At 69.0% G+C, this 57671-nt stretch carries 38 protein-coding genes and 2 pseudogenes (1 of these 40 running past the window's edge); 29 read left to right on the forward strand and 11 right to left on the reverse strand.

Translation table 11 applies throughout. The features are described 5' to 3' along the window. Positions 1-206: 206 nt before the first annotated feature. Positions 207-635 (reverse strand): annotated as a pseudogene (locus ACFYY6_RS29035) (aminotransferase class I/II-fold pyridoxal phosphate-dependent enzyme); the annotation flags it as partial. Between the two features lie 33 nt (positions 636-668). On the opposite strand from ACFYY6_RS29035, the gene ACFYY6_RS29040 reads away from it, so the two are divergent. The 8 genes from ACFYY6_RS29040 (at position 669) to ACFYY6_RS29075 (ending at position 11797) form a co-directional block, all read left to right on the forward strand. Next, positions 669-2117: a recombinase family protein gene (locus ACFYY6_RS29040; RefSeq protein ID WP_389196405.1), complete on the forward strand. Its 1449-nt coding sequence runs from the start codon at positions 669-671 to the stop codon at positions 2115-2117. Positions 2118-2919: 802 nt separating this feature from the next. After that, entirely contained in the window at positions 2920-3762 is an 843-nt protein-coding gene (locus tag ACFYY6_RS29045; RefSeq protein ID WP_389196407.1) for a helix-turn-helix domain-containing protein, read from the forward strand. Between the two features lie 5 nt (positions 3763-3767). Next, a complete protein-coding gene (locus ACFYY6_RS29050; protein ID WP_389196409.1) occupies positions 3768-4457 on the forward strand; it encodes a hypothetical protein in 690 nt (229 codons plus the stop codon). Next, on the forward strand, positions 4454-5794 hold the full coding sequence (locus tag ACFYY6_RS29055; protein ID WP_389196411.1) for a hypothetical protein: 1341 nt from the start codon (positions 4454-4456) through the stop codon (positions 5792-5794). The genes ACFYY6_RS29050 and ACFYY6_RS29055 overlap by 4 nt, the downstream gene beginning before the upstream one ends. A gap of 55 nt (positions 5795-5849) precedes the next feature. Further along, positions 5850-6485 (forward strand): MobC family plasmid mobilization relaxosome protein, encoded by a 636-nt coding sequence (locus tag ACFYY6_RS29060; protein ID WP_389196413.1) that lies wholly within the window; start codon positions 5850-5852, stop codon positions 6483-6485. Further along, the gene (locus tag ACFYY6_RS29065) at positions 6485-8188 is read left to right on the forward strand and encodes a relaxase/mobilization nuclease domain-containing protein (RefSeq protein WP_389196415.1); all 1704 of its coding nucleotides are present in this window, start codon (positions 6485-6487) and stop codon (positions 8186-8188) included. The genes ACFYY6_RS29060 and ACFYY6_RS29065 overlap by 1 nt, the downstream gene beginning before the upstream one ends. A 1906-nt stretch (positions 8189-10094) precedes the next feature. Then, positions 10095-10802 (forward strand): nucleotidyltransferase domain-containing protein, encoded by a 708-nt coding sequence (locus ACFYY6_RS29070; protein ID WP_389196417.1) that lies wholly within the window; start codon positions 10095-10097, stop codon positions 10800-10802. 137 nt (positions 10803-10939) lie between these two features. Then, on the forward strand, positions 10940-11797 hold the full coding sequence (locus ACFYY6_RS29075; protein ID WP_389196483.1) for a hypothetical protein: 858 nt from the start codon (positions 10940-10942) through the stop codon (positions 11795-11797). On the opposite strand, the gene ACFYY6_RS29080 is transcribed toward ACFYY6_RS29075, so the two are convergent. The 5 genes from ACFYY6_RS29080 to ACFYY6_RS29100 form a co-directional block, all read right to left on the reverse strand. After that, complete coding sequence (locus ACFYY6_RS29080) at positions 11785-12639, reverse strand: aldo/keto reductase (protein WP_389196419.1); 855 nt, start codon at positions 12637-12639, stop codon at positions 11785-11787. The two genes, ACFYY6_RS29075 and ACFYY6_RS29080, sit on opposite strands and share 13 nt — an antisense overlap. Continuing rightward, positions 12573-13769: a JmjC domain-containing protein gene (locus ACFYY6_RS29085; RefSeq protein ID WP_389196421.1), complete on the reverse strand. Its 1197-nt coding sequence runs from the start codon at positions 13767-13769 to the stop codon at positions 12573-12575. Before ACFYY6_RS29085 ends, ACFYY6_RS29080 begins: the two co-directional genes overlap by 67 nt. An 87-nt stretch (positions 13770-13856) precedes the next feature. Beyond that, positions 13857-14024 carry a hypothetical protein gene (locus tag ACFYY6_RS29090; protein WP_389196423.1) on the reverse strand — a complete coding sequence of 56 codons (168 nt, stop codon included), beginning with the start codon at positions 14022-14024 and terminating at the stop codon, positions 13857-13859. A 99-nt stretch (positions 14025-14123) separates the two neighbouring features. Further along, complete coding sequence (locus ACFYY6_RS29095; RefSeq protein ID WP_389196425.1) at positions 14124-14435, reverse strand: hypothetical protein; 312 nt, start codon at positions 14433-14435, stop codon at positions 14124-14126. A gap of 44 nt (positions 14436-14479) precedes the next feature. Beyond that, entirely contained in the window at positions 14480-15010 is a 531-nt protein-coding gene (locus tag ACFYY6_RS29100) for an ATP-binding protein (protein WP_389196426.1), read from the reverse strand. 217 nt (positions 15011-15227) lie between these two features. Here ACFYY6_RS29100 and ACFYY6_RS29105 point away from each other — a divergent pair, with 217 nt between their 5' ends. The 9 genes from ACFYY6_RS29105 (at position 15228) to ACFYY6_RS29145 (ending at position 37412) form a co-directional block, all read left to right on the forward strand. Then, the gene (locus ACFYY6_RS29105) at positions 15228-16571 is read left to right on the forward strand and encodes a transcriptional regulator (RefSeq protein WP_389196427.1); all 1344 of its coding nucleotides are present in this window, start codon (positions 15228-15230) and stop codon (positions 16569-16571) included. A 74-nt stretch (positions 16572-16645) separates the two neighbouring features. Next, complete coding sequence (locus ACFYY6_RS29110) at positions 16646-17818, forward strand: serine hydrolase domain-containing protein (RefSeq protein WP_389196429.1); 1173 nt, start codon at positions 16646-16648, stop codon at positions 17816-17818. A 228-nt stretch (positions 17819-18046) separates the two neighbouring features. Next, the gene (locus ACFYY6_RS29115; RefSeq protein WP_389196431.1) at positions 18047-23323 is read left to right on the forward strand and encodes a DEAD/DEAH box helicase; all 5277 of its coding nucleotides are present in this window, start codon (positions 18047-18049) and stop codon (positions 23321-23323) included. Beyond that, positions 23320-26343, forward strand: coding sequence for a helicase-related protein (locus tag ACFYY6_RS29120; protein ID WP_389196433.1), 3024 nt, complete (start codon positions 23320-23322; stop codon positions 26341-26343). Before ACFYY6_RS29115 ends, ACFYY6_RS29120 begins: the two co-directional genes overlap by 4 nt. After that, a complete protein-coding gene (locus ACFYY6_RS29125) occupies positions 26340-30401 on the forward strand; it encodes an Eco57I restriction-modification methylase domain-containing protein (protein WP_389196435.1) in 4062 nt (1353 codons plus the stop codon). Before ACFYY6_RS29120 ends, ACFYY6_RS29125 begins: the two co-directional genes overlap by 4 nt. A 93-nt stretch (positions 30402-30494) precedes the next feature. After that, a complete protein-coding gene (locus tag ACFYY6_RS29130; protein WP_389196437.1) occupies positions 30495-32339 on the forward strand; it encodes an AIPR family protein in 1845 nt (614 codons plus the stop codon). A 64-nt stretch (positions 32340-32403) separates the two neighbouring features. After that, entirely contained in the window at positions 32404-34224 is a 1821-nt protein-coding gene (locus tag ACFYY6_RS29135) for an McrB family protein (protein ID WP_389196439.1), read from the forward strand. After that, positions 34221-35405 carry an McrC family protein gene (locus tag ACFYY6_RS29140; protein ID WP_389196441.1) on the forward strand — a complete coding sequence of 395 codons (1185 nt, stop codon included), beginning with the start codon at positions 34221-34223 and terminating at the stop codon, positions 35403-35405. The genes ACFYY6_RS29135 and ACFYY6_RS29140 overlap by 4 nt, the downstream gene beginning before the upstream one ends. Positions 35406-35561: 156 nt before the next feature. After that, on the forward strand, positions 35562-37412 hold the full coding sequence (locus tag ACFYY6_RS29145; RefSeq protein ID WP_389196443.1) for a DUF262 domain-containing protein: 1851 nt from the start codon (positions 35562-35564) through the stop codon (positions 37410-37412). Between the two features lie 231 nt (positions 37413-37643). On the opposite strand, the gene ACFYY6_RS29150 is transcribed toward ACFYY6_RS29145, so the two are convergent. From ACFYY6_RS29150 to ACFYY6_RS29170, 5 genes and pseudogenes are all read right to left on the reverse strand, one after another. Continuing rightward, positions 37644-38813, reverse strand: coding sequence for a pyridoxal phosphate-dependent aminotransferase (locus ACFYY6_RS29150; RefSeq protein WP_389196445.1), 1170 nt, complete (start codon positions 38811-38813; stop codon positions 37644-37646). Positions 38814-38826: 13 nt separating this feature from the next. After that, on the reverse strand, positions 38827-40137 hold the full coding sequence (locus ACFYY6_RS29155) for a hypothetical protein (RefSeq protein WP_389196447.1): 1311 nt from the start codon (positions 40135-40137) through the stop codon (positions 38827-38829). Next, entirely contained in the window at positions 40137-41315 is a 1179-nt protein-coding gene (locus tag ACFYY6_RS29160) for an N-6 DNA methylase (RefSeq protein WP_389196485.1), read from the reverse strand. The genes ACFYY6_RS29155 and ACFYY6_RS29160 overlap by 1 nt, the downstream gene beginning before the upstream one ends. A 317-nt stretch (positions 41316-41632) precedes the next feature. Then, the gene (locus tag ACFYY6_RS29165) at positions 41633-41824 is read right to left on the reverse strand and encodes a hypothetical protein (RefSeq protein WP_389196449.1); all 192 of its coding nucleotides are present in this window, start codon (positions 41822-41824) and stop codon (positions 41633-41635) included. 217 nt (positions 41825-42041) lie between these two features. Beyond that, positions 42042-42833 (reverse strand): annotated as a pseudogene (locus ACFYY6_RS29170) (aminotransferase class I/II-fold pyridoxal phosphate-dependent enzyme); the annotation flags it as partial. A 1003-nt stretch (positions 42834-43836) separates the two neighbouring features. Here ACFYY6_RS29170 and ACFYY6_RS29175 point away from each other — a divergent pair. The 12 genes from ACFYY6_RS29175 to ACFYY6_RS29230 all read left to right on the forward strand — a co-directional run. Beyond that, positions 43837-44361 carry a DUF2617 family protein gene (locus ACFYY6_RS29175; RefSeq protein ID WP_351521196.1) on the forward strand — a complete coding sequence of 175 codons (525 nt, stop codon included), beginning with the start codon at positions 43837-43839 and terminating at the stop codon, positions 44359-44361. 115 nt (positions 44362-44476) lie between these two features. After that, a complete protein-coding gene (locus ACFYY6_RS29180) occupies positions 44477-46075 on the forward strand; it encodes a polyamine aminopropyltransferase (protein ID WP_389196451.1) in 1599 nt (532 codons plus the stop codon). 128 nt (positions 46076-46203) lie between these two features. Beyond that, positions 46204-47457 carry a hypothetical protein gene (locus ACFYY6_RS29185; protein ID WP_389196487.1) on the forward strand — a complete coding sequence of 418 codons (1254 nt, stop codon included), beginning with the start codon at positions 46204-46206 and terminating at the stop codon, positions 47455-47457. 22 nt (positions 47458-47479) lie between these two features. Further along, the gene (locus tag ACFYY6_RS29190) at positions 47480-48280 is read left to right on the forward strand and encodes an aldose 1-epimerase (RefSeq protein WP_351632465.1); all 801 of its coding nucleotides are present in this window, start codon (positions 47480-47482) and stop codon (positions 48278-48280) included. 209 nt (positions 48281-48489) lie between these two features. Next, positions 48490-49029, forward strand: a complete 540-nt coding sequence (gene pyrE / locus ACFYY6_RS29195; RefSeq protein ID WP_351521188.1) for an orotate phosphoribosyltransferase — start codon at positions 48490-48492, stop codon at positions 49027-49029. Between the two features lie 211 nt (positions 49030-49240). Further along, on the forward strand, positions 49241-50263 hold the full coding sequence (fbaA, locus tag ACFYY6_RS29200) for a class II fructose-bisphosphate aldolase (protein ID WP_351521186.1): 1023 nt from the start codon (positions 49241-49243) through the stop codon (positions 50261-50263). A 220-nt stretch (positions 50264-50483) separates the two neighbouring features. Then, complete coding sequence (locus ACFYY6_RS29205) at positions 50484-51686, forward strand: MalY/PatB family protein (RefSeq protein ID WP_351521184.1); 1203 nt, start codon at positions 50484-50486, stop codon at positions 51684-51686. Positions 51687-52043: 357 nt separating this feature from the next. Continuing rightward, entirely contained in the window at positions 52044-53789 is a 1746-nt protein-coding gene (locus tag ACFYY6_RS29210; protein ID WP_389196454.1) for an MFS transporter, read from the forward strand. 100 nt (positions 53790-53889) lie between these two features. Continuing rightward, positions 53890-54303 (forward strand): DUF3151 domain-containing protein, encoded by a 414-nt coding sequence (locus ACFYY6_RS29215; protein ID WP_073788317.1) that lies wholly within the window; start codon positions 53890-53892, stop codon positions 54301-54303. A gap of 308 nt (positions 54304-54611) precedes the next feature. Beyond that, entirely contained in the window at positions 54612-55460 is an 849-nt protein-coding gene (locus ACFYY6_RS29220; RefSeq protein WP_351521180.1) for a tryptophan 2,3-dioxygenase family protein, read from the forward strand. Beyond that, entirely contained in the window at positions 55453-56745 is a 1293-nt protein-coding gene (kynU, locus tag ACFYY6_RS29225) for a kynureninase (protein ID WP_389196456.1), read from the forward strand. The genes ACFYY6_RS29220 and kynU overlap by 8 nt, the downstream gene beginning before the upstream one ends. Positions 56746-56962: 217 nt before the next feature. Next, positions 56963-57671: the 5' portion of an alpha/beta hydrolase gene (locus ACFYY6_RS29230; protein WP_351632478.1), read on the forward strand. Its footprint extends 167 nt past the window's final position; 709 of the gene's 876 nt are visible here — the first part of the coding sequence; it begins with the start codon at positions 56963-56965; its stop codon lies beyond the right edge, outside the window.

Here is a 57671-nt window from a genome sequence, read left to right on the forward strand (position 1 = left end):
CGGCGGGGCCCGGCGCGGGCACCCCCGTCCGGGCCCCCCGGCCCCCGCCCCCCCCCCCCGCCCCCCCCCCGGGGGCGGGGGGGGCGGGGGGGGGGGGGGGGCCGGCCGGCCCCCCCCCCCGCCCGCGCCGCGTTCGCCCGGCTCATCGGCAGGACGGCCGGCCGTTCCCGGGACAATGAGCCGCCCTCGGGCCGGCCGCTCGTTCCTCAGGACGCCAGTCGCTTGAGGCGGTCCACCGCCTCGTGCAGGACTTCCGTCCGCTTGCAGAAGGCGAACCTCACGAACGGCGCGCCCTGCTCGCGGTGGTCGTAGAAGACCGCGTTCGGGATGGCGACGACGCCGCACCGCTCGGGCAGCGCCCGGCAGAAGGCGAAGCCGTCGCTCTCGCCGAGGGGGCGGATGTCGGTGGTGACGAAGTACGTGCCGGCCGGTCGGTAGACCTCGAAACCGGCCTCGGCGAGCCCGCCGCTCAGCAGGTCCCGTTTGGCCCGCAGGTCGGCGCGCAGCTCGTCGTGGTAGCTGTCGGGCAGGCGCAGCGCCTCGGCGACCGCGTACTGGAGCGGGCCCGCGGACACATAGGTCAGGAACTGCTTCGACGAGCGGACGGCGGCCACCAGCCCGGGGCTCGCGGTGACCTCAGGCGACACCTCGTTCATACACTCATTCGCGTGTCGCGCAACAAGCCCACCAGGGGCAACTCCAGCACCACCGTCGCCGGTGAGCCGGCGGCGATCTACTGCCGCATATCCCAGGCGGACGATGACGACCAGACGGGCGTCGACCGCCAGGAGCGCATCTGCCGCGAGATCGCCGAACGACGCGGCCTCGTCATCGACCCCGCCCATGTCTTCGTGGACAACAGCCGCTCCGCCTGGAGCCGCAAGCGGAAGCGGCCCGGCTGGGACCGCCTGCTGGAGGAGGCCCGGAATCGTGGCTTCCGGCACATCATCGCCTACCACCCCGACCGGCTCATGCGTCAGCCCCGGGACCTGGAGGAGCTGCTCCAGGTCTCCGACGACCACGCGATCACCCTCCACGGCGAGGCGAACCGGCGGGACCTCGCCGACCCCGACGACCGCTTCATCCTCCGCATCGAGGTCGCGCACGCCTGCCGTTCCTCGGACGACACCTCGCGGCGGCTGAAGTCCGCGATGCAGGACCGGGCGCGGGAGGGCAAGCCGCAGGGCGGCGTGAGGCGGTTCGGCTACACCAAGGACGGGATGACGATCGTCGAGGAGGAGGCCGGGATCGTCCGGGAGGTGTTCGACCGCTACCTGAAGGGGGAGGGTGCGGCGCCCATCGCGAAGGACCTACACAGCAGGGGCATCCGCACGGCCAGCGGCAAGGCATGGAACAGCGGTACCGTCCGCGCTCTGCTCGACTCTCGGCACGTCGCCGGAATCCGCATGCACCAGGGCGAGGAGGCTGGCCCCGGTGCCTGGCCCGCGATCATCGACGCGGGCGTGTGGGCGGAGGTGCGGACGCGCCGCGAGTACCGGTCGGCGGTGCACCGGGAGACGCTGAGCAAGCCCGCGCAGCGCTACTACCTGCTGCGCGGCCTGGTGATGTGCGGTCGGTGCGGGACGCTGATGTCCGGTACGGCCAAGGGCACCGGGCCGGTCTACCAGTGCAACCGTCGGGGCCGGAACGACGACAAGAAGTGCACCCGGTCGATCATGGCCGAGACGCTGGAGGACTTCGTCGTGGACGCCGCGGTCGAGCTGCTCGGCAAGCTGCGGGTGGACGGCCGGCTCGCCAGCAGCAACCTCTCCGAGAGCGTGACTGAGGAGCTGGAGGACGACCAGCGGCAGCTCGGCGAACTGAACCAGATGTGGACCGCGAAGGAGATCTCCACGGCGGAGTACCGCAAGATGCGCAAGGAGATCACCGACCGCATCGCCAAGGCACAGCGCAAGGTCGTCGTCCGGCCGATGGTGCTCCTCGACGGCCTCACGGGCGCGAGGGCAAGGGCCGCCTGGGACGCCGAGGAGATGACGGATGAGCGGCGCAACGCGGTGTTGCGGTTCCTGTTCTCCGGGGTCGTGATCGACGAGCCGAAGAAGTTCGGCCGGTACATGGACTGGGACCGGATCAGCATCGAGCAGAACCCGCTGTAGCGGGTCGGAGCCGGCGTAATCCGTCCTGCTGGCTGAGGCGATAAACAGCGAAATATAGCCGACGATCGCCGGTCAGCCCAACCGGCGATTTTCCGGACCATGGACGTCCCCAGCCCACCCGCCTGCCCTCGCCACACGCAGGCGGGCCGCCGACCGAAAGCCGCCGGAGGACGTTCATGCCCCACCGCCAGACCGAACCGCCTTCACCCAGCCCGTTATCGCCCCCGAGGGAGCCCGCGCCCTCTGCCAGAAGGTGGACTCGGCGAGGGACGCCGCTCTCCAGCGCGTATGCGCGGGGTTCACGACGACGATCAGCCCACAGAGCGCCGCGAGGCTCGTGGACCTGCTCTCCACCACGACCTACGTCCAGGCAGCCTGACCGAAGCCGGAGGAACTGCCCTGCCCGTCGGCGGGTCCGAGGACGGCCGGCACATGGCTGACACCAGCTCGCGGGGCGGTCTGACAGTCGCCATCGACCGGAGTCAGCTCACCGGCCTACGGCTTCCGAAACGCCACCCAGGACGCGTTCGCCGTGAGCTGTGCGGTTTCTCGGCCGAGCGCTGGATCTTCGCCCGTGGGTGTGGCTGTCTTGGTGCTGCGCCCGGAGCGCCGGCCCGCGGGAACAGAACCCCAGCGCGCCAGGGCCAAGGAATCACCTACGGCCAGGTTCCATCGCACCCGCGCCCTCGCGGCCCTCACCGACACGTCGTCCGGCCCGGGGACCGAGCCCCACTCCCACCCATGTGCACCGCCCGAAAGGGCCCGTCGCACCCGCCTGCCCTGATCAAGGAGCCGCCACCCGATGAGTTACGACGCCCGCGAATGGGTGTGGGACCACAGCAGCAGCAAGGGCACCGCCCGCATGGTCCTCGCCCTGATCGCCGACCGGTGCCGCGATCGCCGCTGCATCGCGTACGCGTCCCTGCCCACCCTCATGAAGCGCGCGAACGCCTCCCGTACGGCCGTGCGCGACGCCCTCACGAAGCTGATCGCCAGCGGTGAGCTGGTACAGCTCGCGGGCCGCAAGGGGCCGCGCGGAGAGACGTACTACCACCTCCCGGTCGCCGCCTCCTTCCTCGCTGACAAAGCAGAGGAGGGGGACCGGAATTCGGCCCCTCAGGGGGATCGGATTCCGACCCTGGAAGGACCGGAATCCGACTCCGCCGACGCCCTCGCAGGGGGGCCGGATAACGGCCAGGGGGACCGGATCGCGACCCCTGGGGGGATCGGATTCCGGCCCTCAGGGGGCACGGATTCCGACCCCCAGAACGGTAGTGAACCGAAGGTGAACGGTAAGAGCAGCAGCTCTGCCTCCTTCATCACCGCCGCCCAATGGGAGCTCGACGACGCCACCCGGGCCTGGCTACGGCACCACGGGCACCTCACCCGACTCGGCGAGCACGGCCTGCGGGTGGCCGACGAGAAGTGGCGCTCCTACCGGGCGACGGGCACGCCCCGCTCCGCCGCCGCGTGGGGTGCCGACTGGCGCACATGGATCGCCCGAGAACACACCCCCACCCCGGAACGACCGCACCTGCGCGCCCTGCCCGGCGGCTCCGCCCTGCCCGCGGGTGGCATGGCCCGCGCCGAAGCCCACACCGCCGCTCTCCTCGCCGCCCTCGACGAACCGACAGGAACGGAGTAACCCCCATGGAACGCCGCGAAGTTGCCGCCGTCCTCGCCTACATCGGACGCCTGGACCCCCGCACGATCCGTACCGACCCGGGCGAGGCCCGCGACCAGCTCGCCCAGTGGCACGAACTGCTCCACGACGTACCCTTCGCCACGGAGCACGGCTGGGACGTCCGCGAGGCGATACGGGCGCACGTCCTCGACTCGCCCTACCCGATCCTCCCCGTGGACGTCGCCCGCGAGTGGCGCACGTACCGCCGCGACCGCCTCGGCCGGCACACCGACCCCACCCCAACCGCCGATCCGGACGACCCGGCCGCGTGGCGGGCCGAACTGCTCGGCACCCGGCAGGCCGTGGCCACCGGAACGGCCGCGCCCTCGACGCACCGGCAACTCACCAGCGGTGGCCCGTACCCCGACGTGGAGGCCCGCCTACGCGCCATCGGATCGTGCGTCCCGCCGACAACCCGCACCGCGCTTGCCCCCTACCGGCCGGTCCGTGCCGCACGCGAGGCCGCCGTCGCCGCAGGGCTCCCGGACGCCCTCGGTGTCCAGTGCCAGTGGTGCCATGCCGGCGAGGGCGAACCCTGCCGCAGCCGACGCGTGGGCCCCGACGGCCGCTCCCGAGGCAACGCGCCCCGCGCCACGCCCCACCCGACGCGCCTCGACCTCGCCGCCGCGGAACTCACCCGGCAGGGAGCCGCATGACCTTCCCCAACTTCCTGGCCCTCTCCGCCTCCTCCCTCGAACCCTCGCCCCTGCTCGCGATCGCCACGGCGTTGCTCGCCGCCACCGCGCTGCCGGCCGCATGGCTCATCCGGCGAAACCGGACCCATACCGGTGGCAGGCGGCCCGGTACTCCCGCGGTCAAGGTCGCCGCCCTGGCAGCAGTCGGCTGCACCGCCTACAGCGCCGACACGAGCTGGCGCTTCGCCGCCGACTACCTGGACATGGGCAGCACCGTCGAGCGCGCCTTCATGTTCGCCACAGCCGAGCTGGCCCTGTTCGCCACTGCGCTGATGGCACGCCAGAACCTCAACGGGCCCGCACGCGCGCCGGGCCTGCCCGGCATCCTGGTGTGGCTGATCACCGGAGTGCAGATCATCCCCGCCTACGCCGAGTTCGGAGTCGTCGGCGGCACCGTGCGCGCCTTCGTCGGGACGGTCATGGCCGCGTTGCTGTGGCACCTGGCCATGGGCATCGAACTGCGCCACCGCACACCCCAGGCCGCCTCGCGCGGCCTGGCCGCCATCCTGGTCCGGCAGACGCGCGAACGGCTGCTGGCCCGGTTTGGCATCGCCGACCAGGACGCGGACGCCGCCCGGCTCATCCGCGAGCGCGCCCTGAGCGACGCCGTCACCCTGATCCTCCGCGCCGAAGCGATGACCGACCGACAACGCGGCACGCTGCGGGGCCAGCGCCTGTCCCATCGCCTGCACGAGGCGCTGGAGCGGGCCGACGTCGACGGAGACCCGCTTCAGGACGAGTTGCTGCTGCGCAAGCTCGCCACCCGCAAGCAAGCGCTCGACCTCGCCTCCATCACGCTGCCCCCGCGCTGGCACGCCCCAGCCTCGAACGCCGCCGGCGGTTCCGGGCAGACACGCGCGCGAGCCAGCTCTATGAAGCGGGCAAAGGCGGCGGGCGCTTCGTCCGCTTCGGATTCGGGCGACGAAAACGCTCACCGGGCAGCCCGCCCGCGATCCGCCCGCCCGGAACCGGACAACCGTCCCCGCCCGAGTACGAAGCGCCCGCAACGCCCCACCCCCGCACTCGCCAGCCCGGGACCGGTATCGGGCGACGGACCCGGAGCTGATCCGGGCAAGGCCACGAAGCTGAAGCAGCCAGGCCGAAAGCCCGAATTGCCGTGGGACGCCCTCGTCGCATACGCCCATCGCGTCCATCTGGAGACCGGGCGCCTCTCACGCGACCGCCTGGAAGACGCAGTGCGCGCCGACGGCCACAGCATCGCCAGCGACCGCGCCGCCGAGGTCACCCGCGCTGTCAAGGCCGAGCTGAAGACCGCTCGCGCCAGCCATCCCCACTGAGAGGCCCCCGGCCGCCCGCCCCTCTCGTCACCCACTCACTTCGAGAAAGGCTCTGATGCACGAGCACCTCACCCCCGCGACCACCGACCAGCAGCAGGAACGCCCCACCCCAGACCACCGCGCAGCAAGGTATGGCGTTGGACCGTCCAAGGGCCGGTCCAACGCGAACACCTCCGCCCCGGGGGTGGCGAAGGCACTCGGACACCGGGGGGTGCCCGAGGAGGAGACCGAGCAGTCGCCCGCCGCCTCCACCGACGAAGTCACACTGCGTCGTATCGCCCGCCGCCGTACCCGCGAAGAGGTCCAGCGCAAAGAGCGTGTCGACGTCCGCTACAGCGTCGACGAGAAGACCCGGATCCTCACCCGCGCCGGCGAGATGGGCATCGCCGGCGCCCACCTCGTCGGCGCCGTGATCATGGCGTACCTCGACGGCGATCTCACCGTGGGCCTGGCCGGGCAGCGCACCCAGCTCGATGACTGCCTCGACAAGCTCGACGCCCTGCGGACCGAGGTCGCCCGCATCGGCAACAACGTCAACCAGATCGCCCACCGCCTCAACGCCGGTGGCGATCCACACCTTGTGGACACCGCCGTCCTCGCCCAGACCGAGCGCACGCTGGACACCGTCCGCGCCGCCATCGGCGACATCGCGCAGGCCATGAACCACGCCGTCTCCGCGAAGGCTTCCTGATGATCGCCAAGATCGGCAGCGGCAAGAGCACCGCCGGCCTGATCCGGTACCTGTTCGACACGAAGAAGGCCAAGGACCACACCGACCCGCATCTGGTCGCCTCCTGGGACGGCTTCGCTCCCGACCCCGGCCGCGCCGACGACTTCGACGCCACGAAGAAGCTCCTCGTGGCTGACCTCGACCTGCGGGTCAAGCAGGCCAGGCGGCTGGGCCGTGCGCCCGAGCGGCACGCGTGGCATTGCTCGGTACGTGCCGCTCCCGGCGACCGGCACCTCACCGACGCCGAGTGGGCGGACATCGCGCGCCGGGTTGTGACGGCCACCGGCATCGCACCCGAGAGGGACCCCGACGGGTGCCGGTGGGTCGCCGTACGCCACGCGGACGACCACATCCACATCGCCGCCACCAAGGTGCGAGGCGACCTGCGCACCGCCCGGCACTGGAACGACTACCTGAAGGCCGACAAGGAACTCGCCGCCGTCGAGAAGGAATACGGCCTCCACCAGGTCATGCGAGGTGACCGCACCGCCGCCAAGCGCCCCACCCGCGCCGAGACCGAGAAGGCACACCGCGCCGGCAAGACCAAGACCTCCCGCGAACACCTGCGCACCACTGTCCGCCAACTGGTGGCCATCGCCACCAGCCCCGAGGAGTTCCTTCACCTGCTCGACGGCGTCGAGGGCGTCCTCGTGGACGTCCAGCACTTCCCCTGCGGCGACATACGGGGATACAAAGTCGCCGTCGAAGGCGATACCAACGCCGCCAGCGAGCCCATCTGGTTCTCCGGCGCCAAACTCGCCCCCGACCTGTCCTTCCCCAAAATCCGCGAACGCCTCACCGCCATCGAGGCCCCGCCCGCCGCTGAGGAGAGCAGCCGGCGCCGACCCAACCCCTGGCACCAGGCCACCGCCGCAGCAGAGCGCATCCCCCACCACCTCGACCAGACCGACGACGACGCCTCCCAGGCCCACCTCGCCGCCTTCGGCGAAGCCATCGACGTCCTGCCGCTGCTCGCCCCCAGCCACCTGCGGCCGCAGCTGCAGCAGGCCGCCGCCGCGTTCGAGCGTGCCACCCGCTCCCGCATCCAGGCCGAGCACCACCACGCCCGCGCCCTGCGCGGCGCCGCACGGGCGATGGTGCGCGAGCCCGCCCCCAAGGACGGCGCAGCCCTGGCGATGTTCCTCGACGCCGCGGTCCTCGTCGTCATCGCCGCGGCCCGCTGGCACGAGCTCCGCCACCACGACCAGCAAGTCGCCGCCGCTCAGCAGGCCCTACTCCGCCTCCAGGCCGCCTACGAGCAAGCCGCAGCCGCACCACTGGCCGCCCTCACCCAGCAGCGACCGCCCCAGCAGACCGTGGTCTGGCACATCCGCCATCTACGCCAGGCCGTGCCCGCACACGCGGAGCAGGTCATCGAGGACCCCGCCTTCGACGCTCTCACAGCCACCCTCGCCAAGGCCGAGGCCGCAGGCCATGACCCGGAGCGTCTCCTCCAGCAGGCCGCCGACCAAGGTGCCCTAGACGACGCCCGCCACCCGGCACGGGTTCTGACCTGGCGCATCCAACGCCTCAGCGCAAGGCCGGCACCCAGCGCACGAGCCCGCGCAGCACAGGCCCGGAGCACCACACAGCGCGTGGCCGCACCGGTCCACACAGCCGCAGCCGCCCGGGTCCCGGAGCCGACCCATGCACGGCGGCGCTGATCACGACCGATAAGGCGAGACCAGCAGTCCTGCGCCTCCGCCCGGCGGAGCAGGTCCGCGCCGCCGCCGGTGAGTACGTACGAACCGATCAGGCCGCTCACTCACGTAGCTGCTCCAGGCCCTGGCGGTAGGCGGGATGGGCGGCCTGGGTCTTGTTGAACGCCTTCTCGCAGCTTGCGCCGTGTAGGCAACCAGGCAGCCTTCGCGAACTCTGCTGCGTCGCATTTCGCTGGGATGTGCGGGGTGACCGTGTCGGGGGCCGGCAGTTGCGAGGTGACGGTGGGGTGTCAGGTCTCCCGGTGCCCGCTCAGAACAGTGCTAGGCCCTCGCCGCTGGTGTCCGCGATGACTGGCCGGAAGTGGGCAGGGAGGCCGTCCAAGCGGTCAGGACCGGCCGCGGCGCCACGGCAGGGGCCGTCTCGGCCAACCAGGCACGAAACCGTTCGGCGGCTTCGCGGTAGGGGACTCGCGCCAGGACACGGTGCTCGCCGGAAGGGCAGAAGTCGACGGCGACAGTGAGCAGGCATGAATGGGGCGCGTTCTGACTGCCCGTCCAGGACACGCGCAGGACACCGCAGGGCTTGCGCCCGCGGGGGGCGCGGTGGGTCGGGCGCAGCGATCGGCAGGCTATGTGGGCGGTCCATGCGGCGAGGTGTGGCAGGGGCAGGGTGGTGCGTGCGCGGCAGCCGGGGCAGCGGTGCCAGTGGCGGAGCCAGTCGTCGGTGTTGGTGCGGAAGAGGTGTGTGTAGCGGTTCGCCACGCGGATGTCGTTGCTGTACAGGTGGTCGGGGCGTTCCTGTGTGTTGCAGGACTGGCAGACGGGGCGCGGACGTAGCCGTGTTCGTGGCAGTGGTCGAGCACGGTGGCGGGCGCAGTGCGGCAGACGGCGCACGCCCACCCAGCCACCCTGCGGGAGGTGCCGGGCTTCCTACTGAGCACCGAGTACAGCTGGCCTTCCAACTCCTTGTTGTACGGGCGCAGTGAGGCGGCGGGGCCCTCGGGGCTCGTCGTCTGCCGACCGCCGGCGTCTCGGGCCTGCCGGGGGTGGGAGGGCGGCTCGGTGACGGCTGCGCTTGCCTGGCGGGTCCGCGCGGCTTGCACCCACTGCGTTTCGGCGTGCTCGGCCGCGTCCAGCAGCCTGACCACAGCGCGCGGCAGCCACCACGTGCGCTGCGTCCCGTCGCGGGTCTGCTCCACGAGTATCCGTCGCCAGTCGATCCCCGCCAGATGGTACGGCCGGCCGACTTCACGTCGTGCTGCCCGCTCGGGGCCGCCCAGCTCCTGCAGTTCCCCCGTGATGCGCTGACGCCAACGCAGCGGCGTTTCCTCGTTGCACTCCTGCCTCGGCGCCACACGAAACGGACCGATGCGGACCAGGTCCTGCCGGTCCATCCCCACCGCGCTCAGTTCCGCGGCCGCCCGGCGCACCTCGACCTCCACAACACTCCACTGACCGCCGCTCGCCCTCACCGTCGCCACCACATGGCCGCCGAGCAGGACGTACCCCGCCCGGGCACGGGAAGGAGAGCAGGTGAATGCCCCAGGAGCCGTCGGCACAGCACTGCCGGCCGTCAGATCGACCCACAGAGCGTCCGCGGCACCCAGGGTGATCAGGCCGTTCGTGCGACCGGGCATGACACGCTCCGACATACCGACAGGCTAACGGCCTGCAACGCGGCAACGGGTCCCAAGCGCCTCGGTCAGCCGGGCCGCCGCCCGCAACTCCTTGTTCCTGAGTATCTGGTTCGTCAGCACCTTCCGTGCCGGCAGCCTCACCAGAACGTCAAGAATCGGGCAAGTCGCCCTCGCGCATCAGCGGTCCCCGAGCCCAGACGAATTGAGAAACAGAGTCTTCGCGGTGCGCAAAACCGCGTGCACACGAAGCGCAGGATGCGGATAGTTGCCGCATGGATGCGATTGACGCTGCGCGTGCGGTTGTAGAGAAACGCCACCCTGACGCTCTGGCGGCGTTCTTGGGCGGCAGCGTCGTCACGGACCGCCGTACCGCGACGTCCGACCTCGACATCGTGGTACTGCTCCACGGAGCCCCAGCCCCCTACCGGGAAAGCCTCCAACACAAGAGCTGGCCGGTGGAGTTGTTCGTACACACCGAGGCGAGTTGGCATGCGTTTGTCGAGCGGGAGGTACGGAAGCGCCGGTCACCGCTGCTCTGGATGTGCGCCGACGGACTGCTGCTCTTCGACGCCAGCGGAGTCGGTGCGCGCCTCGCCGCCGAAGCACAGAGGTTGGCTGCCGCAGGCCCACCTACCGTGGCGGCTGAGGAAATCGATGACTACCGCTACGCGATCACCGATCTGCTCGACGATCTCACGGGAAGCACCGACCAGGGTGAGCAGCTGTTCATCGCCACCGAACTGGCCCGGCGCTCCAGTGAATTGGCGCTGGCCATCGGTGGATCCTGGGGCGGAGGCGGGAAGTGGCTGGCACGTCGCCTTGAGGCCACGGCACCGGGACTGACCATGCGCCTGCATCACGCCGTCCGCGAGGTGCTGAACGGCCAGGTCGAGCCTCTCGCCGACGTAGTGGAGGAAGTACTGAAGCAGGCTGGCGGTCGGCTGTGGGTCGGCTACAAGCGCGGCGGCGAAACGCCGTAAGCAGCACGCCACAAATCGTGTTCGCGACCGCAGTCGGGCGCGGAATGACCGGCCTCCGCCGTCTCGCTCAAGAACACTGGCTGCCGTCATCTCGTGCGTCGGGCTACCTCACGCCTCCCACTGCTACGGTCGCGTGTATGACGCTCTCGGTCTCCACGGGTCAGGCTGTTGATCTACGGGTGCAGCCGGTTGATGAGGTTCTTGACCGCGTCGAGCGGTCTCTCCAGGTGCGCTTGCTTCCGGATACGGTGGTGCGCAAGCGTCGGTCTGTGGGCGTCCGGACAGACCGCGATACCTGGGTCCGAGTCGAACGGCGCTTGCTCGACAAGATCACAGATCAGGGGTGGAACGGAACCGAGCGCGCCGCCCGGTTGGAGGGCGTCGCCCTGCCGACATGGCAGGGATGTGTGGTCTGGCGGGACGCGTACGGGCCGGTGATGTGGCGGGCCGACGAAACCGGCCTCCTGCCGGCTGCCCCCGTGGGGAGCGCGGTCTTGAGTGAGGCCCCGGAACTGTCAGATGAGTGGTGGGAAGCGTTGAATGCCTCGCTGGACACGCTGGCGGCTCATCGGACGAGTCGGATCGCCACACCGGACACCGACACCATCACCCAGGAGCTGGTCACCGAGTCCATCCGGGGTGTCTTCCCCGGCGACTTCGACACGACCGTCCAGCGCTGGGTGCCGGCCCACGCGGACATGAACTGGGCCAACGTGACCGCCCCGATGTTCGCCCTCTTCGACTGGGAGGACTGGGGAAACGCACCGCAGGGGCTGGACTCCGCCTCACTGTGGGCGAGCTCTCTTGCCGTCCCCGCTCTGGCCGATCGCGTACGACAGGAGCGTCGGCGCGACTTCGAGAGCCGGGACGGCAAGCTGATGACGCTGTTCGTCTGCTCGAAGATCCTCGGGCCGTACGCGCACCCGGAAGACCCACGGCTGGAGCCCGCACGACGCCTGGCTGATCAGGTCATCGAGGAGCTTCAGGCGCGCTGATCGCGCAGGTGGTCACGAAGGAGTCTTCGGTATTCCTGGATGGCCCGCTCCTCGACCTCGCCGGTCAGGGCATCGACGAGTTCGCCCAGGTGGGCGGGTTCGTCGGTACCCACGGCAACCGAGGCGACCCGTGGAAGGTGATAGGCAGCCAGGAAGGCCGCCTGCACGCGGGAGAGCCGACTGGTGTCCCGTAGGAAGACGCGTGGGTCGATCCTGGCCCACACAGGGTCGCTTGCACTGCCACCGAAGGGACTCATCCCCCACACCGCATCGTCGCCCAGGTCCCATGCCTTGATGAGGGCATCGGCGGCATCGAGCGTTCTGACCCCGACCAGCAGGCCGGCACGGACCATGAGGACCGACGGCCTTGGGGCAGTCGGGTCAATCAGGGTCGGCAGCGCTGACGGGTCCCAGGAAGCGACTCCCCAGTCGCCGCACAGCCCCTTCTCCGCGGCGTCGTGGAGGGTGGAGCACGCCTGCGCGAGCACGTCCCGGCCATGAGGGGCATCACGGAGCGAGTGTTCCGGGTTGTGTAGGAACACCAGGTCAGGCTCTCGCCCGAGGTCCTTGACCGCCTGTTCCACAGCCGCGTGCAGCCGTGCCGGGTCCAGGGAGTGCTCCACGCTGTCCCGCCTCGGGACATAGCCGACCTTCGTGGAGATCCTGAACTTCGGCAGAAGATCGCCGGCCGTCCGAGCCAGGATCCGATGCGAGCGGAAGCCGAGGTAGTTGGTGCTGGTGTCGAGCGCGCGGACACCTCGGTCCAGTGCACCGGTCAGGAGGCGGCGCTCGTGACGAGACCGGTGTAGCCCGAGGACAACTCGGGTGTCAGCACCGCGCACAGCTCCTCCTTCACCAGGATCTCGGCGAGCTCCGTCACTTCGGCCCCGACGGCGGCCGCGGCTCGCTCCAGCGGGACCGGCCTGCCGCTGAGCAGCAGACGCAGTGCGGGCAGGGCCTTGGCCGTGAGGGTGAGCTTCTTCCCGGAAGCCACGACGTGGACGGTCGCCCCGCTTTCCTGGATGCGGGGAGGGAAGTGGGTGGTGCACACCACGGCGTCGAGCGGCCCGAGGATGTCGAGGAACGGCACGTGACGTGGCAGCGCCGTCTCCTGCTCGTACGCGGCCAGGAAGTCTGCTGGGGAGCGCTCACCGACGAGCTGGGCGGCAGCCGTGGCCAGGGCCTCGCCGCCGGTTCCGTGCCAGCGGTCGAGGTCGTGGCGAAAGATCTCGCGCTCGCGGCACCAGTCGGCCAGCCACGCGAGCCAGCTCGCTCCCGTGCGCTTGGTGATGCCGAAGGTGACGTGCAGGCTCTTGCCGGAGCCGCTGCCGGTCCGGGTCGCCTGATGCCAGTGCCCTCGGGGAATGTGCATGACGTCACCGGTCCGCATGATGCCGGACCAGATGATCTCGTCGCTCGGGGTGCTGTTGGGGTCGGCGTCCCGGTACATCGGGACTGCGCGGGAGGTCGCGCGCACCTCCCACTCCTTCTCACCGGCGAGCTGGACGATGACGACATCGTGGTCGTCCCAGTGCAGGGGGAAGCCGGAGGCGTCGTTCGTCGTCAGGTACGCGTTGACCTGGACTCGCTCGCGGGACCACCACTGCAGGGCCCGGCAGGCGACCTCCATCGTCGGGTCGAAGACGTTGGCCTGGTCCATGATCACCGTCGCTCCTTCCCGCAGGAGCCTGCCCAGGCTGCGCATGTTGGCCATGGGGATGCTCTGGCCCCGAGGGCTGACGCTGTCGGTGTAGTAGATGGCCGGGTGAACCTCCTCACCCTTCTGGAAGCACCGGAACTGCGGGCGGTTCAGACTCCTGCGCATCGCGATGTCGAGCAGGCGGTTCGGAGTCATGATGCGGGAGACGAGTGCGGGGTCGTCCATGCTCCCACGTACGAAGCCCTTGCCCAGTTCCTCGGCCCCGTTCCATCCGAGCGCTGTCTCGATGGCGCTGATCAACCGATGTTCCATCGCTGCGTCCTCCATGGGTTCGACCACGTGATTCGGACACAGTGGGGGCCGGCACGGCCGACCGCGCCGGCCCCCACCGCTTGGTGCCTACTCGCTGTCGTGCAGGTTGCCGTCGCCACCCGGCCACGGCGCGTCGCCGGAACTACCCTGGTTGTCCGACCGGAGGCTGTCGTACCGGTCGTGGACGGCGGTCAGCTCTTCCGCCGCTACCAGGAGGCCGCTCCGGGCCGGAGGCGGTGTCGTTCCCTCTGCCACTTCGTGCTCCTTCCTCTTCGGTTTCTCTCGCCAGGGCTCCAGCGGGAGGCCATGGCCGCCCCACGGCCGTGGGAGAAATGGATTTCCGTGGGGCGGCGGTCATTGGGCGGCGCGATGACCCGCCGCCGGCCAGGCAGTCCGACCGTTTACGGGCAGGGCGCTCACGTCCTGGCGCATGTTGGCCTCCAGAACGCGCTGGTCCAGCTCGTACAGACACGCGCGGCAGGCGTAGAGGGCCGCGTGCATACCGCTCGACCGGACGGGACCGATCCACGTCACCTCGACGTCGTCACGTCCGCACCACAGCCAGCACTCCCCGCGTGCCTGCCATTCGTGGCGGTCCCACAGGGCGTGAGCGGTGCGCTCCCCTGTAGCGGGGTCGATGTCGCGGCGGGTGGGCCGGAACACCACGTCGGGATCAGGAAACGGAGCCGCTCGTAGTGCATGCCGACCCATTACGCGATTGCCCGAGTGAGCGACACGGACCCGACTACGACACCGCGCTTCAGCCACCGGAGCCCGAATAAGCGACGCAGAACTGCAGCTCGGTCAGCAGACGCCTCCACGGGAAGCTCAACCTCCGCCCACACACGCTTGCCACGACCGGACGGCTCCCACGCACACCGCGACGCGAGAAGGCCGACCAGCGCCAGGCCGCGCCCGCTCTCATCGTCAGGCTGGGCACAACTCATCTGCGGAGCTGATGGATTGCCATCGAATACGTCGATCACCAAGCGACCGGGCCGGTGGTACAGCGCGACGGTGACGGGCCCCGCCCCATGCATCACTGCGTTGGTAATCAGCTCGGAGGCGACGAGACGGATGGAGTCAGCCGCCTCCTCGTCCATCGGCACGCCCCACGTACGCACCCTGTCGACGACCATGCGCCGGGCGAGAGGCACTTCTCTTTCCGTACCCGCGAGGACGAACCGATGGACGAGCGTGGACATGGCAGACGCCTCCGAAGAGCTGGAGAGCGGCTCCATCCCCGACGGGGATACAGGAATGGAGCCGCCGATTTGAGAAGCCGTTCCGGGAGCGGATGCCTTGAGCGCCCTCCGCGAACGGCTGATACTCAGTCAACGGCCGCAGCCCGCAGGGCGGAACGTTTCTAGGGGGTTCCTCATGGGGACGCCCTCCCCGTACGCGGACACGCGAAGTAGCCTCCCCACTACGCCGTGAGTGGATGACGGGAGCGATGACATGCCTGGTGAGCCGTTGGCAGTCCACCCGCTGAGCTTTCTCCGCCAGACGCGTGGATGGGGGAAGGCCGAGTTCGCCCGGCTCATGCAGGAGCACGGGAGGTCGCTCGGAATCCCGCTGGCGACCAACCGGACGACGGTTTGGAAGTGGGAGCAGGGCCAGGAGCCGGACGCCGATGCCCAGCGAGTCCTCGCCGACCTGCTGCGCGTCCCGTACGAATCGGTGCGCGCGGAAGAATGGCCCCGGTGGCTCCCCGTCTGGGAGGTGACGGGACTTACCGCACCCTGGACCGAGGCCGGTACTGTCGAAGCGTTGTCCGAACTCGTGGGGAGTGGCCGCATGGATCGCCGGGGCTTTCTCACCATCACCGGCGCCGCCCTGACGAGGCTCGCGGCGAGCTGGGTGGACGCACCCTCCGCCTTCGCCTCGGCGCTCAACGGCGATCGGGTCACAGACACGATGGTCTCGACGATCGAGCAGCGCATCAGCACACTCCGCACCCTTGACGACCAGCTCGGAGGCGCCCGGCTTCTGGAACAAGCACGTGGCGATCTCTCCTTGGTCACCGGTCTCCTCAGCGCCGGCCGGTGCACCGACAGCATCCGGGTCCGCCTGTACGCCCTGGCTGCCCAGGTGTCGCACCTGACCGGTTGGATGGCATACGACGCCGGTCTGCGGTCCGCCGGCCAGCGCTACTACGTCGGGGCCCTGCGCAGCGCCCGTACCGCCGGGGACAACGCCTTCGGTGCCTTCATCCTCGCGGAGATGGGAGTGCACGTCTCCGAGGCCGGACGCACCGCCGAGAGGGTGGACCTCATCTCGACCGCCATCGACAACGCACCCCGATCGCTGTCGCCCCGCACGCAGTCGTTCCTCTACCTACACAAAGCCGAGGCGCTGTCACGCGACGGCGACCACCGAATGGCCAGCACGGCACTCAACCGCGCCGCGTCCCTCTGGGAGCGCCGCGTTACGGAGGAGAACCCGGACTGGCTCGACTGGTTCGGCGAGGCGCAGCTGAAGTCGACCGAGGGCAAGGTCCTGTTGAGGTCCGGGCACGTGGAACGCGCGACAAGTTCCCTGGAAACCTCCGTGGAGCACGCGGCTCCTCGGGACAAGGCCGTACGGTCCAGCCGCCTGGCCGAGGCACGCCTCGCCGGCGGTGACCTGGAGGGAGCGCTGGACGCCGCCAACTACGGCGCCGAACTCCTGGAGGACAGTGTCAGCTCCGTACGAGCGCTGGACCGCCTGAAGGAGTTCTCCGCAGAGCTCGAGCCGCACAAGTCCGTCCCCTCCGTACGGGAGTTCCGCGATCGCCTACACGCACTCCCCGACGCAGCCTGACAGGCACCGCGTTGGGCGCTACCGAAGCCCGCCCCGTCGGAACAGGCAGCCTCCGGAATGCCAGGATGACCGGCATGACGACGATCGATGGTGAGGTCGCGGCGGGGTTCGAACCGGTACGGGAGGCGTTCGCGGCGAACTTCGCCCGGTACGGGGACATTGGCGCGGCGGTGTGCGTCTACCGGTACGGCCAGCCCGTCGTGGACCTCTGGGGTGGCGTCGCCGATCCCGAAACCAGTCGTCCGTGGGAGCGGGACACGCTGCAACTGGTCTACTCGGCGACCAAGGGAGCCACCGCGACCGCGGCCCATATGCTCGCCGAGCGAGGTGCGCTGGACCTGGACGCGCCGGTGGCGAAGTACTGGCCGGAGTTCGCCGCGAACGGCAAGGCGGACATCCCGGTGCGCTGGCTCCTCTCCCACCAGGCCGGCTTGGTGGCGCTGAACCAACCGGTACCGCTGAAGGAGGCGTTGGCCTGGCATCCGATGACGGCAGCACTGGCCGCTCAACGCCCCCAGTGGACGCCGGGCACAGCACACGGATATCACGGTCGGACGTGGGGCTGGCTGGCCGGCGAGGTGATCCGCCGAGTGTCCGGCCGCTCGCCGGGCCGCTTCTTCGCCGACGAGATCGCGGCCCCCCTCAGGCTGGACTTCTACATCGGGTTGCCGGCGAATGAACGCGACCGAGTCAGCCGCATGGTGTACCAGCGGCCGGACGTCGACCTCACTACCGTGCCCGCCGAATCGCTTCCCGAAGAACTGCGCGAACAGGTCGCTGCCTGGCGCGACCCGAACTCACTCAGCAACAGGGCGTACGCGGTCACCGTCCCCGCCGAGATCAACTTCGACTCGCCCGAGGTGCAGGCCGCGGAACTCCCAGCGTCCAACGGCATCGGCACCGCACGCGCACTGGCGCGCATGTACGCCGCGCTGATCGGTGATGTGGACGGCGTCCGCCTACTCACCTCGGAGACCCTGGCTTCGGCGACCAAGGAGCAGGCCAACGGGAAGGACCAGGTGATGCTGATCCTGAGCCGATTCAGCCTCGGGTACATGCTGCCCACTGAGACCAACTCCATGACTGGCCCGAGCTCCTTCGGCCACACTGGGCGAGGCGGCTCACTCGGGTTCGCCGACCCGGAGCACGGCATCGCCTTCGGCTACGTGATGAACAACATCATCGGAGGGGCCGACGACATGCGTGCAACTTCGCTGGTCGACGCAGTACGGAAGTCACTGGTATGACCGATCGAGACTGATACTGGAGGACCGGCCTCTTCCGACTCCGGGCAATCCCACAGTTCATTCAGCCCTAGGTGGGCAGGCATGTCCACCTAGGTAGCGTTATGTCCGCCATTGGAGGGGAAGCGTCAGACTACATCAATTGCAATATCCGGGCAGACTCCGACACCGCGTGTCAGCAGCGTGCGCAATGATGTAGGCCGACCAGGGGATGAGAGAGGTTTGGCCGCTGTGGATGTCTTTGAACTGCACCGGAAGCTTGTAGCTGACTACCGGCAGTTCACCGAGTCATTCGTGGGCATCCGGGACCCCAGAATTCGTGAGGCCGTCGAGCGTGACCTCGCAGAGGGCGGCCAATGGCCGGACGCATGGCTGTCGATCAATCCTCTCTTCGAACCGGGGGGCTCGGTTGACGAGCTCGTCAAGGGCCAGCTGCTACACCCCGAGTGCTCCAAGATCTTCCGCACCGGCAAAGACGCCGAAGGGTCTCCCGGCGTTCCCATCTCTTTCCACCGGCACCAGCGAGAAGCGATCGAGGTAGCCACCACCGGCAGGAGCTTCGTGCTCACCACCGGCACCGGTTCGGGTAAGAGCCTCGGCTACATCGTGCCAATCGTGGACCACATCCTGCGTGCACGTGCCGCGGGCGATACGGGACGCCGTACGCGCGCGGTGATCGTGTACCCGATGAACGCTCTGGCGAACAGCCAGCGCAAAGAGCTCGAGAAGTTCCTTCAGGCGGGGTACGGGCCAGGGGCGTCGCCGGTGACCTTTGCGCGCTACACCGGCCAGGACTCCGAGGAGGAGCGCCACCGGATCCTGCGCGATCGCCCCGACATCATCCTCACCAACTACGTGATGCTCGACCTTCTGCTCACCCGCGACAAGGAGCGCGGAAACTTTCTGAATGCCACACGCGATCTGCGTTTCCTCGTCCTGGACGAGCTCCACACCTACCGCGGCCGGCAGGGGGCGGATGTCGCTCTGCTGGTGCGGCGTGTGCGGGACGCCTGCGAGGCGCGGAGCCTTCAGTGCATCGGCACCTCGGCGACCATGTCGAACGAGGGAGATCATCTGGAGCGCCGCAAGGACGTAGCGCGCGTGGCCAGCCGGATCTTCGGAGGGCCGGAAGACGTCGCACCGGAACATGTCATCGGTGAGACACTCCGCCGCGCCACCCGAGGGCCGGATCCGTCACCGGCGCAGCTGACCGAAGCCGTTCTCAGGGCACCAGACCGGCTCACCCGCGACTACGGCGATCTTGCTGAGGATCCGCTCGCGGTCTGGATCGAGAACACGTTCGGGCTGCGGGACCAGGCCGGGCATCTGGAGCGGCAGCGTCCGATCACGCTGGCCGATGCTGCCGTCGGCCTGGCCGCCCTGGTGAACCTGGACGAGGACACGTGCAGGGCTGCCATCGAGGACATATTGCGCGCCGGAGCGAAGGCGAAGGACCCTGACACGCATCGCCCCTTGTTCGCCTTCCGCCTGCACCAGTTCGTGTCGAAGGGGGACACCGTCTATGTAAGCCTTGAGCCCGAGGCGACGCGCTACGCCACCAGGCGATACCAGCGTGTGGTCCAGGGCGACCGGGGCAAGCTCCTGCTGCCCTTGTCCTTCTGCCGCGAGTGCGGCCAGGAGTACCTCGCTGTGTCCCGGACGATGAGAGCCGGCCAGGTGGCTTACGAGCCGAGACACGATCACGAGTCGGACGACGATCAGACCGCGGACGGCTATCTGTATGTGAGCACCACCGCGCCGTGGCCGGCGGATCCTGTCGCGGACGGGCGGCTGCCGGACTCATGGCTCGTGCGCGACGAATCCGGTATCCATGTGACCGACAATCGTCGGCGCTATCTTCCGGTGCCTGTGACCGTGGCCCTCGACGGTACGGAAATGGGGTACGGCGGCGCAGAGAGCGAGTCCTCAGCCGCAGGCGACCACGGCACTGAACCTGCCGACGGTGCCGAGGGTCTTAGGGCTGCCTTCGTCCCCGCCCCGTTCCTGTTCTGCCTGAACCCCGAGTGCAAGGTCTCGTACGAGCAGGTCCGTGGCCGGGACTTCGCCAAGCTCGCCAGTCTCGACTCGGAGGGGCGCAGCTCCGCGATGACGGTGATCAGCGCGAGCATCGTCCGGAGTCTGCGCAGCCAGCCACCCGGCGAGGAGATGCCGAGAGAAGCTCAGAAGCTTCTCACCTTCGTGGACAACCGTCAGGATGCCAGTCTGCAGGCTGGGCATTTCAACGACTTTGTCCAGGTGACGCATCTGCGGGGCGCCCTGGTCAAGGCGTTGAGTGACGCCGGTCCAGCCGGGTTGCGCTACGACACTCTGGCGCAGCGTGTCACCGATGCCCTGGCCCTGCCGGTGGAGTCCTACGCGGGCAGGGCGGAGGTTCGCTTCAGCCATCAGCGGGAGAATGTCACCTCTGCTCTGCGCGCGGTGGTGGAACTCCTCCTGTACCAGGATCTGCAGGGGTCCTGGCGTGTGACGATGCCGGGCCTGGAGCAGACCGGGCTGCTGATTTTCGACTATCCGGCTCTCGGTGAGATCGCCGCTGCCGAGGACCTTTGGGAGAGCGGGCACGCGGCTCTCGCCGACGCCGCCCCGGAGCAGCGCGAGCAGCTGCTGCGGCTGGTGCTCGATGAGATGCGCCGCAATCTCGCCGTCGACGTCGAGGTTCTGTCCCGCACCGGTTTTGAACGGGTGCGCTCGCGCTCCGACCAGTGGCTGGCCGGCCCCTGGGCACTCTCGGAGAGTCATCCGGAGCCGCGTCCTGCGGCTGTGTTCCCAACGCCGGCGCGGCCCGGCGGGTACCGCAGTGACGTCCACTTCACCGGCCGGTCCATGCTTGGCCGCTATCTGCGCGCGCCAAGCTGTTTCCCGCACCTGTCGGACCGCCTGACCGTCGACGACGCTCAGCTCGTGATCCGCCGGCTGCTCGAAGTGCTCTGCGAAGCAGACCTGATCACGGAGTCCGTGCCACGGTCGGAGACGGGTACCCCCGGCTACCGGGTAAAGGCATCCTCGCTGCTCTGGCTGCCTTCAGACGGTTCCGCAGGCATGCGCGATCTGCTGCGTCGCCGGCACGGTGGCACCGCACCGCGCGTCAATGCCTTCTTCCGCGGTCTCTACGCGGATCTCGCGCACAGCCTCGCCGGTCTGCAGGCCGCGGAGCACACCGCTCAGGTCCCCACTCCTGTACGGGAGGAACGGGAGGCTCGGTTCAGTTCTGGCCGACTGCCGCTGTTGTACTGCTCCCCGACGATGGAGCTCGGCGTCGACATCAAGAGCCTCAACACAGTCGCGATGCGTAATGTGCCTCCTACCCCGGCGAATTACGCGCAGCGTTCCGGCCGCGCTGGACGTTCCGGTGAGCCCGCCCTGGTCACCACCTACTGCGCCACCGGGAACGCACACGATCAGTACTACTTCCGTCGGTCCCACCTCATGGTTCAAGGGCGGGTGGCGCCGCCACGCCTCGATCTCGCGAACGAAGATCTGGTCCGCAGCCACATCCAGGCGATCTGGCTCGCCGAGACCGGAGCCGACCTGCACTCGAGCCTGCCCGAGGTATTGGATCTCGCTGATTCGATGCGCGGTTATCCGGTGCGCGAGGAGATCTGGGCGCAGATGCTCGATCCGGCACCGGCTCGCCGTGCGGAGGAGCGGGCCCGGAACGTGCTCGCGTCCGTACCGGACCTCGACAGCTCAAGCTGGTGGAGCCCGCGCTGGCTGGAGGGCGTTGTCCGTAACTCCGCCCGAGGCTTCGACCGAGCCTGCGATCGCTGGCGCAACCTCTACCGGGGCGCTCTAGCGGAGCAGGAGGAACAGAACCGCCGCGTCCTCGACCAGTCGCTGAGCCCCCAGTCCCGTGAGCAGGCGGCCCGGCGCAGGCGCGAGGCCGAGAACCAGCTCAAGCTGCTGCGAAACGAGGACAGCCAGCGCTTCGGCCACAACTTCAGCGACTTCTACACGTACCGCTACTTCGCGTCTGAGGGGTTCCTGCCCGGATACTCCTTCCCGCGGCTCCCGCTGGCCGCGTACATCCCGGGCTCCCGCAAAGCTCGGGGTGCGGGTGCTGAGGGCGACTACCTACAGCGCCCCCGCTTCCTGGCCATCAACGAGTTCGGCCCCGGTGCCCTCATTTACCACGAAGGAGCCCGATACGAGGTCAAGCGGGTGCAGTTGCCCATCGCCGAACCGGGCGAGATCGACACCGAAGCGGCCCGGCTCTGCCGCCACTGCGGCTACTTCCACGAGCAGCAGGCCGGGACGGATCTCTGCGACAACTGCGGTGAAGCGCTCACCGGGCTCATCCCCAACCTGATGCGGCTGACCACTGTCGTCACCGAGCGGCGCGAACGCATCTCCTCCGACGAGGAAGAACGACGCCGGGCAGGATTCGAGCTGGAAACCGCCTACCGGTTCAACGCGCACGGCGACCGGCCGGCCAGGCTGGACGCGCAGATTCTCCGCGATGGCCAGAAGCTTGCCGATCTGGCCTACGGAGACACCGCCAGCCTGCGCGTCATCAACAAGGGACGACGACGGCGCAAGGACAAGGCACGGGTCGGTTACCGCATCGATACCGCGACCGGCCGATGGCTGCCCGACAAGCAGGCCGAAGCCCTCGAATCGGACGAAGGGGAGTCGTTTGCGGATGCCGACATCTCCCGCCCCGTGGTCCCCTTTGTGGAGGACCGACGGAACATCCTCCTCCTGCGTCTCGCCGATCCGGTTGACGAGATCACCGCCACCACGTTGCGTTTCGCCCTGGAGCGCGGTGTCGAAGCGGCATTCCAGTTGGAGGACTCCGAGTTGACCTCCATCGCCCTGCCGGACCCGGATAACCGGGCCCGGATGCTGTTCACGGAGAGCGCCGAGGGCGGGGCCGGGGTGCTTCGCCGCCTGCAGTCCGAACCGGACGCACTGGCGACCGCGGCCGCCGAAGCCCTGCGCATCGTGCACACCGACCCGGACACCGGTGAGGACGTGCCGGCGGCGGCAGGTCTGCCCGAGCCCTGCGAACTCGGTTGCTACGACTGCCTCCTGTCGTACGGAAACCAGAGCGAACACCGGCTGATCGACCGCACGAAGGTGATCGGGCTGTTGACGGGCATCGCACGGGCAACGGTGCGGGGAACGGGCGGGGCAGCCAGTCCTGCCGACCGGCTCATCATGCTCAAGGGGGACAGCGAGAGCGAACTGGAGCGCGCCTTCCTCGATTTTCTCGCCGATCGGGAGCTGCGCGTGCCGGACGAGGCGCAGGTCCCGCTGGTACAGCTCGCGGCCCGCCCGGACTTCGTCTACCGCCTCGCCGGTGCCGACGTAGCCGTCTTCGTCGATGGTCCACACCACGACCGGCCCACCCAGCAGCAACGCGACGAGGAGGCCGAGGACCGGCTGATGGACGCGGGCTGGCTGGTTGTCCGCTTCGGGCACACTGACAACTGGCAGAAGATCGTTGACCGTTACCCGAACGTGTTCGGATCCGGAGGAGCCCGGTGACCAAGTACGAGACCGGCAACCTGGTGGCCGCCCGCGGGCGTGACTGGGTCGTGGAGAAGGTCGCCGAGGATTTTCTGGTGGCACGCCCACTGGGCGGTGACGCGGCATTCACCACCGGGCTCTTCGTCGACGAAGTAACGGATTCGTCCTTTCCCAGGCCCAGCACCGACCCCGACGAGGTGGGTGACTTCAGCAGCGCGGGGCTTCTTCGAACGGCGCTGCAGATCGGGTTCCGGGACAGCGCGGGCCCCTTCCGATCCCTCGCCCAGTTGAACTTCGAGCCTCGCCGCTACCAGCTGGTACCGCTGATGATGTCGATGAGCATGGATGTGACGCGTCTGCTCATCGCCGACGATGTCGGCATCGGCAAGACTGTGGAATCAGGGCTCATCGCAAAGGAGCTGGTGGCTCAGGGGCAGGTTGACCGGTTCAGTGTGCTGTGCCCCCCAGCGCTGGCCCGGCAGTGGCAGGACGAGCTGCGGGACAAGTTCGGCATCGAAGCCGCGCTGGTCCTGCCCAGCACCGTCAAGAAGCTGGAGCGCGACCTCATGGGTGCCGAAAGCCTCTTCTCCCGGCACCGGTTCACCATCGTGTCGACGGACTTCATCAAGCGGGAGGACCGCCGCAGCCAGTTCCTGCGCAGCGCACCGGAACTTGTCATCGTCGACGAAGCCCACACCTGTGTACCGGACGCCGCCGACCGGGCGGGCAAACACCGCCAGCTGCGCTACGAGCTCCTCACCGAGCTTTCCAGGTCCCCACAGCGCCACGTCATTCTGGTCACTGCCACTCCGCACAGCGGCAAGGAGGAGACCTTCCGCTGTCTCATCGGGTTGCTCGACCCTCAGTTCGCTCCGGATTCCGGCTCGTTCGACCCGTCCCAGTCCGAAGACAGGATGCGCCTGGCCAAGTTCTTCGTGCAGCGACGCCGCCGCGACATCAAGCACTACCTGCAGGAGGAGACCCACTTCCCGGACACGCGGTTCCTGCGGGATGTGCCCTTCCGGATGCACGACGAGTACGCGGATCTCCTGGAGGACGTACTGGCGTACGCGCGGGAGACCGTGCGTACGAGCAGCGGTGCGACCCGCGACCGCATCCGCTGGTGGTCCGCCCTCGCCCTGCTGCGCTCCCTCGCTTCCTCGCCGCTGGCCGCCGCCGCCACATTGGAGACCAGGGCCGCCGTCGAGGGTCTGACCGACGCGGAAGCAGAACGGCTCGGCCGCGCCTCCGTCCTGGACGGCACCGAGGACGACACCGACGAAGGCGCTGACGCCGCCCCCGCCGGTGATGCCACTGAGGCACTGATCCCTCTCAAGGCAGTGGAAGGAGCCGAAGGGAGCGAGCTGAGCGAGCGGGACAAGGCCCGGATCCAGGAGGAGCGGAAAAGGCTCCGGCGATTCGCCGAACGCGCCCGGCAGCTGGCCGGCCCTGAGCGCGATCGGAAGCTCCTTCAGGTGGGCAAGGAAGTCAAGCAGCTGATCACGGCCGGCTACAACCCCATCGTCTTCTGCCGGTACATCCCCACGGCCCAGTATGTTGCGGAGTACCTGAAGTCCATTCTCGGCAAGATCACCGTCGAGCACGTCACCGGGCTGTTGCCCCCGAAGGAGCGCGAGGACCGTATCGCGACGCTTACTCAGGACCCTGCCGCTCGCCGGGTCCTGGTCGCCACCGACTGCCTGTCGGAGGGCGTCAACCTGCAGCACGGCTTCCAGGCTGTCGTCCACTACGACCTTCCGTGGAATCCGACGCGTCTCGAGCAGCGCGAAGGACGTGTCGACCGTTTCGGTCAGCGTTCGACGTACGTACGAGCCGTGACCCTGTACGGCGAGGACAACGGCATCGATGGTGTGGTCCTCGAAGTCCTGCTGCGCAAACACCGCGCCATCCAGAAGGCGACCGGCGTCGCGGTACCGGTCCCCGAGGCCGCCGACAGCCTGGTACAGGCGCTCGTGCAGGGCGTGCTGCTGCGCGGCCGTGAAGAGCGGCAGCTGACCCTCGACGTGGAGGCCGAAGAGGCGGCCGAGGCACTCGAGCGGCAGTGGCGCGACGCGGCCGAGCGTGAGTCCAAGGCACAGACCCGCTACGCGCAACGCACCATCCACACCGACGAGATGCAGCAGGAGATCGACGCCCTCCGGCAGGCCATCGGAAACCGGGACGACGTCATCCGGTTCGTCCGCACCAGCCTCACCAAGCTGGGCGCCACCATGCGTCCCGCTCCCTCCCGCGAAGAGGTCTCGGTCACCGCCCGCCGGAAGTCCGCCGGTTCCGCCGCGACCGCCCAGCCGGTCCTCACGGAACCGAAAGAAGAAGCGAGGGACTTCACCGCCGGCCTCACCGGGCTGCCCCCCGGACTGCTGCGTGACCTACAGTTGGACGGCGCGGCCCGAACCCAGGAGCTCACCTTCCGCGCAGAAGGTGTTGAACGGGTCGGCGAAGTTTCCCTCACCAGGTCGGATCCCCGTGTGGTCGCCCTGGCCCAGTGGGTTCTCGATACCTCCCTCGACGGATCGGTCGCCGGCGGGCGGCGCCTGGCCCGGCGCTGCGGCGTCATCAGGACGACCGCAGTGGACTCCCGTACCACGCTCCTGCTGGTCCGCCTCCGCCATCACCTGATCCTGCCGGGGCGCGGCGCCACACCCACAGTGGCCGAGGAGGCTCGCGTCCTCGCCTACCGGGGCAGTGCGAGCGCACCCGAGTGGCTCACCCCGCCGGAAGTGACCCAGCTCCTGGACGCCGAACCCACGGCCAACGCCATAGAAGAACACGTGCGCCAGTACGCGGACCGGGCCGTACGCGATCTCGACCGAATTCAACCGGAGTTGGACCGCCAGGGAGAGGCAGCAGCATCCGAGCTCCTCGCGGCGCACCGCCGCGTCCGCCGCTCGGCCTCCGCCGCTCGGCGCGGGCTGCAGGTGACGTTCCAGCCCTCGGCCGATGTCCTCGGCGTGTACGTGTACGTTCCTGACACTGCATCAACCAGTCGAATCAGCACACCCGGAGGTGTCGCGTGAGCCCGACCGCCGTCCCTCTCGCGAGCGACGGATTCACCGCCGTCCGCATCGAGGGCAGCGTGCTCTCCCCCGAGATCCTGGCGCGCATCTCCGCAGGCGACCGCGCCCTGCCCGGGATGACGCCGGGTGAGTACAGCCTGCCGGTCGGGCGGCTAGGCGACGCCGTGAGCCGGTCGTGGGCGTATCTGCAAGGCGTGTACCAGTCCTACCGTGACCAACTGAAGCAGCTGCCAGCGTCCGACCTCGGCACCACCCTGACCCGCCGGAAGTGGCTGCTCCCCCTCTTTGCCGAGCTCGGTTACGGCCAACTGCCCACGACGCGGCAGGGAGTCACAACTGGCGGGCGGTCCTTCCCCGTCAGCCATCTCCACCGCGAGCACTTCCCCGTCCACTTTCTGTCCTGGAACGCCGAACTGGACCGCCGCCCGGCCAAGGGAGGACGCGTCCCCCAAGCCATGCTGCAGGACTGCCTCAACACCGGCGGGTCGCTGTTGTGGGGAGTGCTCTCCAACGGCCGTGTGCTGCGACTGGTGCGGGACTCCACCTCGCTTGTCGGCTCCGCGTATATCGAGTTCGACCTCGAATCGATCTTCGACGGGGACCTGTACGCGGACTTCTACCTGCTGTACGCCCTACTGCACGCCTCCCGCATCGACCTGCTGCCCCGCGAGGACGACGCACCCGGCGAGCCCACCGCCGCCGACTGCTGGCTCGAACGCTGGCGGGAGGAAGCCCTGGAGAGCGGCTCACGCTTCCTGCGGGGCCTGAGCACCGGGCTGCGGCTCGCGCTGGAGGAGCTGGGTTCCGGCTTCCTCGCCCACTCCGCCAACGAACAGCTGGGCAAGGGTCTCAGGAGCGGCGACGTCCCCAAGGACCGCCTCAATGCCGCCCTGCTGCGGCTCGTCTACCGACTGATCTTTCTGTTCGTCGCCGAGGACCGGCAGGCCCTGTTCGGCAAGGACAGCGATCCGCAGGCCCGGGACCGCTACGAGGCGTACTTCTCCAGCAGTCGGCTGCGCCGCCTCGCGCTGACGATGAAGGGCGACCGCCGGGACGATCTGTGGCAGGCTCTGGTCATGGTGCTGAACGCCCTCGGTAAAGAGGGCGGGGAGCCTCGGCTTGCCCTGCCGGGACTCGGCGGCGTCTACGATCCTGGTCCCCAGGACCGCCTCTTCGACGACGTCACCCTGGCCTCCCTTCGGCTGCCCAACGACCGTCTCCTCGCCGCGGTGCGCCACCTATCCCGGGTCCGCAGCGACGACGGCAGCCGCTGGCTTCCCGTCGACTATCGCCACCTCGGCGCGGAGGAGCTGGGCGGGGTGTACGAGGGACTGCTCGAACTGGTCCCGGACCCCGATCCGGACCGCAAGACCTACCGCCTGCGCAACTCTGCCGGGCATTCCCGCAAGGCTTCGGGCTCGTACTACACGCCTTCGGCACTTGTGGACACCCTGCTCGAATCCGCCCTGGATCCCGTCCTGGAGGAAGCGGCGAAGTCGTCCAACCCCGTGGACGCCCTGCTGCGGGTGACCGTGTGCGACCCGGCATGCGGATCAGGACACTTCCTGGTCGCCGCCGCCCGCCGCATCGCCAAACGCATCGCCGTCGTACACACCCAGGAAACCGAACCACCCGTCGATGCCGTACAACGCTGGCTGCCCGACGTCGTGGCCCGCTGCATCCACGGCGTGGACCTCGACCGCATGGCCGTCGACCTAGCCAAGTTCGCCCTCTGGATGCAGGCCCTCGAACCGGGCAAGCCCCGCCCGATGTCCTTCCTCGACGCTCACATCCGCCACGGCAACGCCCTGCTCGGCGCCACACCGCGCCTGCTGGAGCAGGGCATCCCCGACGTGGCGTACCAGGCCCTCGAAGGCGACGACGCCAAGCAGGTCGCCCGGCTCCGCAAGCGCAACCGGGAGGAGCGCGACGCAGGACAGGACGCGCTGTTTTCCACCGGCGGCGTCACCGTGGCCACGGGCAACGCCCACCACGCCCACGTCATCGCGGACATTCACAGTAAGCCCGGCCGCGAGCTCGCCGATATCCACCGGCAGATCGACAAGTACCGCTCATGGCAGTCTTCCCCGGAGAAAGTCAGGGACCGCCGTATCGCGGATGCCTGGTGCGCCGCCTTCGTGTGGCCCACCTATGTCGGCGGACCGGAGGGAATCGCCGCGGACTCCTGGCGCCGCCTGATCGAGAACGGCAGCGCGGGTGCGGTGACCGACCAGACGGTGGACCAACTCGCCGATGAATACGGATTCTTCCACTGGCATCTGGAGTTCCCGCACATCTTCAACAGCTCGGACGACGAAGCACCGGGCTACGACCCGGACCTGGGATGGAGCGGCGGTTTCTCGTGCGTCCTGGGTAACCCTCCCTGGGACCGGGTGAAACTCCAGGACAAGGAGTTCTTCGCCACACGCGTCCCGGAGATCGCGGCCGCCTCCAACAAGGCGGCCCGCGACCACGCGATCGCCGAGCTCGCCGCCTCGCCGGAGCAACGCTTCCACTACGACGCCTACCTCGCCGCACGCCGGCGCTCCGAGGGCACTCTCCACTTCCTGCGTGACTCGGGACGCTTCCCGTTCACGGGACAGGGCGACGTCAATACCTACTCCGTGTTCGCCGAATCCGCCCGGCAGTTCATCGTGGGGCGCGGCCGCATGGGCATCGTCGTGCCGACCGGGATCGCCGTGGACTCCACGACCGCACCCTTTTTCCGGGACATCCTCCAGCAGCAGCGCCTCGACTCCCTGCTGGACTTCGTCACCAACCCTCGGATCTGGACAGATGTTGGCAACCGTCGCTTCCGCTTCTCCCTTCTCACGGTTACCGGCCAGGACACCGAAGTCACGCAGGCCGAGTCCTGGACCTTGGCCAAACATCCGGATGAACTGCCGCCGCGCGGTGAACGCATTCAGGTCAATCCCGCGGACTTGCTGCTGGTGAACCCCAACACCGGCACTATGCCGATGTTTCGCACCCAACAGGACGCCGACATCACGCTCGGGATCTACCGGCGCATACCGGTGCTCTGGAACGAGAACGACGGGGCCCCTGAGATCAACCCTTGGGGCATCTCCTTCATGGCGATGTTCCACATGGCCAACGACTCCGACCTGTTCTGGGAGCAGCATGAGCTAGAGGCCGGCGGGCTGCGCCTGGAGGGCAACGTCTTCACCGATGGCACTCACCGGCTGCTGCCGCTGTACGAGGCTAAGTTCGTCCACCACTACGACCACCGGCTGTCCTGCTACAGCAACCGGCCCGAGGGCAGTCAGGACACGGAGCTGCCGCGACTGACGCTTGAGGAGAAGAACGACCCGGGGCGGGGGCCAATTCCGCGGTACTGGATGTCCGATTGTGATGTGGACTACCGCTTGGGTGGGCGGTGGGACAAGGGCTGGCTACTGGGGTGGCGCGACGTAACTCGGTCCACGGACGAGCGAACACTCGTTGCTGACGTGGTGCCTCGTATTGCCACGAATAACAAGTTCCTTCTTGCCTTCACCCAACACGGGAGCCCGGCAGCGCTACTTGCATGTATGTCATCGTTTGCTATGGACTTCCTCGTCAGACAGAAGATGAGTGGCGTCTCTCTCAACTACTTCATCCTCAAGCAGATCGCACTTCCCCGTCCCGGCGCGTTCGACCAGCTTGCATGGGCCCCAGAGCAAATGGACGTCGACTGGTTCGCCGCTCGGGTCCTGGAACTCGCCTACACGGCCAACGACCTCACCCCCTTCGCCCGCGACCTCGGCGACGAAGGCCCCCCTTTCCGCTGGGACGAAGGCCGCCGGGCCCAGATCCGCGCCGAGCTCGACGCCGCCATGTTCCACCTCTACGACCTGACCGAGGCTCAGGTGGACCATGTGATGGAGACGTTCCCCATCGTGCGGGGCAAGGACATAGCGGCCTACGGCGAGTACCGCACGAAGCGGCTGATCATCGAGGCTTACACGGCCATGGACAAGGCCGCCCAGGCGGGCGCCGCCTACGTCTCACCACTCAACCCACCTCCGGGGCAAGGGCCAAGGCATGCGCCAGCGTAACCAGTTCTCCGTGCGACAAGGGCCCGGCAAGCTCGACACTTTAGGATCTGAAACGGCGTGACTACGCATCAGCGAGGGGACAAGGTGAGCGGCGTGGGTGACGGGGTAACGGCGCAGCAAGCGGCGGCCGTACTCAAGAAGGTGCTCGACGACCGCACCGACCTCAACCGTGATGAATACGGGGACAACAAGCGCCTGCTCTTCGCCCTCCAGCTGCACCAGGGAATCGACGACATCCATGCAGTGGCCGTCGATTCCCTGACCGACGGGGGCCAGGACCACGGCTGCGACCTGGTCTACATCGACCCCGACTCCGAGAAGCTCATCATCGCCCAGGGGTTCGAGTCTCCCAAGTCATCTCTGGCAGAGCCCAAAGTATGGAAAGCCACCGCCCTCAACGAGAGCGTCGCTTGGCTGCTGAGCGGGAAACCGGAGGACCTGCCCGCACGGCTGAAGCCCGCCGGCGAGGCCGTCCGCCAGGCCCTCCAGGACGGACGCATCAAGGAGGCGCAGTTCTGGTTCGTCCACAATCAACTCGAGACCGCCAACGCACGGGCCGAGCTCGACGCGACCGTTCGCATGGCCACGCGGGTGCTTCAGCAAGCGTATCCGGACTCCGCTCCGGAGCGCGTCATTGGTCTCGAGGTAGGTGTGCCCACCCTGTACCGCTGGTACAAGGGGTCGCGGAGTCCCATTCTGGTCACCGACGAGATCACTCTCACCGTGGATGACTGCTTCGAACTGTCAAGCGGTAAGTGGAGCGCGGTGTGCACTGCCGTGGATACCGCCTGGCTCCAGAACCTGTACTGGGAACACAACGACACCGAGGAGAACCGTCTGTTCTCCGCCAATGTCCGTGGCTTCGTCGGAGTCAAGGGCAAGAAGGGCGCTATCAACAGCGCGATCCGCAAAACCGTGCAGGATCGGCCGGAAGATCTCTTCGTCCTGAACAACGGCGTAACGGCCCTCACCCACGGAGTCGAGGTCGGTGAGCCCGGCCCCGACGGTCGGCGTGTCATCACGTTGCAGGGACTGTCGATCGTCAATGGCGCCCAGACGACTGGGGCCGTCAGCGACGACACCCTCCGCAGGCAGACCGAGGCCGGCCAGTTGCTGATCCGGTTCGTGGTGTGCGACGATCCTGCGCTCGTCAGCGAGGTCATCCGCACAACGAACCGTCAGCTGGCCACCCTGCCAGCGGACTTCCGCAGCAACGACCGTACCCAGCTGCGCCTCATCAAGGAGTTCCAGCAGCTCGGCGACATCGCCTACGACGGCGGGCGCCGTACCGACCCCAGCGACATCGCGGTGGTGCCACCCGCGAACCGCGTCGTGGCGACGACCGCAGCCAAGGCTCTCGCAGCCTTCCACGGTGATCCCTACATCGCTTACAACGAGCCGGGCAGGATCTGGTCGGACGACGGGCTCTACGCCAGCCTCTTCGGCGACCACACCACGGCACGGCATGTGCTGTTCTGCTACGGGTTGCAGCGCGCGGTGGAGCAGACGAAGACCGAGTACGCCGTCAGATGCAGGAACGATCCGGACCTCAAAGGCATCCCGCGCAAGGTGTATGACTTCCTCCAGCGCCGCGGTGCTGTGCCCGTGGTCATCGATGCCGTCGCCGCTTGCATGGACACCCTGCTCGGCCGCGGCACGCGCGACCCGTTCACGCTCGGGTTCTCCCGGCAGCCCACGCTCCCCAACGTGATCAAGCACTGGCATCAAGTACTCAAACCCATAGTTCCGTTCCTCCCGCACCTTGCACCCGCTCTCCAACGCGGCGGCTCGAAAGGTGCTGGCGAGCACGACCGGGCGAAGGCGGTTGAGGACGCCCGCACGAACTTCGCCGGTATGGTCGAATCCCTGAGCGACCAGGACCATACGAAGACAGTATTTGACATCTTCCGGCAGAACCTTGGCGAAAGGGCTGACTAGCCGCCGCCACTGCCCCGTCTCCCTAACCGAGGCTCCGCCACTCAGAGGATCCAGAGACCTTCGCGTGCTCTCCCCCGACAACGCCATGTTCGGCACCCACGAACTCATCACCCGGGTCACAGAAGACACAGGTGATGCCGGTAATTTAGGCGTCGTACTCGCGCTGCTCACCCCCGGGACCTGGGCCACCCGGGACGACGTCGCCGACGTACTGCGAGTCGATCCCGCCACCGTCATGCGCTATGCACGGCAGATCCAGTCCAGCGCCTCCGATCGCATCGTCAGCAACGCGGCTCAGCCCGATTCGCAGGCCCAGGCGCACGCCATGCGCAGGGAAGGCACGCTCCTGCCACAGTCCGGGAGACCGGACCCAGCCCGGAGAGTTACCGTCGAAGCTATGCGCGAAGCTCTGGGCACCGCTGCACCATCCCCACCGCGCCGCGCCTGGCTGGTCCGGGCCTCCGACACGGGCCCCTCTGACCTGCTACAGGACTGGCTGAACGAGGGGTACTGCGGCGTCGAGGCGTCACGCTTGCGGGTGTTGGAGCCGGGCAGTGGCGAGGATGCCGTACGTCTCGCCGTGGAAGCCGACTACGCCCATCTCGCCCAAGTCGCCCTGAGAGACAAAAGCGCGGAGATCCACCTCTTCCTGAACCGGATGCGTGAGGGTGACCTCGTGCTGGTCCCTGCCAGAGAAGGTGACCAGCTGTATCTGGGTGAGGTCACATCGGGCCCGCACTTCACATCGGACCGGACGGTGGCCCTGACCCGCAGTGTGCGCTGGCTCAACACCGCGGCCCCTATCGATCCCTTCGAGGACGACATACCGGACGGCCTCAACGGCAAGCTCGGCGTCCAACTCAGCGTCGTCGACCTCACAGACCTCGCCGACGACCTCGCCGCCATGCTGCCGCCCGAGGTCGGCGCTCCCCCACCTCCGCCCCGTCGCAGTCTGCACCTCCCCGGGCCGGACGCCCGGTTGGCTGAAGATCTGCATATCCGTCCGCAGGATCTCGACGACTGGATCGAACTTCTCAAGGAACGGCCTCAGCTCGTCTTCTACGGCCCGCCGGGCACTGGCAAGACGTATCTCGCACGCAAGCTCGCTCTCCACCTCACAGCAGGACGACGTGAACGCGTCACCCTCGTACAGTTTCATCCCTCGTACGCCTACGAGGACTTCTTCGAAGGGTTCCGCCCGCGCCAGGGCAAGGACGGGCAGCCCGGATTCGAACTCGTGCCTGGCCCTTTCCGGCGCACCGTCGAGAACGCTCGCAAGGACCCATCCAGCCCTCATGTCTTGATCATCGACGAAATCAACCGGGCCAATCTGGCTCGGGTCTTCGGAGAGCTGTACTTCCTGCTGGAGTACCGCGACGACATAGTGCATCTCCAGTACGGAACCGACGACGGCAACGGCTTCACGCTTCCGCGGAACGTCGTCATCATCGGGACGATGAACACGGTCGACCGGTCGGTGGCACGCGTCGACGCGGCCATGCGACGACGCTTCTCCTTCGTTGAGCTGCATCCCACCGCCGAGCCCACATCGTCCATGCTGCGCAGCTGGCTCCGCAGCGAAGGACTTCCGGACTCCGCAGCCCTACTTCTGGAAGAGCTCAACAGCCGCATCGCCGAGCGGGACTTCCAGCTCGGGCCGTCCTACTTCATGCGCCGTTCGCTGTATGAGGAGCCGGGCGCGCTCGCCCGCGCCTGGCGTACCTCGATTCTGCCGCTGCTCGCCGACCAGGAACCCGGCGACACCATCGATCGGTTCGCGCTAGACGAGATCCTCGACGAGCTCGGCATCGAGGAGGCAACACTGCTGCGTCAAGCCCCCTCAGCTGACGAAGCTCCTGGCGAGGATGTCAGCGGTCCGGTATGACGCGCCTCGACCTGTCCGAGAGCGGCAAAGCCATACAAGCGGAACTCAGCCCGCGACAGGCAGCAGCCCTGACCGCATCTCGCATCGTGCGGGTGGAGCCAGGCCGGCGCCCGGGTCTGTGGCGAATCAGCGGCAACCGGCTCGTCGGGGCCGCGCGAATCGGCGGCATCGACGTCCGCATCGCACCCAAGACACCGGTCGCACGCCTGCTGTTCCTCCTGGCGTACACCGCGGCTCCGGACCGTTGGTACCCCGAGCCCATCGAAGCGTCGGAGCGCGACGGACTGCTCCCTGCGGTGGCGTACGCCTTCGTCAGAGCCGCTGGGCGCGGCCTCCGCCACGGCGCCCTACAGGGGTACGTGAGTGTCGACGCCACGCTGCCTGTCGTGCGCGGCCGTATCCGCCATGCGGATCAGCTGCGTCGGCACTTCGGCAGAGCCTTCCCCGTGGAAGCAAGCTACGAGGAATTCACCGAGGACATCCCAGAGAATCGCATCCTACGCTCGGCGGCCCGGCGTCTCTTGGCTCTCCCCGGGGTGCCGGCAGCCTGCCGTCCCGAGCTCAGGCGGGTGATCGCCGCACTCCCCGATGTGGGAGACGTGCCATCGGCGCGGGCCTTGCCCGACTGGACTGCCAGCCCTGACAACGCGCGCCTACGTACTGCAATCCGTCTCGGCGAGCTCGTCCTGCGAGGAGCTTCGTACGAACTCGACGACGGCGGAACCGTCCCCGTAGACGGCCTGCTCATCAACATGGAAAAGGTTTTCGAGGACTTTGTCGCTGTATCGCTCCGGGAAGCACTCCATCCATACTCCGGGTATGTGATCACCGATGGCGGCCGCTACTTCCTCGACGAGGCGCACCGGATCCGCCTGCTCCCCGATGTCGTATGGTGTCGCGGCGACGGCACAGCTGCCGGGGTGGCCGACGCCAAGTACAAGGCAGACTCGGTGCGTGGCTTCCCGAACGCCGATCTCTACCAGATGGCGTCGTACTGCCTCGGTCTGGGACTCGACCGCGGGCACCTCATCTACGCTGCGGGTGAGAGACCAGCCCTGCGTCACACCGTCCGGCACTCCGGCATTGAGCTCATCCAGCACTCCGTGCCGCTGGCTGCTGAGCCACCCGCAGTACTCACCGCCATGTCAAGAATCGCCGCCGCACTTGCTAACAAATCGTGATGGTCTGACCAGAACACCGCAAGAAGGCTCAACAGTATCCCACCACCCGACAGTGTTTCCCGCCGTCTTCCTGCCGAAGTTCACGGATCAGGCCGATCAGCTATAGCGAAGATCGCTACGGTAATGGCCTGGACACGAGGGAGGGGACCCCAATCCATGAGAGCGGACACGGTCGACCTGCGGCGGATCTTCGGCAGGGACGTGCGCTACACAGTGCCTCTGTTCCAGAGGCCGTACGTGTGGAACCGGGACGACAACTGGTCGGCCCTGTGGGAGGACATCCGCCGCACCGTCGAGCGGGCCGAGCAAGCGGCATTGACCGGGGAGACGGTGGCACCGCACTTTCTCGGAGCGGTTGTTTTCGACGAGACCCCGTACCTTTCATCAAGCCTGGAGACGCGGCAGGTCATCGACGGCCAACAGCGTTTGACCACACTACAGTTGTTCCTGTTCGCGGCTCGCCTGTCGGCGGCGGCTCTCAACCACGAGCGCTCCGTACGCCTGCTGAGTAAGTTCCTGGAGAACGACGAAGACCTGTTCGATCGCGCCCAGAATCCCGACCATCTCTACAAGGTCTGGCCGACCAATGCGGACCGTGACGAGTTCCGCGCCGTCATGCTCGGTCAGGTAGAGGGAGGGCGGCTCGCCGGAGCCGTCGCCTACTTTCAGCGCGAGATTGACACGTGGCTGGCGGAAGCAGCTGAGTCGCAGGAGCGGCTGGGGATGCTGGTGCAGGTGCTGCGGGAACAGCTGCGTTTGGTCATCATCGACTTGGAAGAGCACGACGACGCGCAGGTCGTCTTCGAGACGCTGAACAGCCGCGGTACACCGCTGGAGCACGCGGATCTGATCAAGAACCTGCTGTTCCGCGACGCCGAACGTGCCGGCGCGGACGTCGACCGGCTCTACAAAACGTACTGGGCGCCCTTCGACCAGGATGAATGGCGCGTGGAACAGACGACTGGCCGGATTACGCGAAGCCGCCTCGACGTGTTTTTGACGTACTGGCTCACGATGCGTACGCAGCGGGAGTTCACTGCCTCCGCCTTGTTCAAGGAGTTCGAGCGCTGGCTGCTCTCGTCTGCCGTCCCTACGGAAGACGTCTTTGCCGAGCTGACGCGATACGCCGAGATCTATGACCTCATCGACGACCATCCGCTGCACGGCGCCGAGGGACGGTTCCTGTATCGGATGAAGGTCCTTCAGACCTCCACTCCGATGCCCCTGCTCCTCTTCCTCTACGGCCTGGACGAGTCCGTGCTGCCACTGCAGCGCCGACGGCGGGCGATCCGGGCCATCGACAGCTACCTCGTTCGCCGGGCAGTGCTCAATCTCAGCACCCGCGACTACAACAACGTCTTCCGTGACCTGGTCGCGGCCGTAGCCCGACAACCCGACCGCGCGGACGAAGCCGTCATCAAGGCTCTCTCGGCAATGCAGGGCCACCACCGTCATTGGCCGAGCGACTCCGAGTTCCGTGCCTCGTTGGAACAGGACCCCATCTACTCCCGCTTGGTCCGGCGCAGCGTACGCATCCTCCTGGAAGCACTGGAGGATGAGCTGCGCACCGACCACACCGAACAGCTCACTGTCCCCGTCGGCGAACAGGCCGGCGCAAAGTTGACCATCGAGCACGTCATGCCGCAGAGCTGGCGCGACAACTGGCCACCCCTTGAGAACGATCTGTCCGAAGGAGCCGACCGCGACGAACTGGTCCACACACTCGGCAACCTGACCCTGGTCACCGCCCGCCTGAACCCCACCCTGGGCAACATGGCCTGGGAGGACAAGCGGCAGTGGCTCGGCAAGCACAGCCTGCTACGCCTCACCCACGGCACCCTGCTCAGTGCTCCACCGAAAACTGACATCAGCGACTGGGCTACGACCTGGGACGAGCATCGAATCCGTACGCGGGGCACGTACCTCGCTTCACTGTCCTTGGACATCTGGCCGCATGCCGACGATCTACGCACCGACCCGTTGTCGTCCGAGCACGACAACAAGTGACACTCGCGATCAGCATTTTCATACGAGTTTGCTGCTGCAATACAGGTGCGTGGGTACGGCCACCGCGCTGGCAGTCCACTGCCTGGGAGAAATCTGGGAGAAGATCTTCTCCCAGAGCCCTCGCAACACCCTCCGAGACCAAACACCATCAACGCTCTGACGTGCGCGTATGCCATCGGCAGCAGGTAGGCAGCCTGATCGAACCTCATTCGGGACGAAGAGGGAGTGAGTTCAGGACGCCAAGCATTGCAAGCGGGCGGTGGCTTCGTGGAGGACGTCGGCCTGCTTGCAGAAGGTGAAGCGGACCTGGCTGCGGCCGGCGTCGGGGTCGTCGTAGAAAACGGAGTTGGGGATGGCGACGACGCCGCAGCGTTCGGGGAGAGCGCGGCAGAAGGCGTAGGCGTCCTTCTCGCCGAAGGGGGTGATGTCGGTGGTGATGAAGTACGTGCCCTGGGGCTGGTAGACCTCGAACCCGGCCGCCCGCAGGCCGTCGCCGAGCAGCTCGCGCTTGCGTTGCAGGTCGGCGCGGAAGCCGTCGAAGTACGCGTCCGGCAGGCGGAGCGCCTCGGCGATCGCGTACTGGAAGGGGCCCGCGCTGACGTACGTCAGGTACTGCTTGGCGGTCCGGACAGCGGCGATGAGCGGGGCGTCTGCCATGGCCCAGCCAACCTTCCATCCGGTGAAGGAGAAGGTCTTGCCGGCGGAGGAGATGGAGACGGTGCGCTCGCGCATGCCGGGGAACGTCGCGATCGGGACGTGGGCGGCGCCGTCGAAGGTCAGGTGCTCGTACACCTCGTCGGTGACGACGAGCAGGTCGTGTTCGACAGCGAGCGCGGCGATGGCGCTCTGCTCTTCGGCGGTGAGAACCATCCCTGTCGGGTTGTGCGGGGTGTTGAGGAGAAGAAGGCGGGTCCGCGGGGTGATCTTGGCGCGCAGCTCATCCAGGTCCGGGCGGAAGGACGGGGCCCGCAGGGTGAGTGGCACGCGCTTCGCGCCGGCCATTGCGATGCAGGCGGCGTAGGAGTCGTAGAAGGGCTCGAACGCGATGACCTCGTCGCCCGGCTCCAGAAGCGCCAGCATGGTGGCGGCGATGGCCTCGGTGGCGCCAGCGGTGACCAGGACCTCGGTGTCGGGGTCGAAGGAGAGGTCGTAGAAGCGCTGTTGGTGTTCGGAGATCGCGGCGCGCAGCTCCGGGATGCCCGGACCGGGCGGGTACTGGTTGCCGCGGCCCTCGCGCAGGGCGCGAACAGCGGCCTCGCGGATCTCCTCGGGACCGTCGGTGTCAGGGAAGCCCTGGCCCAGGTTGATCGCGCCCGTCGCGGTCGCCAGCGCCGACATCTCCGCGAAGATCGTTGTTCCGAGGCCGTCCAGCCTTCGGTTCAGCAGTTGCCTGGCGTTCACGTCTCCACCGTCCTCACTCGGGTCCCCATAGATTCTCCGGGGACCATCCTGACTCATGGCCGGTCGATGCCTTGCGCGTTGGAGGGATTACAGGTGGTCGAGTGGGGTATACGCGCTCTTCGTCGGGTTCCTCCTTCTGTTCCAGGACAGCGCCGGCCTTTGCCGAGATGTCGCGCAGGAGCGCGTCCTTCAGGTCATGCAGGGTCGCGACCTTGGAGACCAGCTGCCTTGCGACGGCGTGCAGTGGGTCCGTCATGGCGTGGAAGTCAGCGCGTGTGATCGAGTCGGGCCAGGTGATGCCCAGGCGTGAGAGGGCGCGTGCGGAGATCTCCCTGGCGTTTCGGCCTTGGGCTACCTTCGCGATGCTGCTGCTCCGACTTCTCAGCTCGTGGAGCAGCCACCAGCTGTCCGTATCGTCCACGGGCCGCACCGCCAGGACCCCTCTGGTGGGTGTCGCTGGGTCCTGTGTCACGGCGATGTGCGCTCCGTCGGGGCGGGTGCTCAACATGAAGGTGCCGGGTGGCCATGCTTCCGCGTCATCTGCCGGGCTGCTCAGACGGAACCTCTCCACGTGGGGCACCGTGAGGCCGAAGAGGTCGGTCGGGGTGATCGCGTCGACGCCGGTTCCTTTCGTTCGAGGGGGGAGCGAGCGCGCGGAGCCCTTGCCCGTCTTCGCCTTGGCGACATCGCGGAGCAGCCGTGTCTCCCAGGCGGGACTCGCGGAGGACCAGTCATCGTGGATCGCGTCGGCCAGTTCCACTGCCTTTCGCGCGGCCTCTTGGTGGAGGTCGATCATCTCCTCGATGAGGCTGAAGGCCCGGTGGTACTTGGCGATGACGTCCGGCGGAGGGAGCGGGAACCGCATGCGGCGGAGCGTGTCGAGGCTCACCGTGGGCTCGACGTGTGCCGTCACGTCCTCGTCGATCCGTGCCTTCGCCGCGGACGTCTGCAGCCAGATGCGAAGCCACCTCACGACGTGCGGGTCCGCGCGGATGATGCCGATCGACCTGGTCGCGGTCCATCCCGCGTACTCGGCGGTGACGACCGCGGCGTCACCCGTCCGCCTGACGAGTACGACGGCTAGGTCGCCCTCCTTGAGGGCCGCCCGACTGGGGCGAGTGTCCCCCCGCCCGCGCTCGCGGGTTCGTGGCGAGTGAATCCTCCCGTCTCTGACGTGCGTCGAGCTCACGATGTCCGCCTGACCGGGCGCGTCGTCGTCGAGGACGCCGGACGTGGTGTACATGTCCTTCGGGTGAAAATTGGCGATGGCGGTTGCCTGCCACGCTTCGGTGCCGATGCTGTTGCGGTGAGCTGCCGAGGCCATCAGATCTCCTCCAGGACGTCCAGCAGCCGCGCCTCGAGTGCGTGGCCCCGGCTGAGCTTCTCGACCAGCTCGTGCTTGAGCTGGTCGATCCGGCTTCGCGTGTCGCGTTCGAGACCGGGGGGCTCCACGGCATATGAGGTCGGCATGAGCTCGTGCCGGCGCCGGGCGATTTCTTTGGTCGAGCAGCTTTGAGACCAGCCGGGCTCATCGCGGTAGAGCGTGGCCGCGTCCCCGCCCACCTCGGTGCCACGCCAAGCTGCCAGGGTGTTCAGGATTCGCTCCGTGTGTGCGTCGCCCAGCCGCCGTGCACCCGACTTCGAGACGCGCTCGAAGGACCGCCGCGCGTTGATGAACAGCACTTGTCCGTGGCGGTCAACGGTGCCCCAGCCGGATCGTGCGTGCTTGTCCTTGTTCAGCACCCACAGGCAGGCGGTGGCATCGGTATGGCCGAACACGCGGGGCGGCAGCGCGATCACGCACTCGACAAGGTCGGCTTGTAGCAGCCGTTCGCGCAGTCTTCGTGTGGAGGGCTGGGCGCTCTTGGCCACGCTGTCGGCCATCAGGAAGGCTGCTCGGCCCGCCGGAGCCAGAGCATGCGCGATGTGCAAGATCCATGCAGAGTTGGCGGACCCCTTGGGCGGTGGATCCTCCGGCCAGCGGGGGTCGATGGGGATGTGCCGATCCTGCCGTGCGCCCTGGCCCTTCTGGTCCTCCGGCGCCCAGTCGTGCTGGTTGAACGGAAGGTTGGCCAGGATGATGTCGTAGCGATCGGGTTCCGGCTTCGCGAGGCTGTCCCCAGGAGGGAAGAGGTGCGCCTCGATGCCTCGCACGGCGAGGTTCATGCGGGCGACTTGTGAGGTAGGGGCGTGCTGCTCCTTTCCCCGCAAGGACATGGCCGGGTTCAGTCCGACGCGTTCGCGGACGTAGCGGTGACTCTCGGCCAGCAGCCCGCCTGAACCGCATACGGGGTCCAGCACGCTGTGTCCGTCCCGCGGCGCGGCGGCACCGACCATGAGGTGGGCCATGTCGCCGGGCGTGAAGTAGTGGCTTCCGCGTGCCTGCTCGGTCGAGAGGTCACGCAGGCACTGGTCGAGCAGCGTTCCGACCTGCTGGACGGAGCTGATGGCCAGGATGAGACCGCGTAGCGGATCGTCGGTGCCGCGAGGCGGCACGGGCATCAAGTCCCTTGTACCCGTGCCGTCGCCGCTGGCGTCGGTCGCGGGGAGCCAGTGGGCAAGGCACTTGCTCACGGAAGATCCGATCCACGGACTACGCTCCGCGGCCTGGCCCTGCAGCCACGACCACGTGGGAACGCCGTCCCCGGGGGCGGCGTGCGCGGTTCGGCTCAGGTAGAGCAGTCCGAGGACAAGTCGGGCCGCGTCATGGGCGTTCATCAAACGGGAGAGGCGTGCCCGGTGTTGGCGCACCTCCGTGAAGACCTTGAGCGCGGCAGGGTCCTCGGCACGCGCATCCCCTCGAAGAGCTCCCACATTGCTCACGAGCCCACCACTCCCAGGCAGACCATGACCCCGAGAATGAGCGTCAGGGCACCAGCGAAGGTCGTCACTCCGGTCCTGAAGGCCACCGTGGGCCTCCCTCCCTCGACCACGGTCACGAGGCTGCCGGCGAGAGCGGCCACCAGTGCCGCGAGGACCGCGATGATCACGTACATCGACTTCTGCTGCACGTGCTTCCTTCCTGAGGTCAGGGGGATCTCCGAGAGCGCGAGCGAGTCACACGATCCCCGGCGTCAGAAGGGACAGTAGAAGACGCGGCCTACGCGGCGCTTGGTGCACGGAGTTTGGGATTTTCTCTATGGCCCGCGCGCGATTGACGGGTCGTTATTGACTGCACGGTTTTTGGGATTTTTGACAGCGAGTCCGCCAGGCGCCGTGATCGGGCGCCCGCGCTGTCCGCGGAATAGGCAGGCGAAAAGGGCTTGACCCACCGACCTTCCAGCCGGTGAAAGAGTACGTCTTGCCGGCCGAGCCGATGGTGACGGTGCGCTCGCGCATCCCGGGGAAGGTGGCGAGCGGGAGGTGCTCGCCCTCGAAGACCAGGTGCTCGTAGACCTCGTCGGTGACGACGAGGAGGTCCCGTTCGCAGGCCAGCGCGGCGATCGCGCCGAGTTCCTCGCGGGTGAGGACGGTGCCGGTGGGGTTGTGCGGGGTGTTGAGCAGGATCAGCCGGGTGCGGGGGGTGACGGCGGCCCGAAGCTCGTCGAGGTCCAGCCGGTAGCTGCCGGTGGCCGCGTCGGGGTGGAGGGTGACGGGGACGCGTACGCCACCCGCCATGGCGATGCACGCGGCGTAGGAGTCGTAGTACGGCTCCAGGGCGATGACCTCGTCGCCGGGCTCCAGCAGCGCCAGCAGGGACGCAGCGATGGCCTCGGTGGCGCCCGCGGTGACGAGGACCTCGGTGTCCGGGTCGACGTCGAGCCCGTAGCGCCGCCGCTGGTGGTCGGCGATCGCGGCGCGCAGTTCGGGAACGCCGGGGCCCGGCGGGTACTGGTTGCCGTGCCCGGCGCGCAGGGCACGTACCGCGGCCTCCCTGATCTCTTCCGGGCCGTCGGTGTCGGGAAAGCCCTGGCCGAGGTTGATGGAGCCGGTCCGTACGGCAAGTGCCGTCATCTCCGCGAAGATCGTCGTGCCGAACTCGGCGAGGCGGCGGTTGAGCAGCGGTCGTCCCTGAGCCATGGCCGCCATCCTGCGCGCAAGCTCTGGAGTTGCTCAAGTCTGATTTCGGCGTACGGGGGCGGGGCATCCCCCGTACGAGAACGGCGCCATGATGTGAGCCGAACGGCACGACGACGTGTCGGGCCGACGGCGGTGCGTGAAGAAGCGGGGGACCTCGCTTCGGGGGAACGGAAGGACGTGAGGTCGATGAAGATATTCGTCGGAGTGGTGATAGCGGTCGCTGTGATCGGGCTGCTCGTCTCGCTCGTGGTGAAGGCCAGTGGCCGGAAGAAGACGCGGGGGAGGGGCGGGCGTCGGAGCGGTGACGGCGGGGACGGCGGCGGTGGCGGCAGCTGGTGGGCGGGCGACAGCAGTGGTGGGTCCTGCGGAGGCGTCAGCGATTCGGGCGGTCACTCGGGAGGTCACTCGGGCGGCCACTCCGGGGGGCATTCGTGTGGGGGCGGCCACTCCTCGTGCGGCGGGGGCGGCTGCGGCGGAGGCGGCGGCGACTGATACGGCGCGGACGGCACGCGGCAGTCGATGCAGCGCGAAGTCGCCGTGGCCCGGGCGCCGTGGTGGGTCGTCACGAAGGGCTCGAACGAGGAAGAGTTGGTGCGAGCAGTTCGTAACAGCGCGTTGAGTGCGGGTAGTTGCCGCAGGAGCCGACGCGGGCGTGGCTGATCCGCGTCCGCCGCAGAGCCTCGTGCCCCGGCGCCCGGCCGGTGTGCGAGGTCGGCGTACGGAAGGTGCCCGGCGGGTGAACTCCCGCCGGGCACCGTTTTGTTGGGACTTTCGCGAGTTATCCGGTGAACAGATGAACCGAGGGGCCCCCGGGCGGATGGAAACCACGGCAAGTTGGGCAAAAACGCTGTGGATGCGGCTTACTTCGTGATTCCCTCGGTGGAGAGAACCTTCAGCCCTCGGACCCGAGTTGGACCTGATCGGGCGCTTCCAAACCTCCCACGTGCATCGCGTCGGAGGCGTCCCCTGTCCATGTGTCCACGCTTTCTTGCGGAGCCGACCCATGCTCACGACCCTCCAGACGGCCTATTCCGACACCCGCGCTGCCGACCTGGCCTGGGCGTTGGGGCGCGAACCGCTCCCCGCCCTGGCCGTGCTCGACCTCGATCTCGCGGGAGCTCGACTGCAACTGCGCCTGCTTGGCGCCTCCCACCAGGTGCTCCTGGAGGAGGAGCACGGCAACTGTTCCGAAACCGTCGCGTGTATTCCCGGCAGCAGCACGCCGTTGCCGCTCGGCGTCGCCAAGCGGCTCGGTGAGTGGGAGTACGAGTTCGCGGCGCGCGTGGAGACGCTCTCGGCGGGTTCGTTCGCCGGACGGGCGCAGGAACTCCTCGCGCTGGTGGCCGATCATCCGCACGGTCTCGCCGGGACGTTCCCCGGCAGTCCGCACGCCTTCACGGCGATGCTCGCCCAGCGGACCGGGGAACAGGTGCGGTGGCGGACCTGGCACGCGTACCCGCAGGAAGGCCAGTTGGTGGTGACGCGTACGCGTGTGGGGGTGCGGATGCCCGCGGCGGCGGCGCTCTGAGTCGGGTCGAATTCCTTCGGAGGCGGATCCCTCGGCGCCAACTCCTTGGTGAATACGCCGCTTACACCCTTGTGGGTGACCAAAAGCCACCTTCTCGTAACGTAGCGTTCGCCACATGATCGACCAGCAGGTCTCGCTGCGAGGGGGAGCGGCGCACCTTCCCGTACGGCCGAGGACCGGCCGCTGGTTCGTGCTGTCCGCCGTCTTCGTCTGCGCCGCCTGCGGCCTGGTGTACGAGCTCGAACTGGTGGCGCTCGCCTCGTACTTGATCGGTGACTCTGTCACCCAGGCGTCCGTCGTGCTCTCCGTGATGGTGTTCGCGATGGGGGTCGGCTCGCTTCTCGCGAAACGTTTACGCAGCCGGGCGGCGGTCGGCTTCGGGCTGATCGAGGCGCTGCTCGCGCTCGTCGGGGGTTCGTCGGCAGTGGTGCTGTACGCGACGTTCGCCTGGTTCGGGGAGTCGCGGTACGCCCTGGTGGGTTTCTCGCTCGCGATCGGGATCCTGATCGGCGCCGAGATCCCGTTGCTGATGACGCTGATCCAGCGCGTCGACCGGCAGGACGCCGGGGGCGCCGTCGCGGACCTCTTCGCCGCCGACTACGTGGGCGCGCTGGTCGGCGGGCTCGCGTTCCCCTTCCTGCTGCTGCCGATGCTCGGACAGCTCACCGGGGCGCTGTTCACCGGAGCGGTCAACGCGGCGGCGGGCGGGGCGCTGGTGCTGTGGGTGTTCCGGCGGGACCTCGCCCCGCGTTCCCGGTGGCTGCTGCTCGTCGTCAATGTGGCGGTGATCGCCCTCCTCGCCGTCGCCACGGTTCTGGTCGACGACTTCGAGCGGGCGGCGCGGCGCGCGGTGTACGGGGGTGGGGTGCGGGTCGCCGTGCAGACCGGGCTGCAGGAGGTCGTGCTGACGGGGACGGGGCGCGGCTCGCTGAGCCTGTACCTGGACGGGCGGCTGCGGGTCAGCGCGCGCGACGAGTACCGCTACCACGAGGCGCTGGTGCACCCGGCGATGGACGGCCCGCGCGCCCGGGTGCTGATCCTGGGCGGGGGCGACGGGCTCGCCGCCCGGGAGGTGCTGCGCCACCCCGACGTACGCGGCGTCACCGTCGTCGAGCTCGATCCCGGTCTCACCCGGCTGGCCCGTACCGACCGCGCCCTTTCGGCGCTGAACCGGCACGCCTATCGCGACGCGCGGCTGACGGCCGTCGACGCGGACGCCTTCACCTGGCTGCGGACCGCGCGCGACCGCTACGACGTGGTGATCTGCGACCTGCCCGACCCGGGGATCTCGGCCAGTACGAAGCTCTACTCGGCGGAGTTCTACGGGCTGGTCGCCGAGGTGCTGGCGCCGGGCGGCCGGGTGGTGGTGCACGGCGGTCCCTCGGTGTCCCGGCCGCGTACGTACTGGACGGTGGAGGCGTCGATGAGGGCGGCGGGCCTGCACACCCGCCCATACCGGATCAGCGGCCGGGGCACCGATTTCGCGGCCGGGCCCGACCGGGCCACGCACCGGGCGCAGGCCGAGCACGGCTGGGGCTTCGTCCTCGCCGGTGCGGAACGCGCTCCAGTGCTCCGGCTCGCGCCGTCGGGGCCGAGGCTTCGGTCGTTGACGGAACGCTCGCTGGAGCGCGCGGGGCGGGACGCGGAGGACGCCCGGCCGCGCGGTCTGCCGCCGTCGACGCTGGTCCATCCTCGGTACTGGGAGGACCGGTGAGCCGGGGGAGGGAATCGGCGTCGGCGGGCGATGGCGGGGCGTCGGCGGGGCGCGTGCGGGAGATCGCCACGTGGAACCGCTGACGTGACGGCCGGGGCTGAGTAGGCTCGGTTTCCATGGAGCATGAGGTGTTCGTTCCGGTTTCGGTCCCGTCCCTGCGGCGGACGCTGAGTGATCCCGCCCGTGTCGCACGCTGCGTGCCGGGGCTGCAACAGGACGCCGACGCGTCGGCCGACCCGCTGTCGGGCCGGCTGCGGATCCGGGTCGACGGCCACACGATCACGTACCGGGGTGCGCTGCGGCTCACCGTCGTGCCGCAGGACGGCGCCGACGGCAGGGCGGCTTCGGAGAGCCGGGAAGGCCCGGAGAGCGCGGAGGACCGGAGCCGGGGAGGCTCGCGGCGACGCGATGTCCTGGTGGCGGGTGAGGGCGTCGAGGCCCGGGGCGGTGGCTCGGCGAAACTGACGCTGACGATCGGGCTGACCGAGCGGGACAGCGGTACGGCGATCCTGTTCGCGGGCACGGCGACGGGCGACGGGCGCATCCTGGACCTGGATCCGGCGGCGGCGCTCGCGACCGCCGTCCGCCTGCTGGACCGCTTCACGCAGCAGCTCGTGACGGAGACACTGACGGACGGCGAGTCTGCCGAGGGCCCGGAGGACAGCGGCCCGCAGGGCGGTGGCGCGCAGGACGACGGACCGCGGGACAGCGGCGCGCAGGACGACGAAGGCCTGCGGGACAGCGGCTCGGTGGACGAGGCCGGGACCGCGGACGGTCTGACGGGTGAGGTCACGGACGGTCCGACGGATGAATCCGAGTCCGGCCACCCGGAGCGAGAGGCCCTTCGCGGTATCGACGACTCCGACCTCGACGAGGCCGAGCGGACCGTGGGAGAAGCGGTGGAGCAGGCCATCGAGGAGGCGGCCGAGGAGGCCGACACGACCGGCGCGGCCACCGCCCGGCCCGCCGCCGCTGCCGGGAGCACCGGCGACGACGACACCGACGGCGTGGACGACGGCGTCGACGACGACACGCCGCCCACGCACGAGGCCGCCCCCGACGAGGCGCCCGCTGCGGAGAGGCCCCCGGGCACGGGTTCCGTCTTCGACGCCCCCGTGCCCCCGCCGTCGCTCGACCCGGAGGAGGAGGTCGAGTTCACCGTCCCCGACGGTCCCCCGGCCGAGGCCGCGCACGCTCGGCGCACCATGATCGGCCGCAGTGCCGAGGAGGTCGACCACGCGCCGCCGCGTGGCAGGTACGCGCCCGTGCCGTCACCCGATTCGACCACCGCGGGAGCCACGCTCCGCTGGGTCGCCCCCGCCGCCGCGCTCGCGCTCGCGTCGGCCGTCGTGGTGGGCCGCGCGTTGCGACGACGGAGGTAGTCGCGCCAGTAATGTCGGTCGCGTGAGTAGCAGTGAGAAGGACGTCCGGCTGTCAGTCGGCGACGCAGAGCTGACCGTGAACCCCGCCAACGGCTGCCGCATCGGCAGCCTCCGCATCGGTGGCACCGAACTGCTGCGGCAGGGGGAGCGGTACGGCTCCTTTCCGATGGTGCCGTGGTGCGGTCGCACGGGGTACGGGCTCTTTCACAACGGCGATGTCCCGCACCGGTTGCCGCTGAACGCCCCGCCGCACGCCATCCACGGGACCGGCAGGGACACCGCCTGGCGCACCGCCCGGGTGGGCGAGCGGGACGCCTCGTTCTACTACGACCTCGTCGACCCCTGGCCGTATCCGGGCCGGGTGACCCAGACCTTCGAGCTGTCCGAGGACTCGCTGGTGCTCGCGCTCGGGATCGAGACGTACGAGAACTCGTTCCCGGCACAGGCCGGCTGGCATCCCTGGTTCCTGCGCAACCTCGGCGGCGGGGGCAAGGACGTGCAGGTGGCCTTCGATGCGGCCTGGCAGGAGGAACGGGGCGAGGACCATCTGCCGACCGGCCGCCGCCTCCCGCCGCTGCCCGGCCCCTGGGACGACTGCTTCGGGATGCCGGACGGTGTCGACGTGACCCTCACCTGGCCGGAGCAGCTGGAGCTGACCGTGAAGAGCCGGGCCGAGTGGGTCGTCATCTACGACGAACAGCAGGAGGCGGTCTGCGTGGAACCGCAGTCCGGCCCGCCGAACGGGCTCAACACCGACCCCCGGTACGTCACCCCGATCGACCCGCTGGAGATCCGGACGACCTGGAGCTGGCGCAGGCTCTGACCACTGCCGGCATGGTCGGTTCCGGGATGGGCCGGTACCGGACTCGGCCGGGCACGGGTAGGAGTGCGGGACCGTGACCGGGACCGGGTCGACCGGGAAGGGGCCGGGACCGGACCGGTCGGGCAGGGACACGAGCCCGGTGGGGGCGCCGCGGCAGGTCGGACTCGGCCCGGCATTGGCCCCGACATGTGCGCCTTAAGCTCGTAACCATGACTGACGTACGTGCTGAGCTGCTCCAGCAGATCAAGGACAAGGCCGTGGTACACGGCAAGGTGACCCTCTCCTCGGGTCTTGAGGCCGACTGGTACATCGACCTGCGCCGCATCACGCTGGATGGCAAGGCCGCCCCGATGGTCGGGCAGGTCATGCTCGATGCCACCGCAGAGCTGGACTACGACTGTGTGGGCGGGCTGACGCTGGGGGCCGACCCGGTCGCCACGTCGATGCTGCACGCTGCCGCCGCGCGCGGGCAGGAGCTGGACGCGTTCGTCGTCCGCAAGGCGCAGAAGGCGCACGGGATGCAGCGCCGCATCGAGGGCACGGATGTGAAGGGCCGCCGCTGCCTGGTCGTCGAGGACACATCGACGACGGGTGGTTCGCCGCTGACGGCCGTCGAGGCGGTGCGCGAGGCCGGTGGCGAGGTCGTCGCCGTCGCCGTGATCGTGGAGCGGGGTGCGGCTCCGGCGATCGCCGAGGCCGGCTTGCCGTACATCCACGTCTACTCGGTGGCCGATCTCGGTCTGGCCTGACATACGGTCTGACCTGCGATTTTCTTCAGGGGTGGGCGGTTTCACGTGAAACCGCCCACCCCTGACGCATGCCCCGGACCGCCCGGCAGGGCTCCGTGTGCATAGGCCGGGTGGAGCCGTGGCGGGAGTCTGGGAAGATGGGGGCGACGATGATGTCGCCCCCAGGTCAGGGAACCAGCACGCACACCCGCAAATCCCAAGGAGCGGACACATGCCCATCGCAACCCCCGAGGTCTACGCCGAGATGCTCGACCGGGCGAAGGCAGGCAAGTTCGCCTACCCGGCCATCAACGTGACATCGACCCAGACCCTGCACGCTGCACTGCGTGGCTTCGCCGAGGCGGAGAGCGACGGCATCGTTCAGATCTCCACCGGTGGCGCGGAGTTCCTGGGCGGCCAGTACAACAAGGACATGGTCAGCGGCGCCGTCGCCCTCGCCGAGTTCGCGCACATCGTCGCCGCCAAGTACGGCATCCAGGTCGCGCTGCACACCGACCACTGCCCCAAGGACAAGCTGGACGGCTACGTACGTCCGCTGCTCGACATCTCCGCCGAGCGCGTCGCCAAGGGCCAGAACCCGCTGTTCCAGTCCCACATGTGGGACGGTTCCGCCGAGACCCTCGCCGACAACCTGGCCATCGGTCAGGAACTGCTGGCCAAGGCCGCCGCCGCCAAGATCATCCTTGAGGTCGAGATCACTCCGACCGGTGGTGAGGAGGACGGCGTCTCGCACGAGATCAACGATGAGCTGTACACGACCGTCGACGACGCGCTGCGCACCGCCGAGGCGCTCGGCCTGGGCGAGAAGGGCCGCTACCTGCTGGCCGCCTCCTTCGGCAACGTCCACGGCGTCTACAAGCCCGGCAACGTCGTGCTCCGCCCCGAGCTGCTGAAGGATCTCCAGGAGGGCGTCGCCGCCAAGTACGGCAAGGCGTCCCCGTTCGACTTCGTCTTCCACGGCGGGTCCGGCTCCACCGAGCAGGAGATCGTCACCGCCCTGGACAACGGCGTCGTGAAGATGAACCTCGACACCGACACCCAGTACGCCTTCACCCGCCCGATCGTGGACCACATGTTCCGCAACTACGACGGTGTGCTGAAGGTCGACGGCGAGGTCGGCAACAAGAAGGTCTACGACCCGCGCAGCTGGGGCAAGTCCGCCGAGGCGGGCATGGCCGAGCGTGTGACGAAGGCGTGCGCCGACCTGCGCTCCACCGGCACCAAGCTGAAGTAACGCAGGCAACGGGCGTACGGAAGCCACGGACGTACGGGAGCGACAGGCGTACGGATGCAGCGGACGCGCGGAAGCAGCCGAGACGCGCAGAAGCAGCGCGGACGTGCGGACGACGGGCGCGCCGCGCGAGGCGGTACGTGACGTGGCTGTGGGCCCGGCACCCCCTGGAGAGGACTCGGGGCGCCGGGCCCACGGCGTGACAGGCAAAGGGAGAACCGTTGTGAGTGCCGGCGCGCGCTATGACTTCGACACCGTCGTCGACCGGCGTGGCACCTGGTCCGTCCAGTGGGACGGGGTCGCGAACCGGTTCGGGGTGGACGGGCTGCTGCCGTTCACCATTTCCGACATGGATTTCGAGACCGCTCCCCAGGTGCTGAGCGCGCTGCGGACCCGGCTCGACCACGGCGTCTTCGGCTACACGACCTGGCAGCAGGACGATTTCCGCTCGGCGATAGCCCACTGGTACGCGACCCGCCACGGGGTCCGGATCGATACCGGACAGCTGGTGTACGGGCCGTCCGTGCTCAGCCAGCTCTCGCAGCTGCTCCAGATGTGGACGGCCGAGGGCGAGGGCGTCGTCGTCCACACCCCGGTGTACGACGGTTTCCGCAAGGCGATCACAGGGCTCGGGCGCGAGCTGCGGGGCGTTCCGGTGGGGGACACCGCCGGGCTGGAACGCGAGCTCGCCCGCACCGACAGCAAGGTCCTGGTCGTGTGCTCGCCGCACAACCCGACCGGACGGGTGTGGACGCGCGACGAACTCGGCGTCATGGCGTCGCTCGCCGCGCGCCACGGCGTCGCGGTGATCAGCGACGAGATACACGCCGATCTCGCGCACCCGGGGCATGTGCATGTGCCGTGGACGTGCGTCGCCGACGAGAGGGAGGGGGAGAGGAAAAGGCGCTGGGCGTTGCTCTCGTCCGCGTCGAAGGCGTTCAACTTCCCCGCGCTGACCGGTTCGTACGGTCTGATCGGCGACCCGGCCGACCGGGCGGAGTTCCTGCGCCGGATGGAGACGGCGGAGGGACTCGCCTCCCCGGCCGTGCTGTCGCTCACCGCGCACATCGCCGCGTACCGGGAGGCAGGGGACTGGCTGGATCAGGTCCGCGCCTATGTCGGCGGGAACCTGGAGCTGGTGGCGGAGCGGCTGAACGAGGCGTTCCCGGGCCTGGGATGGGAGCCGCCGCAGGCCGGTTACCTGGCGTGGATCGACCTGCGGCCGGTGGGCGTCGAGGGCGCCGACGGCGACGAGGCGTTGCAGCGGGTGCTGGTCGAGCGCGAGAAGGTCGCGGTGATGCCGGGGGCGGTGTACGGGGCGGAGGGCTTCGTACGACTGAACGTGGGGTGCCCGAGGTCCAAGGCGGAGGCGGGCGTCCAGGCGCTGATCCGGGGCGTGAGGGCCGTGGCTGGAGGCGTGTCGTAGGTCGGGTCCTGCCGCAGCGCAGGGTTCCGGAGGTACGGCAGGATGTCTGGGTTCCGGGGGCTCCTCGGGATCCCTGGGGTGCCGGCGTTTCTGGGGATACCAGGGTCCCGGACGTTCCGGGCCGGAGGTTCTGTGGGGGCCACGGGTTCCGGAGTTCCGGCGCGGTTCCAGGGGCCCGGAGGCTTTGCGGGCCAGGGGCCCGGCTCCTCGTGGCTTCTGGAGTTCTCCGGGGTGGTTCCGTCCGTCGGTGTGCATGGGCACGGGCGGATCGCTTGAATGCGTACGGGTGCGTCTTGAATGCGTACGGATGGGTTCGCTCCGATGGCTGCTGCGGTCCCGAGCGGGGATGCTGCTCATATGCCTGACGCAGAGACGGGAGCCATCCGCGTCGCCTCTCCTGCGGGGCGGTGGGTCGTCCTCACCACCGTGCTCGGCTCCAGCATGGCCCTGCTGGACTCCACCGTCATCAACGTCGCCCTGCCCCGCATCGGCAAGGACCTCGGCACCGACCTGGCCGCCCTGCAATGGACCGTCAACGCCTACATGCTGACCCTCGCCGGGCTGATCCTCCTCGGCGGTGCCCTCGGCGACCGGTTCGGGCGGCGCAGGGTCTTCGTCGTCGGAATCGTCTGGTTCGCCGCCGCCTCCGTGATGTGCGGGGTCGCGCCGAACGCCGTCGTCCTGATCAGCGCCCGTGCACTCCAGGGCATCGGCGGGGCACTTCTCACCCCCGGTTCGCTGGCGCTGATCCAGGCGAGCTTCCACCCCGACGACCGGGCCCGTGCGGTCGGGCTGTGGTCGGGGTTCGGCGGGATCGGGGCCGCCGTCGGGCCGTTCGTCGGCGGCTGGCTCGTCGACGGGCCGGGTTGGCGATGGGTGTTCCTCCTCAACGTGCCGCTCGCCGCGATCTGCGTTCCGGTGGCGCTGCGCCACGTACCGGAATCGCGCGACCCGCATGCCCACGGGCGCTTCGACGTCCTGGGCGCCGTGCTCGCCGCGCTCGCCCTGGCCCTGGTGACCTACGCGCTGATCGAGGCCCCCGGCCGGGGCGTGTCCGGCGTGGTGCTCGGGACGGCCGTCGCCGGGGTCGCCCTCGGGGCCGTGTTCGTACGCGTGGAACGACGACGGCGGAACCCGATGCTGCCGCCCTCCGTGTTCGCTTCGCGGCAGTTCACCGTCGTCAACGTCATCACCCTCTGCGTGTACGCGGCGCTGGGCGGTTTCTTCTTCCTCTCCGCGATCCAGCTCCAGGTCGTGGCCGGGTACTCGGCCCTCGGCGCGGGCACGGCCCTGCTGCCCATGACCCTGCTGATGCTGATCTTCTCCGCCTCCTCGGGCGAGCTGGGGCAGCGCATCGGCCCCCGTATCCCACTGGGTGTGGGCCCCCTGGTCGCCGCCACCGGGATGCTGCTGATGCTGCGGGTCCGGCCCGGGGCGCACTCCGTCTCCGCCTACCTCACGGACGTTCTCCCGGCCGTCGCCGTGCTCGGCGCCGGAATGGTCACCCTCGTGGCACCGCTCACCGCGACCGTCCTGGCCTCGGTGGACACCGCACGGGCCGGTCTCGCCAGCGGGATCAACAACGCTGCCGCCCGCGCCGCCGGGCTGATCGCGGTCGCCGCGCTGCCGCTGCTCGCCGGGATGGGGCCGGAGGCGTACCGGAATGCCGAGGAGTTCGCGGTGACGTTCCGGCGGGCCATGCCGATGTGCGCCGGGCTGCTCGTGCTGGGCTCGCTGATCGCCTGGGCGGCCGTACGGAACCCGCCGGTACCGGCAGCGGAGAGGGAGGCGGAGGGGAAAGGCGAACCGCAGGGCCGGAGGGTGGGTTGGTGGAAGGACTGGACGGGGTGGCGGAAGGGCCGGGGAAGGGTGCGGCCAAAGGGGCGAGTGCGGCCCGAGTGCGCGGTGCACTGCGGCGTCGTCGCCCCGCCCCTGGAACCCGCGCGCGAGGAGTCCGCACATGACGAGTCCGCACACGAGGAGCCTGTGCAGCCTGTGCACGGGGAACCCGCGCGTGAGCAGCCGGCGCGTGACGAGTCCGCTCGCGGCAAAGGAGCGGGAGGGCCGGGGGACGCGGGAGGCGCCGGACGGCACTCGACGTGAACCCCCGCAACGGGGAGTGCCCGCACGCACCGGCGTGAACCGCCCCATCGCCGTGCGCCCGGGTACCCCCGGCGCGCATGCGCCAGGCACACTTGAACGCATGTCGATCCACGAGAACCTGCTCGGGGGACCGCCCCCGACCCATCTGCCGGACGACCCCGAGCCGCGCGAACTGCTCGCGAGCGGCGCGGCCCCCGCAGATGTCGCCGCGAAGTACCCGACCTCCTCCCTGGCCTGGGCGCAGCTCGCCGACGAGGCGTTCGAGGGCGGTCGCGTCGTCGAGTCGTACGCCTACGCCCGCACCGGCTACCACCGCGGCCTCGACGCACTGCGCCGGGCCGGATGGAAGGGCCACGGCCCGGTGCCGTTCGAGCACGAGCCGAACCGCGGCTTCCTGCGTGCCCTGCACGCGCTGGCACGCGCTGCCGGGGCGATCGGTGAGCAGGAGGAGTACGAGCGCTGCACGACGTTCCTGCGGGACTCCTCGCCGACCGCCGCCGAGACCCTCGGCTGAGGCACCCGAGCCCCTCGGCCGGGGTGCCCGGGGCCGCCCGGCCGAGGGCACCCGCGCGGCGTACCTGCGCGGGTGATGTGTGCCGCGTACGCGCGTGAGCGCGTGCGTACGTACGCGTACCCGATGCGTCCATGCGTACCCTCACGCACTCGGCATTCCGGGCCCCGCGGACGGTGGGGTGGCACCCACGTCCGCGGGGTCTGCGTGCTCTCCCGGCCTCCGTTTAGGATGCCGACAGGGGACCGGAGCTCCACCACCTCACGGAAGGGGCGGACCGCTACCCGGAAGCTCGTGTCGAGGAGACAGCAATGTCGACGATTCACCCCGACCCCGAAGCCACCGGTGCGGAGACCCCGCATCTCGACTTCGCGGGAACGACTCCGTACGAGGACTACGTCCAGGCGGATGTCCTGACCCACCTCCAGCACCCTCTCTCCGACGACCCGGGCGAGATGGTCTTCCTGGTCACCACCCAGGTCATGGAGTTGTGGTTCACCGTCATCGTGCACGAGTGGGAGACCGCCGCGCACGCCCTGCGCGAGGACCGGCTGACCGTCGCGCGCGATGCGCTGAAGCGGTCCGTGCGCGAACTGGAGGCGCTCAATGCCTCCTGGACGCCGCTCGCCCAGCTCACCCCCGCCCAGTTCAACTCCTACCGGGGCGCCCTCGGCGAGGGTTCCGGTTTCCAGTCGGCGATGTACCGGCGGATGGAGTTTCTGCTCGGCGACAAGTCCGCGTCCATGCTGGTGCCGCACCGGGGTGCGCCCCGCGTCCACGCCGAGCTGGAGAAGGCGCTGGCCGAACCGAGCCTGTACGACGAGACGCTCGCGCTGCTCGCCCGGCGCGGCCACGCCGTACCGCAGTCCGTGCTCGGACGTGACCTGACGCAGAAGTACGAGCCGTCGGCCGAGGTCGAGGCCGTCTGGGCGGAGATCTACGCCAATCCCGACCAGAACGACGAGCTGGTCCGGCTCGGTGAGGCGCTCACCGACGTCGGCGAACTGGTGTGGCGCTGGCGCAACGACCACCTCGTCGCCACCCGGCGCGCGATGGGCTCGAAGACCGGTACCGGTGGTTCCGCCGGGGTCGCCTGGCTGGAGAAGCGGGCTACGAAGAACGTCTTCCCCGAGTTGTGGAGTGCGCGCAGCCATGTCTGAGACCTTCACCGGGCACGCCCCGGAATCCGGGGTCCGTGCCGGGCACGCCCCCGCGTCCGACGTCAGCGCCTCGGCGACCGAGGAGCTCGGCGCGCGGGCCGCCGGGCTCGACGCCGCAGACCGGCTGGCCGGCCGACGCGAACTGTTCGCGCTCGACGACACCGTCTACCTGGACGGCAACTCGCTCGGTGCGCTGCCCGCCCATGTGCCCGGCCGGCTCCAGGAGGTGCTCACCCGTGAATGGGGGGAGCTGCGCATCCGGTCCTGGGACGAGAGCGGCTGGTGGACCGCGCCCGAGCGGATCGGCGACCGCATCGCCCCGCTCGTCGGCGCCGCCGCCGGACAGATCGTCGTCGGCGACTCCACCAGCGTGAACGTCTTCAAGGCCCTCGTCGCCGCGACCCGGCTGGCGCCCGAGGGGCGTGACGAGATCCTCGTCGACGCGACGACGTTCCCCACGGACGGGTACATCGCGGCGTCCGCGGCCCGGATGACCGGCCACCGGCTCGTCCCGACCGCCCCCGCCGAGGTGCCGGACGCCCTCGGTCCCCGTACCGCGGCCGTCCTGCTCAACCACGTCGACTACCGCACCGGCAGGCTCCATGACCTGGCCGGGCTCACCGACGCCGTGCACGCCGCGGGCGCCGTCGCCGTCTGGGACCTGTGCCACAGCGCGGGCGCCCTGCCGGTGGGGCTCGACGCGCACGGCGTGGACCTGGCGGTCGGCTGCACGTACAAGTACCTGAACGGCGGCCCCGGTTCGCCCGCCTATCTGTACGTCGCCGAGCGCCATCAGGCGGACTTCGACTCGCCCCTGCCCGGGTGGACGTCGCACGCCGACCCGTTCGGGATGACGCCCGGGTTCGTTCCGGCGGACGGCGCCGTACGGGGCCGCGTCGGCACCCCCGACATCCTCTCCATGCTCGCGCTGGAGGCGTCGCTGGACGTGTGGGACGGGGTGTCGATCGAGGCGGTACGGGCCAAGTCCCTGGCGCTGACGGACTTCTTCCTGGAGTGCGTCGCCGCGTACGTCCCCGAGGGCAGGGTCACCTCCCTCACCCCGGTCGCGCACGCGGAGCGCGGCAGCCAGGTCGCGCTGCGGTGCGAGGACGCGGAGGCGGTCATGGACGCCCTCATCGAGCGGGGCGTCGTCGGTGACCTGCGGCGTCCCGACGTGCTGCGGTTCGGATTCACCCCGCTGTACGTGGGGTTCGCGGACGTCGAGCGGGCGGCGCGGGTGCTGGGCGAAGTACTCGACGGGCGGCAGCCCGACGACAGGGCCTAGTGCCGTGAGCGGCACTGGCGCCGGGAGGGGCACTGGGTACCGAGTACCCGGGACCGGCCTGGCGTTGTCCTGATCCGGCGGCGGGGACGGGAACCGTCGGTACTGGTACCGTCCCCGCAGGTCAGGCCAGTTGGACTGGCGGACCGTCGAGTACACGCCATCGACTCCCGGGCAGTCGGGCCCAACGGACGAGACGGACAGGACGGGTTGGAGCAGCATGTCGGATTCTGCCGCGCGTGATCGGGACGCAGCCGAGACCGAATCGGCCTTCTCTCATCCACCGGTCGCCCCCGACGCGTCCGCCGCCTACGGGAACCACCCCGACCAGCTGATCGACTTCTATGCCCCGAGGGACGGCCGGCCCGGGGCGCCGGTGGTGGTCGTCCTGCACGGTGGCGCCTGGCGGGCGCCGTACGACCGTCGGCACGTGTCGCCGTTCGCGGACTTCCTCGCGCGGCGCGGGTTCGCCGTGGCCAGTGTCGAGTACCGGCGCGGTGGCGAGATCCCGCAGCAGCGAGGGGACGGGCCGGTCGCGGGCCGCTGGCCCGAGACGTTCGACGACGTCGCCGCGGCGATGGACGCGCTGCCGGCCCTGCTGGCCCGGGAACTCCCGGAGGCCGACGTACGGAGGATCGTTCTCACCGGGCATTCGGCGGGCGGGCACCTCGCCCTGTGGGCCGCCGCACGGCACGTGCTGCCCGAGGGGTCGCCGTGGCGGCTGCCCGCGCCGCCCCCGTTGCGGGGTGTCGTGGCCCTCGCACCGATCGCGGACTTCACCAGGGCCGTCGAGCTCGACGTGTGCTCGGGGGCGGTCGGTCAGTTCCTCGGCCGCGAGGAGGAGTTCGAGGAACGCTCCCGTCACGCCGACCCGGCCGTGCTGCTGCCCACCGGCATCGCGACGGTCGTGGTGCAGGGCACCACCGATC

The sequence above is a fragment of the Streptomyces sp. NPDC001750 genome, assembly GCF_042892615.1.
GTDB lineage: Bacteria > Actinomycetota > Actinomycetes > Streptomycetales > Streptomycetaceae > Streptomyces.

Excerpts from the sequence above, each read along its gene's own strand:
- ACFYY6_RS29045 (WP_389196407.1), top strand. The coding sequence starts at position 2,920 with ATGAGTTACGACGCCCGCGAATGGGTGTGGGACCACAGCAGCAGCAAG.
- ACFYY6_RS29050 (WP_389196409.1), top strand. The coding sequence starts at position 3,768 with ATGGAACGCCGCGAAGTTGCCGCCGTCCTCGCCTACATCGGACGCCTG.
- ACFYY6_RS29055 (WP_389196411.1), top strand. The coding sequence starts at position 4,454 with ATGACCTTCCCCAACTTCCTGGCCCTCTCCGCCTCCTCCCTCGAACCC.
- ACFYY6_RS29060 (WP_389196413.1), top strand. The coding sequence starts at position 5,850 with ATGCACGAGCACCTCACCCCCGCGACCACCGACCAGCAGCAGGAACGC.
- ACFYY6_RS29065 (WP_389196415.1), top strand. The coding sequence starts at position 6,485 with ATGATCGCCAAGATCGGCAGCGGCAAGAGCACCGCCGGCCTGATCCGG.
- ACFYY6_RS29070 (WP_389196417.1), top strand. The coding sequence starts at position 10,095 with ATGGATGCGATTGACGCTGCGCGTGCGGTTGTAGAGAAACGCCACCCT.
- ACFYY6_RS29075 (WP_389196483.1), top strand. The coding sequence starts at position 10,940 with ATGACGCTCTCGGTCTCCACGGGTCAGGCTGTTGATCTACGGGTGCAG.
- ACFYY6_RS29085 (WP_389196421.1), bottom strand. The coding sequence starts at position 13,769 with ATGGAACATCGGTTGATCAGCGCCATCGAGACAGCGCTCGGATGGAAC.
- ACFYY6_RS29100 (WP_389196426.1), bottom strand. The coding sequence starts at position 15,010 with ATGGAGCCGCTCTCCAGCTCTTCGGAGGCGTCTGCCATGTCCACGCTC.
- ACFYY6_RS29105 (WP_389196427.1), top strand. The coding sequence starts at position 15,228 with ATGCCTGGTGAGCCGTTGGCAGTCCACCCGCTGAGCTTTCTCCGCCAG.
- ACFYY6_RS29110 (WP_389196429.1), top strand. The coding sequence starts at position 16,646 with ATGACGACGATCGATGGTGAGGTCGCGGCGGGGTTCGAACCGGTACGG.
- ACFYY6_RS29140 (WP_389196441.1), top strand. The coding sequence starts at position 34,221 with ATGACGCGCCTCGACCTGTCCGAGAGCGGCAAAGCCATACAAGCGGAA.
- ACFYY6_RS29145 (WP_389196443.1), top strand. The coding sequence starts at position 35,562 with ATGAGAGCGGACACGGTCGACCTGCGGCGGATCTTCGGCAGGGACGTG.
- ACFYY6_RS29155 (WP_389196447.1), bottom strand. The coding sequence starts at position 40,137 with ATGGCCTCGGCAGCTCACCGCAACAGCATCGGCACCGAAGCGTGGCAG.
- ACFYY6_RS29160 (WP_389196485.1), bottom strand. The coding sequence starts at position 41,315 with ATGCCCGTGCCGCCTCGCGGCACCGACGATCCGCTACGCGGTCTCATC.
- ACFYY6_RS29175 (WP_351521196.1), top strand. The coding sequence starts at position 43,837 with ATGCTCACGACCCTCCAGACGGCCTATTCCGACACCCGCGCTGCCGAC.
- ACFYY6_RS29180 (WP_389196451.1), top strand. The coding sequence starts at position 44,477 with ATGATCGACCAGCAGGTCTCGCTGCGAGGGGGAGCGGCGCACCTTCCC.
- pyrE (WP_351521188.1), top strand. The coding sequence starts at position 48,490 with ATGACTGACGTACGTGCTGAGCTGCTCCAGCAGATCAAGGACAAGGCC.
- fbaA (WP_351521186.1), top strand. The coding sequence starts at position 49,241 with ATGCCCATCGCAACCCCCGAGGTCTACGCCGAGATGCTCGACCGGGCG.
- ACFYY6_RS29210 (WP_389196454.1), top strand. The coding sequence starts at position 52,044 with ATGCCTGACGCAGAGACGGGAGCCATCCGCGTCGCCTCTCCTGCGGGG.
- ACFYY6_RS29215 (WP_073788317.1), top strand. The coding sequence starts at position 53,890 with ATGTCGATCCACGAGAACCTGCTCGGGGGACCGCCCCCGACCCATCTG.
- ACFYY6_RS29220 (WP_351521180.1), top strand. The coding sequence starts at position 54,612 with ATGTCGACGATTCACCCCGACCCCGAAGCCACCGGTGCGGAGACCCCG.
- kynU (WP_389196456.1), top strand. The coding sequence starts at position 55,453 with ATGTCTGAGACCTTCACCGGGCACGCCCCGGAATCCGGGGTCCGTGCC.